At 62.9% G+C, this 57,671-nt stretch carries 47 protein-coding genes and 1 tRNA gene (2 of these 48 cut by a window edge); 17 read left to right on the forward strand and 31 right to left on the reverse strand.

The genetic code is table 11. The features are described 5' to 3' along the window. Nucleotides 1-905 carry the 5' portion of a metal-dependent hydrolase gene (locus tag YH3_RS27955; protein ID WP_030535581.1) on the reverse strand. 43 nt of this gene lie to the left of the window's left edge, so only the first 905 of its 948 coding nucleotides appear in the window; its start codon is at nt 903-905; its stop codon lies beyond the left edge, outside the window. A gap of 225 nt (nt 906-1,130) precedes the next feature. On the opposite strand from YH3_RS27955, the gene YH3_RS27960 reads away from it, so the two are divergent. After that, the gene (locus YH3_RS27960) at nt 1,131-1,787 is read left to right on the forward strand and encodes a TetR/AcrR family transcriptional regulator (protein WP_007735111.1); all 657 of its coding nucleotides are present in this window, start codon (nt 1,131-1,133) and stop codon (nt 1,785-1,787) included. Here YH3_RS27960 and YH3_RS27965 read toward each other — a convergent pair. Then, the gene (locus YH3_RS27965) at nt 1,753-2,487 is read right to left on the reverse strand and encodes an energy-coupling factor transporter transmembrane protein EcfT (protein WP_042450697.1); all 735 of its coding nucleotides are present in this window, start codon (nt 2,485-2,487) and stop codon (nt 1,753-1,755) included. The genes YH3_RS27960 and YH3_RS27965 overlap by 35 nt on opposite strands. Next, nucleotides 2,484-4,523 (reverse strand): ATP-binding cassette domain-containing protein, encoded by a 2,040-nt coding sequence (locus YH3_RS27970; protein ID WP_030535578.1) that lies wholly within the window; start codon nt 4,521-4,523, stop codon nt 2,484-2,486. The genes YH3_RS27965 and YH3_RS27970 overlap by 4 nt, the downstream gene beginning before the upstream one ends. Nucleotides 4,524-4,634: 111 nt before the next feature. Here YH3_RS27970 and dapB point away from each other — a divergent pair, with 111 nt between their 5' ends. Further along, nucleotides 4,635-5,381, forward strand: coding sequence for a 4-hydroxy-tetrahydrodipicolinate reductase (dapB, locus tag YH3_RS27975; RefSeq protein WP_371595507.1), 747 nt, complete (start codon nt 4,635-4,637; stop codon nt 5,379-5,381). Nucleotides 5,382-5,407: 26 nt separating this feature from the next. After that, complete coding sequence (locus tag YH3_RS27980) at nt 5,408-5,815, forward strand: hypothetical protein (protein ID WP_238592716.1); 408 nt, start codon at nt 5,408-5,410, stop codon at nt 5,813-5,815. 34 nt (nt 5,816-5,849) lie between these two features. Here YH3_RS27980 and YH3_RS27985 read toward each other — a convergent pair whose 3' ends face one another. Beyond that, a complete protein-coding gene (locus tag YH3_RS27985; protein WP_003942235.1) occupies nt 5,850-6,506 on the reverse strand; it encodes a DUF3105 domain-containing protein in 657 nt (218 codons plus the stop codon). 48 nt (nt 6,507-6,554) lie between these two features. Next, nucleotides 6,555-7,502, reverse strand: coding sequence for a hypothetical protein (locus tag YH3_RS27990; RefSeq protein WP_064444511.1), 948 nt, complete (start codon nt 7,500-7,502; stop codon nt 6,555-6,557). 200 nt (nt 7,503-7,702) lie between these two features. Here YH3_RS27990 and YH3_RS27995 point away from each other — a divergent pair, with 200 nt between their 5' ends. Next, nucleotides 7,703-8,101 (forward strand): DUF1801 domain-containing protein, encoded by a 399-nt coding sequence (locus YH3_RS27995; RefSeq protein ID WP_064444512.1) that lies wholly within the window; start codon nt 7,703-7,705, stop codon nt 8,099-8,101. A 7-nt stretch (nt 8,102-8,108) separates the two neighbouring features. On the opposite strand, the gene YH3_RS28000 is transcribed toward YH3_RS27995, so the two are convergent. After that, nucleotides 8,109-9,266, reverse strand: coding sequence for an isochorismate synthase MenF (locus YH3_RS28000; protein ID WP_082920694.1), 1,158 nt, complete (start codon nt 9,264-9,266; stop codon nt 8,109-8,111). Nucleotides 9,267-9,466: 200 nt separating this feature from the next. On the opposite strand from YH3_RS28000, the gene YH3_RS28005 reads away from it, so the two are divergent. The 9 genes from YH3_RS28005 (at nt 9,467) to YH3_RS28045 (ending at nt 29,238) form a co-directional block, all read left to right on the forward strand. After that, nucleotides 9,467-9,697, forward strand: a complete 231-nt coding sequence (locus tag YH3_RS28005) for a phosphopantetheine-binding protein (protein WP_003942230.1) — start codon at nt 9,467-9,469, stop codon at nt 9,695-9,697. Next, complete coding sequence (locus YH3_RS28010; protein WP_003942103.1) at nt 9,685-10,485, forward strand: 2,3-dihydro-2,3-dihydroxybenzoate dehydrogenase; 801 nt, start codon at nt 9,685-9,687, stop codon at nt 10,483-10,485. The genes YH3_RS28005 and YH3_RS28010 overlap by 13 nt, the downstream gene beginning before the upstream one ends. Before the next feature lie 41 nt (nt 10,486-10,526). After that, nucleotides 10,527-12,191, forward strand: a complete 1,665-nt coding sequence (locus YH3_RS28015; RefSeq protein WP_064444513.1) for a (2,3-dihydroxybenzoyl)adenylate synthase — start codon at nt 10,527-10,529, stop codon at nt 12,189-12,191. Nucleotides 12,192-12,227: 36 nt separating this feature from the next. Next, nucleotides 12,228-12,875 (forward strand): isochorismatase family protein, encoded by a 648-nt coding sequence (locus tag YH3_RS28020; protein ID WP_064444514.1) that lies wholly within the window; start codon nt 12,228-12,230, stop codon nt 12,873-12,875. Between the two features lie 47 nt (nt 12,876-12,922). After that, on the forward strand, nt 12,923-13,375 hold the full coding sequence (locus tag YH3_RS28025) for a flavodoxin family protein (protein WP_003942217.1): 453 nt from the start codon (nt 12,923-12,925) through the stop codon (nt 13,373-13,375). A 207-nt stretch (nt 13,376-13,582) separates the two neighbouring features. Further along, nucleotides 13,583-26,044, forward strand: coding sequence for a non-ribosomal peptide synthetase (locus YH3_RS28030; RefSeq protein ID WP_238592717.1), 12,462 nt, complete (start codon nt 13,583-13,585; stop codon nt 26,042-26,044). A 40-nt stretch (nt 26,045-26,084) separates the two neighbouring features. Continuing rightward, nucleotides 26,085-27,098: a Fe2+-enterobactin ABC transporter substrate-binding protein gene (locus tag YH3_RS28035; protein WP_003942170.1), complete on the forward strand. Its 1,014-nt coding sequence runs from the start codon at nt 26,085-26,087 to the stop codon at nt 27,096-27,098. Continuing rightward, nucleotides 27,095-28,396, forward strand: coding sequence for an enterobactin transporter EntS (gene entS / locus YH3_RS28040; RefSeq protein WP_007735127.1), 1,302 nt, complete (start codon nt 27,095-27,097; stop codon nt 28,394-28,396). The genes YH3_RS28035 and entS overlap by 4 nt, the downstream gene beginning before the upstream one ends. Beyond that, nucleotides 28,393-29,238: a siderophore-interacting protein gene (locus tag YH3_RS28045; RefSeq protein WP_030535573.1), complete on the forward strand. Its 846-nt coding sequence runs from the start codon at nt 28,393-28,395 to the stop codon at nt 29,236-29,238. The genes entS and YH3_RS28045 overlap by 4 nt, the downstream gene beginning before the upstream one ends. Here the strand turns inward: YH3_RS28045 and YH3_RS28050 are convergent. Continuing rightward, nucleotides 29,187-30,635 (reverse strand): MFS transporter, encoded by a 1,449-nt coding sequence (locus YH3_RS28050; protein ID WP_064444516.1) that lies wholly within the window; start codon nt 30,633-30,635, stop codon nt 29,187-29,189. The genes YH3_RS28045 and YH3_RS28050 overlap by 52 nt on opposite strands. Nucleotides 30,636-31,157: 522 nt before the next feature. Here YH3_RS28050 and YH3_RS28055 point away from each other — a divergent pair. Next, complete coding sequence (locus tag YH3_RS28055) at nt 31,158-31,568, forward strand: hypothetical protein (RefSeq protein WP_064444517.1); 411 nt, start codon at nt 31,158-31,160, stop codon at nt 31,566-31,568. An 87-nt stretch (nt 31,569-31,655) separates the two neighbouring features. Here the strand turns inward: YH3_RS28055 and YH3_RS28060 are convergent, their stop codons facing one another. The 24 genes from YH3_RS28060 to YH3_RS28180 all read right to left on the reverse strand — a co-directional run bounded on the left by YH3_RS28060 (nt 31,656) and on the right by YH3_RS28180 (nt 54,413). After that, on the reverse strand, nt 31,656-33,281 hold the full coding sequence (locus YH3_RS28060; RefSeq protein WP_058038847.1) for a hypothetical protein: 1,626 nt from the start codon (nt 33,279-33,281) through the stop codon (nt 31,656-31,658). Beyond that, a complete protein-coding gene (locus YH3_RS28065) occupies nt 33,278-34,069 on the reverse strand; it encodes an ABC transporter ATP-binding protein (RefSeq protein WP_051649609.1) in 792 nt (263 codons plus the stop codon). Before YH3_RS28065 ends, YH3_RS28060 begins: the two co-directional genes overlap by 4 nt. 120 nt (nt 34,070-34,189) lie before the next feature. Beyond that, nucleotides 34,190-34,260 (reverse strand) — tRNA-Cys (locus YH3_RS28070). Between the two features lie 104 nt (nt 34,261-34,364). Continuing rightward, complete coding sequence (locus tag YH3_RS28075; protein ID WP_003942244.1) at nt 34,365-34,991, reverse strand: trans-aconitate 2-methyltransferase; 627 nt, start codon at nt 34,989-34,991, stop codon at nt 34,365-34,367. 20 nt (nt 34,992-35,011) lie between these two features. Then, entirely contained in the window at nt 35,012-35,728 is a 717-nt protein-coding gene (locus YH3_RS28080; RefSeq protein WP_050655780.1) for a hypothetical protein, read from the reverse strand. Then, complete coding sequence (locus YH3_RS28085) at nt 35,725-36,309, reverse strand: RNA polymerase sigma factor (protein WP_064444518.1); 585 nt, start codon at nt 36,307-36,309, stop codon at nt 35,725-35,727. Before YH3_RS28085 ends, YH3_RS28080 begins: the two co-directional genes overlap by 4 nt. A 30-nt stretch (nt 36,310-36,339) precedes the next feature. Continuing rightward, a complete protein-coding gene (locus tag YH3_RS28090; RefSeq protein WP_047271434.1) occupies nt 36,340-37,023 on the reverse strand; it encodes a lysoplasmalogenase in 684 nt (227 codons plus the stop codon). Nucleotides 37,024-37,027: 4 nt separating this feature from the next. After that, entirely contained in the window at nt 37,028-38,623 is a 1,596-nt protein-coding gene (gene nuoN, locus YH3_RS28095; RefSeq protein WP_064444519.1) for an NADH-quinone oxidoreductase subunit NuoN, read from the reverse strand. Further along, nucleotides 38,620-40,224: an NADH-quinone oxidoreductase subunit M gene (locus YH3_RS28100; protein ID WP_064444520.1), complete on the reverse strand. Its 1,605-nt coding sequence runs from the start codon at nt 40,222-40,224 to the stop codon at nt 38,620-38,622. Before YH3_RS28100 ends, nuoN begins: the two co-directional genes overlap by 4 nt. Next, a complete protein-coding gene (gene nuoL / locus YH3_RS28105; protein WP_030535567.1) occupies nt 40,218-42,110 on the reverse strand; it encodes an NADH-quinone oxidoreductase subunit L in 1,893 nt (630 codons plus the stop codon). The genes YH3_RS28100 and nuoL overlap by 7 nt, the downstream gene beginning before the upstream one ends. A gap of 1 nt (nt 42,111) precedes the next feature. Next, nucleotides 42,112-42,411, reverse strand: a complete 300-nt coding sequence (gene nuoK, locus YH3_RS28110) for an NADH-quinone oxidoreductase subunit NuoK (protein ID WP_003942238.1) — start codon at nt 42,409-42,411, stop codon at nt 42,112-42,114. Next, on the reverse strand, nt 42,408-43,205 hold the full coding sequence (locus tag YH3_RS28115; protein ID WP_064444521.1) for an NADH-quinone oxidoreductase subunit J: 798 nt from the start codon (nt 43,203-43,205) through the stop codon (nt 42,408-42,410). The genes nuoK and YH3_RS28115 overlap by 4 nt, the downstream gene beginning before the upstream one ends. After that, a complete protein-coding gene (gene nuoI / locus YH3_RS28120; protein ID WP_007735146.1) occupies nt 43,202-43,759 on the reverse strand; it encodes an NADH-quinone oxidoreductase subunit NuoI in 558 nt (185 codons plus the stop codon). Before nuoI ends, YH3_RS28115 begins: the two co-directional genes overlap by 4 nt. Beyond that, a complete protein-coding gene (gene nuoH / locus YH3_RS28125; protein ID WP_063316525.1) occupies nt 43,752-45,092 on the reverse strand; it encodes an NADH-quinone oxidoreductase subunit NuoH in 1,341 nt (446 codons plus the stop codon). The genes nuoI and nuoH overlap by 8 nt, the downstream gene beginning before the upstream one ends. Beyond that, on the reverse strand, nt 45,089-47,503 hold the full coding sequence (locus tag YH3_RS28130) for an NADH-quinone oxidoreductase subunit G (protein WP_064444522.1): 2,415 nt from the start codon (nt 47,501-47,503) through the stop codon (nt 45,089-45,091). The genes nuoH and YH3_RS28130 overlap by 4 nt, the downstream gene beginning before the upstream one ends. Next, on the reverse strand, nt 47,500-48,819 hold the full coding sequence (gene nuoF, locus YH3_RS28135) for an NADH-quinone oxidoreductase subunit NuoF (RefSeq protein WP_007735149.1): 1,320 nt from the start codon (nt 48,817-48,819) through the stop codon (nt 47,500-47,502). The genes YH3_RS28130 and nuoF overlap by 4 nt, the downstream gene beginning before the upstream one ends. Nucleotide 48,820: 1 nt before the next feature. Beyond that, entirely contained in the window at nt 48,821-49,645 is an 825-nt protein-coding gene (gene nuoE / locus YH3_RS28140) for an NADH-quinone oxidoreductase subunit NuoE (RefSeq protein ID WP_003942123.1), read from the reverse strand. Beyond that, a complete protein-coding gene (gene nuoD / locus YH3_RS28145) occupies nt 49,642-50,973 on the reverse strand; it encodes an NADH dehydrogenase (quinone) subunit D (RefSeq protein ID WP_064444523.1) in 1,332 nt (443 codons plus the stop codon). The genes nuoE and nuoD overlap by 4 nt, the downstream gene beginning before the upstream one ends. Then, nucleotides 50,973-51,635 carry an NADH-quinone oxidoreductase subunit C gene (locus YH3_RS28150; RefSeq protein ID WP_042922617.1) on the reverse strand — a complete coding sequence of 221 codons (663 nt, stop codon included), beginning with the start codon at nt 51,633-51,635 and terminating at the stop codon, nt 50,973-50,975. Before YH3_RS28150 ends, nuoD begins: the two co-directional genes overlap by 1 nt. After that, nucleotides 51,632-52,186, reverse strand: coding sequence for an NADH-quinone oxidoreductase subunit B family protein (locus tag YH3_RS28155; protein ID WP_003942234.1), 555 nt, complete (start codon nt 52,184-52,186; stop codon nt 51,632-51,634). Before YH3_RS28155 ends, YH3_RS28150 begins: the two co-directional genes overlap by 4 nt. A gap of 80 nt (nt 52,187-52,266) precedes the next feature. Beyond that, entirely contained in the window at nt 52,267-52,626 is a 360-nt protein-coding gene (locus tag YH3_RS28160) for an NADH-quinone oxidoreductase subunit A (protein ID WP_003942165.1), read from the reverse strand. Nucleotides 52,627-52,837: 211 nt separating this feature from the next. Then, on the reverse strand, nt 52,838-53,230 hold the full coding sequence (locus YH3_RS28170; RefSeq protein ID WP_042450864.1) for a response regulator transcription factor: 393 nt from the start codon (nt 53,228-53,230) through the stop codon (nt 52,838-52,840). Nucleotides 53,231-53,411: 181 nt separating this feature from the next. Then, entirely contained in the window at nt 53,412-53,846 is a 435-nt protein-coding gene (locus YH3_RS28175; RefSeq protein WP_003942203.1) for an SRPBCC family protein, read from the reverse strand. Between the two features lie 87 nt (nt 53,847-53,933). Beyond that, nucleotides 53,934-54,413, reverse strand: a complete 480-nt coding sequence (locus YH3_RS28180) for a toxin-antitoxin system HicB family antitoxin (RefSeq protein WP_064444524.1) — start codon at nt 54,411-54,413, stop codon at nt 53,934-53,936. Between the two features lie 154 nt (nt 54,414-54,567). Between YH3_RS28180 and thyX the strand changes: the two genes are divergently transcribed. The 3 genes in view from thyX to YH3_RS28195 are tightly spaced (at most 43 nt apart) and all read left to right on the forward strand, a layout consistent with a single transcriptional unit that may run on beyond the window. Then, on the forward strand, nt 54,568-55,320 hold the full coding sequence (gene thyX / locus YH3_RS28185; protein WP_003942250.1) for an FAD-dependent thymidylate synthase: 753 nt from the start codon (nt 54,568-54,570) through the stop codon (nt 55,318-55,320). 43 nt (nt 55,321-55,363) lie between these two features. Further along, nucleotides 55,364-56,269: a 4-hydroxy-tetrahydrodipicolinate synthase gene (dapA, locus tag YH3_RS28190; RefSeq protein ID WP_003942142.1), complete on the forward strand. Its 906-nt coding sequence runs from the start codon at nt 55,364-55,366 to the stop codon at nt 56,267-56,269. Continuing rightward, a protein-coding gene (locus tag YH3_RS28195; protein WP_064444525.1) for a ribonuclease J crosses the window boundary here: on the forward strand, nt 56,270-57,671 show its 5' portion. It continues 608 nt past the right edge of the window; the window shows 1,402 of its 2,010 coding nt (coding positions 1-1,402); it begins with the start codon at nt 56,270-56,272; its stop codon lies beyond the right edge, outside the window.

Genomic DNA, 57,671 nt, shown 5'->3' on the forward strand with positions numbered 1-57,671 from the left:
TCGGCGGTGTACCAGCGTGTGCAGTCGTAGCCGTCGTCGTAACGCTTGAACCACTGGTCGGCGAGTGCGGGGAGTTTCTCGTGGTCCGGGTTGTGATTGGGCATCTGGCTGCGGAAGACACCGCCGAGTGCAACGAGTTGTTCTCCGAGTTGAAGGTGATCGAAGGCGCGAGGCATCGTGCCCTTGGTCAGATACGGAGCGAACGACGTCAGAATCTTCTGCTTGGTGCGGTGGGTGGCGAACATCGACAGTGAGTCGACTTGCCGCTCGGAGAGCGGAACGTGCTGGTTGAAGCCTGCGCAGGCGATACGAATCACCTTCATCACGTGCGCGAAGATCGACGGTGCCATCCGCATCCGGTAAAGCTCGCTTCCGACAACGGAATTGAAGATGATCAGAGCCGAGCTGCGATGCTCGACCTCCTCGACGAAGTGCCAGATGAACAGCGACGCGACGCGGTCGTCTCCCGGGCGGAACAAGGTCGCCTCGTTGTCGAGCATCAGCTTGAACACCGGAGTGAAGGTCGCCTCCAGGTCCGCGGTGTATGCAAGCCGGTAGTTCAGCGAGGTCGCCTCGGTCAGTAGATCGAATTCACCGATCACAGCGTCGAGCGTGTTCTGTAGTCCGGGGTAGCGCCTGATCAGAGCCTTCACATGCTGGCGGTGCGCGGTCGAGTGATGGCCTTCCTGACGCATGAACGCCACGGCTTCCTCGGCCACTTCAGGATCGCTGATCCGCGACTTGGTCTGCATGATCATCTTCACGATCATCTTCTCGAAACCGATGGCCAGGAACGAGACCGCGTTGGACATGCTCGACCAGGCCGGATTCTCCGGGTTCCACAGGAAGGGAACGTCCTGATCCTCGAATCCGAAGTCCATTTTTCGGGGTTGAAGGTTGGTCACTTGTCGAACCTCGTCTTTCGGAGGGGCTGGTCAGGTGGCCGCTCTGGCACTCGAAGCCACGTGTGGCGGTAATCATACATATTGGTGTGCAGTTGTATGTTCACTTTCGGCGAGGGGAGTGAATTCGAGGGGCGCAGATGCAAAACCTGCCTGTGTTAGCCTGTGGCTCTTGGACTTCGAGCGCAAAGACATGGTTCGAGCCTCGTTCGAGCGAGGAAGTGGGCAGTGGCACGAAGGCGTGGGTGGGGCGGCAATCCACCGGACAGTGACGAAGATGCGTCTCGTCGCATTGTCGAGGCCGCGGTCGAGTTGATCGGACGGACGAGTTCGGAAATCAGCATCGGCGACGTCGCCGAGTCACTGGGCGTGATCCGGCAGACCGTGTATCGATACTTCCCCAGCGCTGACGCTCTGATGCGGGCAGCGGCGATCGCGTCGGTCGACGGCTACCTCGATCGGCTCACCACACACGTGAGCGGCATCGAAGATCCCGTCGAGGCGATGACCGAGGGTGTCGTCTACACCCTGACCCAGGTCCACCGAACGCCGCATCTCGGCATTCTGCTCACCAGCACGAATTCGAGTCTTCATCCCGAGGGTCTGACCTCTCAGGAGGCGCAGGCCTTCGGAATGGCGATGATCACCCGCTTCGACGTGGACTGGGTGCGTTTCGGATACGACGACGCATCACTTCAGGAACTGGTCGAATACGTCCTGCGGACGATGCAGTCGTTTTTCCTCGCGCCCGGCGACCCGAAGCGGAGCGACGAGGAACTGCGGCGATACCTACGGCGCTGGATGGGTTCTGCGATCATCGCCCAGGGAAATTCTGTCAGCGGTGATCCGATCAGCGCAGAACCAGAGTCAAAACAACCGCGCTGACGCACGCGGCGATGACGACGATCAGCGCGAACAGGTCGGCGAGCTGAGGGCGCTTGGGGTACGCCGCGATCAAACCGGTGCCCCCGCGAGCGGAGATCGCTTCACCCATCTCGGCAGAGCGCCGAATTGCCACCGACATGGTCGTGGTGATCAGATCGACTATCGAATTGTCGGCAGCGCTGTTCACCACAGCTTTCGGGCGTAGTCGTCGCGCCGCCACCAGGGTGAGCATCTCGTCGATCAAGAGCGGAAGTGAACGAATGCAGAGGGCCGTCGCGATCGCCCACTCGTCGACCGGGATCTTGAGGAATCGCAGCGGTCTACCGAGCGTTGCCAGTGCCGGCGCCACATCGCTCATCGACGTGGTCCATGCCAACATCAGTGAGACGCAGAGCAATACAAGACCGAACGTCACAGCTTGCAGGTAGATGAACACTGCGTCGAGGCCGATCGGAAGATTGATCAACGCGCCGAGCAGGATCAGCGCCCACAACCACCACGGAGGTCGCGGAACTGCAGTCGGGGGGATGCGTCCGATCACCGCGGTCAGCAACAACAATCCGAGTACGACGCCTATCGCCGGCCAGGACGGAGCGGTCACGACCACGATGCTGACGAGAACGACGGCAACGATCTTCGTTCCGGCCCACAATCGGTGGATCGGCGATGAAGTCGGGACTTCGCGCAGAAGTGTTGTCACGTCGTCGATCCTTCCAAGGCGCTGCTGGCGGCAGGGTCGAGGATGCGACCCTCCGACAGTCGAATTGTTCTGCTGCACACGGCGTCCATGCCGTCGACATCGTGGGAGATGACGACTACTGCGGTTCCGTTCCGACGAATCCACCTGAGTACGTTCAGGATTTCGTGTCGACCGGGTGGATCGAGACCGGCCAGCGGTTCGTCGAGGATGAGTACCCGCGGTTGGCGCACGAGGAGACCGGCCAGGACGACGCGTCGCATCTGTCCGCCGCTCAACTCGTCGATGCTGCGGCCGGCGATGTGACGGTCGAGTCCGACGGCGTCGAGCGCCCACGAGACTTGCACCGATCCGATCTCCGGACCTCCGGCGGCCTCGATGTCTTCGGCGACGGTTCGGCGTTGCAGCTGCAGTCGCGAATGCTGGAACGTGAGACCGACGGTGCCGAGTTGGCGTGAGACGGGTTTGCCGTCGAAGACTGCGGTTCCCTTGCTCGGTGCGATCAAGCCCGCCATGATCCAGGCCAGAGTCGATTTACCGGAACCGTTGCCGCCCAGAACCAGCAGCCCGTCGCCGTCGCCGATTGTGAGATTGACGTCCGACAAGGCGCGCCGCGACCACGGAGTCCGGTCGTTGTACGTGTGGGTGACATCGGTGAGTTGGAGGACAGCTCGAGTGCTGACCGGCCACGGCGCAGACGGAGGACCCCCGAACGTCGACGTCATCCAACCTGGTTGGTGATCGATCTGCCGTCCGCGTTGTAGTTGAATCACCCGATCTGCGTTGCGGGTGTCGGCGTGGTGATGGGTGACCAGTACCACGGCCATCGGGTGGCGTCGCGGAAGTTCGGCAAGGAGCGAGACCAATTCCTCCCGGCCGGCCTGATCGACCATCGCGGTGGCTTCGTCCGCGATCAGCAGAGCGGGGCGCCGCGCCAGCGCGGCTGCAACAGCCAGACGTTGCATCTCGCCACCGGACAGCCCGGAGGTCTCACGCATACCCATGCCCGCGAGTCCCACCTCGGCCAGCAGTGCATCGACGTCGGGATGCGACTCGGGGGGGAGCCCCCAGACGACGTCGTCCGCGACGCGGGTTCCGAGGATCTGGCTTTCGGGTCGTTGGAGGACGACGGCGGTTCCGCCGTGTCGGCCGAGACCGGCGGACCCGGGTCTCGTCAGCGTCCCGACAGTCGGCGCGCGACCGGCGAGCAACCGGGTGAGTGTGGACTTGCCCGAGCCGTTGTGGCCGACGACGGTGACGAACTCTCCTCGTCGCACGGTGAAGTTGACGTCGACGAGGGCCGGTGTCGTTGCACCCGGATAGGTGAAGCCCACGTGATCGAAAGTGACCGGCAGAGGATCGATCGGACGGTCGTCGGGTGCTGTCTGGAGCGGGTCGGCCGAAGGGAGTGCAGCCAATCGGTCGAGGACGGCGCCGAGGACGAAATAGGAGACGACGGTACTGAGGACGATTCCGGAGATGATGGACACGCCGATCCACAACCACCAGTAGTCGATGATCGAGCCGATGCTGTTCTCGATCCATTCGGCTGCGCCGACCAGTGTGGGGGCACGCTTCAAGATCTCGGCCACGCCCAACGCGGTGTTCTCGAGCGAGGTCAACAACAAGGTGCGCAGCGGAGCGAGAACAAGCAACAGGACTATGGAGAACAACGCCAGCGCGGGCCCGATGACCAATGACGACAGCAATGCGGAGACGAAGCCGAGACCGCGCCGCTTGACCGTACCGATGATTCCGCCGAGGAGAGCGCTCAATGCGACCGCCGCCGCAGATCCCGAACCCGCCGCGACAAAGGCGACTGCCGTGGCCGAGATACCGGCCGTCGTCACGGCGCGGACTCGGAAGCGCTGGGCAACAATTCCCATCGGAACGGCGGCCACGAGGTTGAGGGCGCTGGCCATGGGGATGACCGTGGCAATGACGGACAACGCGACCGTGAATCCGGCCATGACGGCACCCGTTGCCAACTCGAGTGGTCGAAGGTTGCCGGTTTCGCGGACTTGCGGACGGTTGCTCACTACGTCCAGTGTGCCAGTGGTGACATAACTCCCGCCCGACTGATGGTGAGCGCATCGGGGTGATTGCGTAGGCTTCACCTCAAACAATGCATCGGACGGAGCGTGGAAGACGTGAGTGCAGCACCCATCAGGGTCGGGGTTCTGGGAGCCAAGGGCAAGGTCGGTCGAGCGATCTGCGAGGCAGTGGAAGCTGCTCCCGATCTGGAACTCGTCGCTCAGGTCGACACCGGTGATCGCATCGAGACGTTTGTCGACACCCGCACTCAGGTAGTGGTCGATTTCACGCACCCCGACGTCGTCATGGGAAATCTGGAATTCCTCGTGGCCAACGGAATTCATGCAGTGATCGGCACCACCGGTTTCGACGAGTCCAGGCTTGCGACTGTTCAGTCCTGGCTCGACGCCCAGCCGGCAACGGGTGTTCTGATCGCCCCGAACTTCGCCATCGGTGCTGTGCTGTTGATGCGCTTCTCGGCTGCCGCGGCGCGCTTCTTCGATTCCGTCGAGGTCATCGAACTCCATCACCCCAACAAGGCAGATGCTCCCTCGGGCACCGCATACCGAACGGCCGCGATGATCGCCGAGGCTCGCGCGGAAGCAGGCGTGGGACGCAGCCCTGACGCCACCACGACCGAGCTCGAGGGTGCGCGCGGAGCGGACGTCGACGGCGTCCGGGTTCACTCCGTGCGGATGGCCGGACTGGTCGCGCATCAGGAAGTGATTCTCGGAACTCAGGGCGAGACACTGACCATTCGCCACGACTCGATCGACCGGAATTCGTTCGCGCCGGGCGTTCTGCTCGGTGTCCGCCAGATCGGCTCCCCCCCCGGAACAAGACCACTCGCACCGTCGCACTGATCGTCGCGATTTGCATTGCGCTCGCGGTGTACTTCGTGCTGCTCGGCCAGCGCGGAATCCAGCTCATCCAGGACGGTGGCGGCGCCGCGATCGGTCTCGGGATCGGCGTGCTGATCCTGCCGTTCCTGGGGCTGTGGCTCGTCATCGCCACGCTCCGTGCCGGCTTCACGCACCAGCGCCTCGCGCAGCAGATTCACGACGAGGGCCTCGCTGTCGACGCGTCTGCGCTTCCGAAATTGCCTTCGGGCCGGATCGAGCGAGCGGCTGCCGACGAGTTGTTCGCCCAGATCAAGGTCGACTGGGAAGCAGACCCGGACAACTGGAAGCAGAACTTCCGACTTGCTCGCGCCTACGACTATGCCGGTGACCGAAGCCGGGCTCGGGAAACCATGCGACGGGCAGTCGAACTGGAACGCCGTTCACGAGGCAAGTAGGTGTCTACGCCGCGAAGCGGGGCCTGCTGAGACGCTACCGCTCCGGAACAGTTGTGGGAGATGACGGATCCGGAGTGGTGGGGTCGAATGGCGGCGGGTTGTTCGGGTCGAAGCTCGTCACCGGCACCGAACAGGTCGCGCCCACTTCGGGATACGTGTTCGGGTTGACGCGCAGAGCCGAGACGAACTGATCGATGCGCGCGTCCGCGGCGTTGTCGAGCTTGAGCTGACGGCCCCAAGACTGCAGCGAGATCGGCGAATCCAGGGTCGGATACGGCGACATCAACGTGTAGCTCATGCCCTCGACTCGCTGTGCCAAGCGAGCCTGATCCTCGCTCGAGACGAGGTCGGGGTTGTACGTGATCCACACGGCCCCGTGCTCGAGAGAATGGACCGCATTCTCGGTCCGAATCGCTTGTGGATAAACAACTCCGGTGCAGTTTGCCCAGACCGAGTCATGACGGCCGCCGAAGGGCGGTGAATATGTGTACGCCACGCGTTCGTTCGGGCGTACGTGTTGGGCTGCTGGGTAGTCGACCGTGACAACTCCGTCGATGGCTTCGGACGGATCCGGGTTGTCGATGCTCGGAACAAACGCATCCGGGCGCGGTGATCCTTCGAGGGAATTCGCACACGAAGCCAGTGCGAGAACTGCCGAGACCACCACTGTCGCTCGAAGTTGTTTGTTCACTCGGCCATGATAGCGGCGCCTGTCCGCTTTCCCGGGGACGCGAATCGACTACGACCCGAGAGAGCCGCTCGCTCCGCCCGACAGTGCGATGTCGCTGGCGCCGCGAAGAATTCGGATTGGTGGTAATGGCCCTCGGTATGCCTCGGAGCCACTGATCAGATCACCGGCAGCGTCGAACGCGATCGCCTCACCTTGTGGCTCGTCGGGAAGGGGGACGCGAATCGGGTTGGTGTTCAACGCTTTCACGACATCGCCGTCGGGAGCTGCGTACAGGTAAGCGTCGGTATACGTGCGGAGCGCTACCACCGTGCCGTCCTTGCTCACGGCGCCGCCGGTGACAGCCATCGTGCCGGCGTGGGGGACGGGCCCACCGGGTGTGAGGGTGGGAGTAAATCTGAGCTGACCTACTTTGGCCAACATGGTCGGCGAGCCCGTACTCAGATCCTGAAACTGCTGTCGCTCAGCGGTTGTGTAGACCACGCTTGCACCTAGGTAGTCCTTGGTGACGATGACGGGAACCCCGTCGCTCTGGATAAGTAGTGTCTCGGCGTCGTGCCCGCCGTCGGGATAGACCAGGGGGTAGGAGGTCGCCGCACCTGAAGCCGGATCGAGGTCGATCAGCCCGACCGACGTTCGTACCGCGTTGTTGTCGCCGATGTCTGCCAGCCACAGATGGCCGTCGGGAGTCGACGACAGATCCTCGACGTCGACACGAGGGGTGCCCACCCTGATCCAGCGCTGCACGTGGCAGTTCGAATCGAGTTCGGCGACCCGATCGTCGGAGCCGCTGTCGCCGATTGCGTACATCCCGGCCGCGGTGACGGTGAGTCCGGACAGCTCGGAAAGGCCTGCATCGGTGGGTGTGCACAGTACGTCGAAGACGCGGGCCTGTTGCGCCGCCGCAGGAACAGTGTGAACGCCGACAATCGCGGCGGCGAGAACAACCGATCCGGCAGCCCAAGCGACTGAGTGGGTGAGCGGTCGATTCCAGATCACGATGCAGTCCTCCAGGCCGAAGAATCGGGACTTAGTACCCAGAGAATACTGGACGTCCGTCTCACTTTGACAGAAACTGCAAGAAATCGCCTATGCCGAGACGTCGTGATGCGTCAGTGATTCACCGAGTGAATCCGCGTGCAGGAGGGGATACTCGACTCACCGGAGATCGGCGGCGACGAGCAGGAAGTGACGAAGCGATGGCGAAGAGTGAGTCCGACAAGCAAGGCGCAGATTCCCCGTCTCGGTTGATCGACCAGCGAATCGAGGAACTCGGAGACTGGCGGGGCGAGATGCTCGCCCGGATACGAACTCTGATCAAAGAAGTGGATCCGGATGTGGTGGAGGAATGGAAGTGGCGAGGTGTTCCCGTGTGGTATCACGCCGGACTGATCTGTACCGGTGAGACTTACAAGAGCGCAGTGAAGGTGACCTTTGCCAAAGGCGCATCACTCGACGACGCTTCAGGACTCTTCAACTCCAGCCTCGAGGGCAATACGCGACGGGCGATCGATTTCCACGAGGGCGAAGCCGTCGACGAAAAGGCGTTCAAGGCACTCGTTCACGCTGCGATTGCCCTGAACACCTCGAAGAAGTGACGCCCTGTCAGAGCTGGTGTTCAGCGAGGTCGAACGCACTGAGTAGCGTGCGGAATTTTGTACTGGTCTCTCTCAATTCGATTTCCGGGTCGGAAGTAGCGACGATGCCGCCGCCGGCGTAGGCCCGCGCCGAGAGGCCGTCTGCTGCGATCTCGGCGCAACGAATAGCAACCATCCACTCGCCGTCTCCAGTCCGGTCGCACCAGCCCACGGCACCGGCATAGAACCCACGATCGGCTTCGGTTGCGGTGATGTGCTCGCGTGCGGCGACCGTCGGTGTGCCGCAGACAGCGGGAGTCGGATGCAGCGCCATTGCGAGTTCGAGCGAGGTCAGGCTCGGGTCGATCAGGACACCTTCGATCTTGGTCCCGAGATGCCACAGTTGCGGTGTCCGAAGGATTTCCGGTGCGCTGGGTGCATTGAAGGACGTGCACAGTGGTCCGAGTATCGCGCTGATGGAGTCGACGACAAACGCGTGTTCGGCCAGATCTTTGGTCGACGCGCGGAGTTGCTCGGCATTCGCCTCGTCCTGATCCGAATTCGGATGGCGTGCAATCGAGCCCGCCAGCGGGTGGCAGGTGACGACGCCGCCTCGCCTTTCGATCAGAACCTCGGGCGTCGAACCGACCAGCGATCGCCCGCGGTACTTTCCTCCGGCGGGGGACAGGTCGACGCAGAAACCGTTGTGCGCGTGATCGAGTGCAATCAGTTTCTCGGCCAGAGCGGCGGGGAAGATCGTGGACTCGGCCTCGATGGTCAGGGAGCGTGCGAGGACAACTTTGTCGAGTTCGCCTGCTCGAAGTCGCTCGATGGCTCCGCGGACCCTGTCGGTGTGGATCTGCGGGCTGGGTTCGAATCCGGCTACCCGCGAAGTGGGTAGTGACGGGATGCTCGAGTGATATAGATCACCGCGGACTCGTGTGAAACTCAGCGGCGCGGTGAGGGCGGACGGCGTCTCCGGGGAGAACGGCAGGGCGCCGACGACCGAGTCGATGCGCCCGGTCTTGAGGGCTTCGGCAGCGTCGAAGGCCGAGTCGAATTCTTCGACTACTCCCGAAGTGCGGATCGACGTTTGCCTACGTGAGAGCAGGAAAACGGAGTCCGTTTCATCGTCAGTCCGGTTGTTGCGCAACGGGAATTCGGAGACTTCGGCGAGTGCTGACATGGACACCCTTCCAGTTCGACAGATTGCTTGTTATGTTGAGGCTAGCCTTAGTTTGGGTGAATTTGTGTTGCGAGCGCCCGGGTTGTGTACTTCCGTACCGTTATGGTTAGGCTGGCCTAAAGTCAAGGCGTGCGGACGGGGTCGACACGAGGGTTGGGTTGGCTCGATCTGAGCGCGTCGACCACTACTCGAGGAGACCGATGAGCAACACCGTGGACCGTGACCAGATCGTGCGCGACGTCGCCGAGGTTCTGTCGATGAGGGCAGAACAACTCGGCGACGACGCGGACCTGGGTGACGAAGGCCTTGACTCGGTTCGCTTGATGACGCTCGTCGAACGGTGGCGGGGAGCGGGCGCGGATGCCGACTTCGCGGAGTTGGCAGAAGAGCCCACGATCAATGCCTGGGTTCAGGTCCTGTGCCCGCAGTGAGCGAGCGCCGAATCGCCGTGGTCACCGGTGCTGCGGCGGGGATCGGCGCCGCAGTGGCCCGTACGCTTGCGCGCGACGGGTATTCGCTGGCGTTGCTCGATCGCGACGACGTCGAATTGAAGCGGGTAACTGCGGAATTGGCAGAAACAATCGTCGAAGGCGCCGATATCGAGAGTCACGTCGTGGACGTGACCGATCGGCAGGCAGTCGACGCTGCAGTGGCCTCGACGATGGACACGTTCGGCCGGATCGACGCGCTCGCGCACGTCGCCGGAATTCTCGACACCGGATCGGTGCTGGACTCCGATCCGGACCAGTGGCGGAAGATATTCGGCGTCAACGTCTTCGGATTGCTGAACGTGCTGCAAAGCGTGGGACTGGAAATGCGTCGCCGTCGGGCCGGGGCGATCGTGGTCGTCTCGTCGAACGCGGCCGGTGTCCCACGTATCGGGATGGGTGCTTACGGTTCGTCCAAAGCTGCTGCCACCATGTTGGTTCGAACCGCTGGACTGGAGCTGGCTACTGACGGCATTCGTGTCAACGTGGTCGCTCCGGGATCCACCGACACAGCGATGCAGCGGTCATTGTGGTCGGACCCTTCCGACGATTCGGGTGCCGACGCGGTCATCGAAGGCAATCTGGCGAGCTATCGCCTGGGTATTCCGCTCGGAAAACTGGCCACCGCAGACGATATCGCGGACTCGGTGCACTTCCTGCTGTCCGACCGGGCGGCCCACATCACCATGCAGGCGCTGTACGTCGACGGTGGAGCGACGCTCAAAGCGTGAGACGTATTTGCTGACAGTACTTTCGAACAGGAGTCACTTGCATGACCTCGAGGATCGCTCGCGAGCCCTTGGCACCCGTCGCACAGTATCCACCCGATTTGGTGACGCATTATCGGGAACGAGGCTATTGGACTGACGAGACGCTGGCCGGATTCGTCACGGCCGCGGCCGCACGGCATCCCGACAACGAAGCGGTGGTCGGCAGCGATGCCTCTGGCACACAGACACGGCTGACATATTCCGACCTCGATCGTTGCAGCTCGGCCGTGGCCGGAGGCCTGTCCGGCTTGGGTGTTCGCGCCGGTGACCGGGTGCTTCTGCAGCTGCCGAACATCGTGGAATACGTCGAAGCATTGTTCGGTGTGTTGAAGCTCGGCGCCCTGCCGGTATTCGGGTTGCCGGCGCATCGCCGAACCGAAATCGGATACTTCTGCCAGTTCGCTGATGTCGCTGCCTATATCGTCGCTGACCGTCATGGCGGGTTCGACTACCGCGCGCTGGCGCGTGAGGTGAACGAAGGCCTCGAGACTCCGCCTGTTGTGATCGTGGCCGGTGACCCCGAAGAGTTTGTCGGTTTCGATTCGCTGCGCGGATACGAGGTTCCCGTTCTTGCCGACGTCGATCCGTTGTCGGTCGCCTTTCTTCAGCTTTCCGGTGGCACGACCGGTGTTCCGAAGCTGATTCCGCGAACGCACGCCGACTACCTCTACTCGGTGCGAGCGTCCAACCCGATCTGTGGCGTCGACGACTCGACGCGCATGCTGGTGGTTCTTCCTGCAGCGCATAATTTTCCGATGAGTTCGCCGGGCATCCTGGGTGTTCTCCACGCGGGCGGCTCCGTGGTTCTGGCGCCGGACACCATGCCCTCCACAGCTTTCGGTCTGATCGAATCAGAGCGAGTCACGCACGCTTCCTTGGTCCCACCGATCGCGTTGGCCTGGATGGCCGCCCCCAGTAAGGCAGATCACGATCTGTCGAGCTTGCGGGTTCTCGGCGTCGGCGGAGCGAAGTTCAGCGCCGAAGCCGCTGCACGCGTACCCACGGAGCTGGGCTGCACCCTCCAGCAGGTGTTCGGGATGGCCGAGGGGCTGGTCAACTACACCCGCCTCGACGACACGCAAGAATTGATCGTCAGCACTCAGGGCCGGCCCATTTCACCCGACGACGAGGTTCGTGTGGTCGACGACGAAGGCGCGCTCGTCGCGCCCGGAACCACGGGGCACTTACTGACTCGGGGTCCGTATACGATCCGTGGCTATTACCGGGCGGATGCGCACAATGCCGAGGTCTTCGACGCCGAAGGTTTCTATCGCACCGGCGATCTGGTCAGCGTCACCGATTCAGGACATCTGATAGTCGAGGGGCGCGCAAAAGACCAGATCAACCGCGGCGGTGAGAAGGTTGCGGCCGAGGAGATCGAGAACCACCTGCTCTCGCATCCGGCTGTCCACGATGCGGCCGTCGTCGCTGTTCCCGACGAGTACCTGGGCGAACGAACCTGTGCTGTCCTGGTGATTTCCGGAAATGTGCCGACCGTCGGCGAGATCAAACGATACATACGAGGCCGAGGCGTTGCGGCGTACAAGGTTCCGGATCGAGTGGAGTTCGTGACCGAGTTCCCCGTCACCGGCGTCGGAAAGACCAGCAAGGCGGCCTTGCGCCGTGTTCTCAGCGAATCGATTGCCGCACAGACTCTGTCGAGTTGATCGGTTCCCACCCCCACATTTTCGAGGAGATTCATCATGGCGCTACCCACAGCAGTGCGATACGAGATGCCCACCGAGTTTCCGCAGAATCGGGTCGACTGGGCTCTCGATCCTTCCCGAGCGGTGTTGCTTCTGCACGACATGCAGGAATATTTCGTGAACGCGTACGACCGAAGCGTCGACCCGCTCCAAACCGTGGTTCCGAACATCGACCGGCTTCGTTCGTCGGCGCGAGCTGCCGGAATCCCGATCGTCTACACCGCGCAACCCGGTGATCAGGATCCCGAGGAGCGTGCGTTGCTGTCGGATTTCTGGGGACCGGGTCTGAAGGCAGATCCCGCTCACACCGACGTGATCGCCGAGTTGGCTCCGCATCCGGACGACGTGATGCTCACAAAATGGCGCTACAGCGCCTTCATCAAGACGGATCTGCGTGAGCGGCTGCGCGAGAGTGGGCGTGACCAGCTGATCATCACCGGAATCTATGCCCACATCGGTTGCCTGACTACCGCTTTGGACGGGTTCATGCAAGACGTGCAGATCTTCTTCGTGGGCGACGCGGTAGCCGACTTCTCCCTGGACGAGCATGTCGGTGCGCTCGAGTACGCGGCCGGGCGCTGCGCCTCGGTCACCCGAACCGACGACCTGGTCAAGGCGATGAGCGCGGAAACCGTTTCGGTGTAGGCGTGAACGGCGACGGGTGCGCCACCCGTCGCCGTATTGTCAGGTGTGTGAAGACTCTGTTGGTGGTTCACCACTCGCCCTCGCCGACAACCCACGAATTGTTGGATGCGGTCCTGGCCGGGGCTCGCGATCCCGAGATCGAGGGCGTCGAGGTGAAGGTGATGCCGGCGTTGGCGGCGACGGTGCCCGACGTCCTCGCTGCTGACGGCTATCTTTTCGGTACCACCGCCAATTTCGGTTACATGTCGGGCGCGCTGAAATACTTCTTCGACACCACGTACTACCAATGCCTCGGCGCGGTTTCGGATCGACCGTACGGCCTGTGGGTTCACGGCAACAACGACACTGCCGGTGCAGTGTCCTCGGTGCGCAAACTCGCCACCGGGCTCGGATTGGTCGCGGTGGCGGATCCGCTCGAAGTGACTGTGAGCGTGGACAAATCTGTCCGCGATGGTTGTTATGAACTGGGCGGAACCGTCGCGGCAACGCTGATGGACTAGCCTTCACTTTCTCGTTTCGATTCACGAAAGAGACTGTCCCGCAAGCGGTTGTAGAAGCGCGTGTCCTCCGATTAACGCGTCGGGAGTCGTCGGTTCTCGGGTCACCGGCGAGGCGGATTCCCCGATTCGTTGACATTTAGTTTAGGCTACCCAAAACGACGTTAGGTCACCCTTGGGTGACGTGTGTCCACAGACGAGGGGATCAGTGTGAGCGTTCTTCCAGGTTCGAACTCCGGAGCGGCGAGCGAAGCTACGTTTGCTCTCACAGGAGCTCAACTCGGGATTTGGAACGCACAGAGGCTTGATCCCGAATCTCGGAGCTACCTCGTCGGCGAGGTGCTCGAAATCTCGGGTGACGAACCGATCGACACCGAACTGCTGACAGCCGCCATCACGGCGACGATCGGTGAAGCCGAAACCATGCGGCTGCGGATGATCGAGACGGCGGACGGCCCGCGTCAGTACATCTCCGACGAGCCGGTTGGCATCATCCCGATCACCGACGTCCGTGACGAGCGCGATCCCGTAGCCGTGGCGCACGCACTGGTCGACGCCGAGCGCAGCCGGGCGTCCGAGTACTGCCGCCTGATGGTGGAGCGTCCGCTGTACACGTACTCGCTGATCAGGCTCTCCGATCGCGAGATCTGGTGCATCCAGCTCTATCACCACTTGATCGTCGACGGCTACAGCGCAGCCATGATTTCGCGTCGTGTCGCCGCGCACTACACGGCCGCGAAGAAGGGAACCGACGTCGCACCAACGCGATTCGGTTCTATGACAGATCTGGTCAGCGAGGACGAGGCGTACCGGGCTGGCGAGCAGTTCGCGGAAGATCGTGACTACTGGCGTGATGTCCTGACGCCGTTGCCCGCGTTGGACGGACGCGGCCAGCAGGTCACCGGTCCGGCGGAACGAACGATCCAGGTTCGCGAGATCATTACCGCCGACGCCCTCAACCGCCTCAAAGACGTGGCAGACGCGACGGGAACAACGTGGGCCGAGGCACTGATCGCCTGCTACGGCGCGTTTCTCCACCGACTGCTCGGCGAGACGGATGTTGTCATCGCGATGCCACTCATGGCGCGCGTAGGTCGCACGGCACTCAAGACGCCGGCCATGGCAGTCAACGTTCTGCCTCTCCGGTTGACGATTCGCAGCCACGATCGACTCGGTGACCTGAGCAAGCAGGTGGCCGCCACGATGAAAAGCCTGCGCGCACACCAGCGCTACCGCGGTGAGAATCTTGCTCGGGACCTGGGCGTCGCCGGAACCGGCGCACTGCTTCACGGGATCGGAATCAATCTCAAGGCTTTCGACTTCGCCCTCGATTTCGCCGGCGCTGTGGGTGTACTGCGAAACGTCGCCGGGGGACCGCCGGAGGACCTGGGTTTGACGGTGACGCCCATTGCGGACGGCGAAGTTCTACTCGGATTCGAAGTGGACGCGCGTACCAATACTCGGGAATCGGTTCAGCGTCGCCTCGCCGGTTTCGTCAGCATCGTCAACGCGATGGTCGGGGAGGGAGATCCTGCCGTCGGTCAGGTGGAGATGATGCCTGCGGCCGAAGCCGCGCGGATTCTCGCCGGCCGCGAAACTGCACCGCTGCCCGGCTCGGTCGAACTCGTTCCCGACGTGTTCGACCGCATCGTTGTCGAGCACGCGGATGACACAGTCCTCGTGTGCGGTGACGAACGTTTGACAGGCGCAGAACTCGGTGGCCGCGTCCACAAGCTCGCCCGGTTGCTTCGGGCCCGCGATGTCGGCCCGGACGACATTGTCGGACTTGCGCTTCCGCGTACTTCCGAGATGGTGGTGGCTCTGCTCGCGACATTGAACGCGGGCGCAGCGTACGTGGCCCTGGATCCGCAGCACCCGGCCGAGCGGTTGCGAGATCTGATCGACGACGCGCAGCCGAAGGTCGTGATCACCACTTCCACTCTGGCCGAGCAACTCGTCGGAGGTTCTCGGCCCGACCCCCTCGTCATCGATTCCGACGCAGTCCGCGAAGAACTCCGTGCTAATTCCGAGCTTCCACTCGAACTCGGTGAACTGGCGACAGCACGGCATGGTGATCACCTGGCGTATGTCATCTACACCTCGGGATCGACAGGCAAGCCCAAGGGTGTGCTGGTCAGAGGCGGTGGATTGGCGCACCTGCTTCACCACCATCGCGCCACCATCTACCGGGACACCGCCGAGCGCGTCGGGAACCGTCAACTGCACACCGCGCACACAGCGTCGTTCGCCTTCGATGCGTCTCTCGATCAACTGTTGTGGCTGCTGTGTGGTCATCGTGTGCACGTATACGACGAGGAACTGCAGAAGGACGCGGTTGCTCTGGTCGCGGCGTTCGAGCGAGATTGCGTCGACGTGGTCGACACGACGCCGTCGATGGCGGCAGCGATGGTGGACAACGGGTTGCTGCGTACGCAACGGTTGCAGCTCCTCGTCGTGGGTGGCGAGGCGGCACCGCCCGCACTGTGGGACGCGATCATCGAATCCGGTGTTCCGGCTCGAAACCTGTACGGCCCCACAGAAACGACGGTCGACGCGATCGTGACCACGGTCGAAGGTGCCGGACCGCGTATCGGGTACCCCCTCGCGGGTACCCGTGCGTACCTTCTCGACAGCGCGCTCGAGCCGGTCGCCGACGGTGAACGAGGTGAGCTCTACCTGGCGGGACCGCAAATGGCCAGGGGCTACCTCGGCCGCGCCGGCGCGACCTCCGAGCGTTTTGTCGCAGATCCTTTCGGGGCTCCGGGAGATCTGATGTACCGCGCCGGGGACGTGGCGCGGTGGGTGCCGGGGCGGGGCTACGACTTCATCGGTCGCAGCGACAAGCAGGTGAAGATTCGCGGACATCGAGTCGAGTTGAGCGAGGTCGAGGCTGTTCTCGGATCGGTACCCGGAATCGGCGCGGCTGCTGCGTTGATCCGCACGGATGGGGGACGGCCCAGCCTCGTCGGCTACGTTGTAGCCGCCGCCGGCGCGGCGCTTCCGCCGCAGGAAGAATTGCGCCGTGACCTCGCCGGTCGCGTACCGGATCATCTCGTTCCCGCCGCAATCGTCGTTCTGGACGAACTACCCGTCACGGTGAACGGAAAGCTCGATCGTGCGGCACTACCAGCCCCGGCTGCCGAATCGGCAGGTCGCGCCGCATCCACACCGAGCGAGGAAATCCTCTGTGACGTGGTGGCCGAGGTGCTCGGCCGCGAACGCGTCGGCGTGGACGAGGACTTCTTCGGCCTCGGTGGTGACAGCATCACGGCAATCAGTGTCAGCAGTCGCCTGCGGGTGCGCGGACTAATCGTTGCTCCCAAAGAACTACTGGCACAGCGAGATCTGGGAACCATCGCCGCTGCGGCACGTGAGATTGCCGATGACGCCGACGCCGTAGCCTCGGTTGCGGACGTGGCCACCGGCACCGTGATCGCCCCGCCGATCGTTCGAGCACTGATCGAAAAAAATTCGGCAGACGAGGCAATCGCGGGCTATGCGCAGTGGACCGCAGTGCGCATCGACGACAGCCTTTCACTGGGTGACCTGCAGTCCGGCGTGCAGACGATCCTCGATCACCATGACGCTCTACGCCTGCTCCTGCGCCGTGACAACGACAGCGGCACTACCGAATTGATCGTCCGGGACGCCGGTGCAGTGCGCAGCGAGGGACTCGTTCGCGAGGTGTCCGACACCTCCGAGCCGTCCCGGATCAGAGAGCTCGCGGAGGCGTCGGCGGCGAGTCTCGACCCACGCGCCGGTGAACTCCTGCGAGTCGTACTGGTCAATACCGAGGCCGGTCGACCCGACCAATTGATCGTCGTGGCTCACCATTTGATCGTCGACGGTGTGTCCTGGCGAATTCTGCTTCCAGACCTCCGCGAAGCTACCGATGCAGCGCGCGAGCGTAGGTCGGCCCGGTTGGCTGCAGGCGGAAGTTCGTGGCGTCGATACGCAGGGTTGCTCGCGGAATTCGGGGCCTCTGGCAGCAGGGCGTCAGAGCTCGAGTACTGGAAGTCCGCGTCGGTACAGGCGGACGACGAGGCGATCGGCAGTCGTCGTCTCGACCCGAAGATCGACGTGACCGCAACCGCCACTCGCACGACAACTGTTGCGCCCCCGGCCGTCACGGACGCGCTGTTGACCACGCTTCCGGCGGCGTATCGAGCCAAGACCGACGAAGTGCTTCTCGCGGGATTGATGCTTGCCTTGCGCTCATGGCAGCACAGTCGCGGCCTGACTGGGCTGCCCGCGCAGACAGTTACCGTCGAAGGTCATGGCCGCGACGCGCTCACCAGCGACACCGACTTCGCCGGAACCATCGGGTGGTTCACCAGTGAGTTCCCCGTTCGGGTTCCCACCGATGCACTGCTCACCGCAGACGATCTTGCCGACGCACTGAGCGGCGGAGCAGCTGCCGGGCATCTGCTTCGTGCGGTGAAGGAAGCAAAACGCGCCGTACCCGGAGGTGGAGTTGGCTACGGAGTTCTGCGGCATCTGGATCGCGACACCGCACCTGACCTTTCCGCGTGCGCTACACCTGAACTGTTGCTCAACTATCTCGGCCGCTTCCCGTCCCTACCCGGAACCGGATGGCGATTGCCGGAGCAGGATCCATTCGCGGTCATCGAACCGGCGAGCAAGGCAATGTCGGAAGTGCTGGCGCTCAACGCATTTGTCCGTGAGGACGGATCACCGACGCTGGCAGTCGAATGGACTGCGGCGGGTTCAGTGCTCGACGCCGCGACGATCGTCGAGCTGCAAGAGCATTGGGAACGTGCGCTCGCTGCCCTGACCGCGCATGCCGCGCTCTTCGAGGGTGGTTTGACGCCTTCCGATTGCTCGGCGACGATCTTCGGCCAGGGCGCGGTGGTCGATCAGGCCGGGATCAACGAACTCGAAGCCGTCCACGGACCGCTTGCCGACGTCCTTCCGCTCTCGCCGCTACAAGAAGGTCTCCTGTTCCATGCGGTCCGTGACGGAGCCGCAGACGTCTACACGCTCACTGCACGCTTCGACCTCTCCGGGCCACTGGACGAGGCGAAGTTGGCCGACGCGTTCGAGACCGTGATCGACAGGCACCCGAACCTTCGCGCAGCTTTTCACTACGAGCAGTTCGAACGGCCCGTTCAGATCATTCCGCGCGGCGCAAAAGTCGAGTGGCGTTCGGTCGATCTGACCTCCGTTCCAGCTGACACTGCATTCCGCTCTGCAGATCAGCTCGAGGACGAGGCCGCCAAGCATGTCTTCGACGTCAGTACACCGCCTCTGCTGCGTGCACTACTGGTTCGGCTGCCCGGCGGGGTGCACCGTTTGGTCCTCAACGCTCACCACCTGCTCACCGACGGTTGGTCGACTCCGATCGTCCTGCGCGAGCTGATGAACGTCTACCACGACGGCGACAGCCGCCTCCCTGCGCCGACGCCGTATCGCGACTACTTGGCATGGATCGCCGGCCGCGATCAGGACTCTGCCCGCGCAGCGTGGAGCGAGCGTTTGCGTGGGCTCACCGCGCCGACTCTCGTTGCCGACGCCGGAGCGCCGCGAAGTGTGCCCGTCGCGCTCGAGGTTCCTCTCGCGACATCGGACGCCGAAGCGCTGATCGAACTCGGCCGTGCGCGAGCGCTGACGGTCAACACCCTGGTTCAGGGTGCGTGGGCAGCAGCGCTCGCCGAAGCGACAGGACAGTGGGACGTCGTGTTCGGGGCCACGGTGTCCGGCCGACCTGCCGAACTCTCGGGGGTGGAGGGAATGGTCGGGTTGTTCAGCAACACGATTCCGGCCCGCCTCGACATCGTCGCGCACCGGCCTTTGCTCGATCAGTTCGTCGATCTCCAGAACGCCCAATTCGACATCGTGGACGTCGAACACACCAGTTTGGCCGAGATCGAACGCATCGCCGGAATCGGGCAACTGTTCGACACGCTCCTGGTGTTCGAGAACTTCCCGAACTCCGGTGCAGGACAGCCTGCATCGCACACACTGCGGGTCGAGGGATTCACCAACCGCGGAGTCACGCACTATCCGATGACGTTGATGGCGCCGCCGAGCACCGGTCTGGATCTGGTTCTGTACCACGATCCGGCAGTTGTCTCCGACGCCACGGCGCAGCGAATGGTCACACGGCTCGCGGAGATCCTGCGTGGGTTGCTGACCGAGCCGACAGCTCCCGCATCCGCGGTGCTCACGGTAGTCCGACAGGCAGCGTCCGTTGCCGATGCGGTGTCTGCCGCGAAAAATGTCGCTGTCACGAAAAAGGTGGCCGCGTCCGATCCTGCGATCGATGTCGATCCCGCGGTCGTTGATGCAGTGTGCGCCTGTGTCGAAACGGTGTTGGAGATTCCCGACGTCGATCCGGGTGACAATTTCTTCACTCTCGGCGGTCACTCGCTCACTGCGATGCGGTTGGTGGGAAGCCTGCGCAAGCTGGGAATTCGCGTCGTCGTCTCGGATGTCTTCGACACCCCGACCCCCCTCGGTCTTGCCATGGCCGCACGCGTCGATCGGACGAAGTTCTCGCCGGATTCGGTCGTTGGCGTCGATCGACCCGTCGTGACCGTGGCGACGTTCCGCGCCCCGGCGGTGGCGGGAAATCCTGATCACGAGCGTTACTGGGTTCGCACGCTCGCGGACCTGCCCCTCGAAACGGACCTTCCGTATGACCGCCCGCGCGGCGAAGAGTACCGCCCGCACACCTACCTCCGTCAGCTACGCGATGCCCGGTTCGGTGACGAACCAGGATTCGACGCGGTGCTGTTGGCCGCCGTGGCGGCGACGCTGAACAGCTTCGGCGGTGGTCGGGACCTTGCGGTCGGACTGGTCTCGGAAGGGACTGACACCCTGATTCGGGTCGACCTGTCCGGTCGGCCGAGAATTGCCGATGTCGTTCGGCGAGTCGAAAACGCTGTCTCCGAGGCACTTGCGCATTCCGATGTCAGCCTCGACCGAATCGCCGATCTACTCGTGCGTCCGACGAGCAGCCTGTTCGCTGCCCGTGTCGGTCACTCGCCCGGAAAGAACGTCGACCTCGAATTCGTCCGAACCGCAACAGAACTTCGATTGACGGTTGATGCCGGGCTGTTCGACGCCGCGACTGCGGACGCATTGCTCGACGGTGTGATCGCGGTCCTCGGTCACGAAATCAGCACTGTCGTCGCGGATCTGCGACTGGCGGAAAACAAGCCGGATCGCGACCCGGGCCGACGCGCGACGCCGCCGTCGGGGATCTCGCAGTTGTTCGCTCGACACGTCAGCCGCCACCCCGACGACATCGCGGTGATCTCCGGCGAGGTCGGAATTACCTACGGGGAACTGTCGGCGCGCGTCGACGAGCTGGCCCGCGAACTTCTCGCGGTCGGCGCCGGACCCGAGAAGGTAGTCGCCGTCGCGCTGGATCGAAATGCGGATCTGGTGGCCGGACTGCTCGCGGTACTCCGCATCGGCGCTGCGTACCTGCCACTCGACGTCCATTACCCGACTGAGCGGCTCGAGTTCATGATCGAGGACGCGGCTCCGGTGTGTGTCCTGACCAGTATCGACAGCGCCGGGCAACTTCCGTTGACGGTCGCCACGAGTGTCTTCGTGGACGGTGAGTTCACCAACTCGGGTGTCGTGCTTCCTCCGCCGCCCGCGGCGGGTGATCACCTCGCCTACATGATCCACACCTCCGGTTCGACGGGTCGCCCCAAGGGCGTGATGGTCTCGACGGGCAACCTCGCAGCCTTCGCGGACACGGTACTCGAGGATTGCTGGATCAGGCCGGGCGATCGCATCGTCGCGGTGACAACGGTGTCGTTCGACATCGCGGCACTCGAGTTGCTGTGCCCGCTCGCGGCGGGCGCGACTGTCGTGATCGCAGACCGCAGGACGGTTCGCGACCCGGATGCGTTGTCGGCGTTGATCATCGCAAGCGATGCGACAGTGATGCAGGCAACGCCGGCGCTGTGGCGAGTGGTCACCGAACACGAGAACGCAGTCGGACTCGCCATGGTGCGAGCCCTGGTGGGAGGGGAAGCCCTCCCGCAGGATCTGGCCGACGATCTGGTGGCCAACGCTGCTTCGGTCCGGAATGTCTATGGACCCACCGAGGCCACGGTGTGGGCGACATCTTCGGTCATCACGACCGGCGACCGAGTCACGATCGGTCAGCCCTGGACCGATGTGCACGTGCGAATCCTCGACGACGACCTGCGTGAGGTTCCGGAAGGCGTTGCGGGCGAGCTGTATCTGGGCGGTGCGCAGGTGGTCCGCGGATACCTGAACCGCCCCGATCTGACCGTCGCTCGGTTCGTCGCCGATCCTTCTCTGCCGGGGGCACGCCTCTACCGCACCGGCGATCTGGTCCGACGCCGGCGAGGGGTTTTGCACTTCCTTCGTCGTGCTGACGATCAGGTGAAGGTTCGTGGTTTCCGCATCGAGCTCGGCGAGGTCGAAGGCGCGCTCGGATCGGTGGCAGGTGTGTTCCGCGCGGCAGCCACCGTTCGCGTCGATGCGGCGGGTACCGGAAGTCTGCACGGATATGTGGTTCCCGAAGGTGCAACCACGCTCGATTCGGTACTGGTGCGCAAGGAGATTGCGCGGCTCCTACCCGAACACATGGTGCCGCAGACCATCACGGTGCTCGAAGCACTACCACTCACCCTCAACGGCAAGGTGGACCGGAAGGCATTGCCCGACACCGCGCCGGATCGTGTGCCGAGCCCACTCGTAGCCGTCGATGCGGATCGTCGGGCACGGCTCGAGTCGCTGAGCCCGGGCTGGCAGGACGTGCTGCCACTCGGTCCCTTGCAGGAAGGCATGTACTTCCAGTCGGTTCTCGACGGCGCCGGCGGCACGGATGTCTATCACATGCAGCCGCGATTCGAGTTCTCCGCCGATGCCGCCGTCGACGTTCGCTCAATCCGAGCAGCGGGGGATGCGCTCTTGCGGCGCTATCCGAACCTGCGGGCCGGCTTCACACACGCCGGTTTCGACGCTCCGGTGCAGTTCGTGCCCAGGGCAGCCGAAATGCCTTTCCGCGAAATCGATCTGAGCGCAGTCGCACCCGAGGACTTGGATATCGAGGTCCGCGCCGTCGACGAGGCTGAATTCGGCAGGCTGTTCGACTTGAGTGCGCCGCCACTCATTCGAATGGTGTTGGTCTGGTTGCCAGGTGGGGGAGCGCACCTCGTCTTCACTCAGCACCACCTGCTGACCGACGGTTGGTCGCAGACCTTGATGTACGCGGAGTTGTTTGCGCTCTACGAGTTTGCTCGCACACACGGCACGGACCCGGTTGGACTCGACGGCGCGCTCGACAAGCCTGCGGACTTCCGTGATCACCTGCGATGGATCGCCGAAGCGGATCGCACGGACGCCATCTCGTCCTGGAAGGACTACCTCGCGGATCTCGAGCAACCCACACTCGTGGGTGGTACGGGATCAGGCGGGCGCGCTCCGTTGCCGGTGTTCACCCGGGTTCAGCTCGAACAGAGCATCACCGAGCACGTACGCGAGCTGGCCAGACGTAGCGGAGTGACGCTGTCCACCGTCGTCTCTGCGGCGTGGGGCCTGGCATTGCGCGCCGTGACGGGGCGTGACGACGTGGTCTTCGGATCGACGGTTTCGGGACGTTCACCCGAGGTCGAGGGCGCCGACCGCATGGTGGGCTTGGCGCTCAACACCATTCCCGTGCGTGTCCGGGTCCGGCCAGGCGAGGAGATCTCGGCGTTGCTCGGACGCCTGTTCAGTGAACAAGGTTCGCTGCTGGGGCATCACCATCTCGGGCTCGGCGACGTGCAGCGAAGTGCAGGGTTCGCCACGCTCTTCGACACGCTCTACGTTTTCCGCAACACCCCTCGCGACGAACAGGCACGTCGAGACACGTTCGGTCGCAGTGGAATCGTCGGGTTCGATGCGGTGGACGGCACGCACTATGCGCTCACGCTCGACGTGGATCCGGGTGTCGGGGACGCGGCGATGGCGCTCACACTCGAAAACCGTCCTGACCTGATTCCGCACGACGTGGCTCAGGACATCCTGTCCCGCACCATCACGATTCTCGAAGTGATGGCGAATTCCGACACCGCCACGGTGGCGGACACGGCGGTTCCGCTTTCGCGCACCCCCGCGGAATTCGCTTCGGAGCACGTCGTGATGCCACGGCCGGACCAGGCCGGCGGTAGCGTGGACGCACTACTGCGCGAAAGGGCAGCGGCAACTCCGGACGAGACGGCGCTGGTCTTCGGAGACGTCACACTGAGCGCAGCCGAGATGAACTCTCGGGTGGACAGACTGGCACGGATACTCGCGTCGGCGCTGGGGCAGTCGGTACCAGGCGGGGGACCGACCCGTGTTGTCGCGCTCGCACTTCCGCGTACTGCCGATCACGTCGTCGCAATCTTCGCCGTCATGAGAACCGGAGCGGCCTACCTTCCCTTGGATCTGGCTCACCCGCCGGCACGCCTGCGCGAACTCATCCTCGACAGCGATGCGGCGCTGGTAGTCACCACGACTCAGACGCGTGACCTCGTAGTTCCCGATGGACAGGCATGTCTGGTACTCGACGACCCGGACGTGGCCGGGGTACTCGACGGGCAGTCTTCGGCACCAGTTGTCGACGAGGCTGCGGTCTGCGGGCCGACCTCACCGGACCAGCCTGCCTACGTCATCTACACCTCGGGCAGTACCGGAAAACCCAAGGGCGTCGTGGTGGGTCACCGCGGGTTGACGACGATGTATCACAATCACAAGGCCGAGATATTCACTCCGACCGAAAACAGTGTGGGTGGCCGACGTCTGCGCATCGCGCATACAGTCTCGTTCTCGTTCGACATGTCGTGGGAGGAACTGTTCTGGTTGCTCGCGGGGCACGAAGTTCACGTGATCGACGAGCAGGCGCGACTGGACCCCGCGTCTCTGGTGAAGCATTACCGCGAAGTCGGTATCGACGTCGTGAATGTAACCCCCTCGTATGCCAGGGAACTGATGGCCGCCGGTCTCCTCGACGGTGAGCGGACGCCGGTGTTGGTGATGCTCGGCGGAGAAGCTGTACCTGCCGAGTTGTGGTCGCGATTGCGCGATCAGGACGGTGTCGACGGGTACGACCTTTACGGGCCGACGGAGTTCACGATCAACGCGATGGGATCCCCGGTTCAGGGGAGCGAGACACCCTGCTTGGGTCGTCCGATTCTGAACGCGTCTGCGCGGGTACTCGATTCGGGTCTGCGGGAGGTACCGATCGGAGCGGCGGGCGAGCTGTACATGTCCGGAGACGGAACGGCGATGGGTTACCTTCACCGGACCGCGTTGACCTCCGCTGTGTTCGTTGCTGATCCCTACTCCGTCGGCAAGCGCATGTACCGCACGGGTGACGTTGTACTGCGTCGCCGCGACGGCGAACTCGAATATCTGGGTCGCGCAGACCATCAGGTCAAGATCCGAGGCATTCGGATCGAATTGGGTGAAGTCGAATCCGCGCTGGCGTCGTTGCCGGGAGTGTTGAGAGCGGCAGCGTCAGTCCGTAGCGAAGGCGGTGCGCCGCCGCGACTGGTCGGCTACGTCATCGAAGAACCCGGCGCTGATCCAGTCGATCTGCGAGCTGCGTTGCGGGAAAGCGTACCGGCACACCTGGTTCCGTCGGACATCGTCGTCGTGGATTCGATCCCGTTGACGCCCAACGGAAAACTGGACCGCGGTGCGTTGCCGGCACCCCCCGCCCGAGCAGCGGCCCGAGCACCGCGAACCGAGATGGAAAGGCAACTGTGCCAGGTCTTTGCGCGGGTACTCGGCGTCGAGGCAGTCGATCCCGAAGAGAGTTTCTTCGATCTCGGCGGCGACTCGCTGCGAGCTATGCGACTGGTGGGGGAGATGGAGCACGACCTGTCGGTGAGCGTCGGTGTGGGAACGCTGATGGCCCGTCCGACAGTTGCAGAACTTGCAGTACACCTTGACGAGTCGGCGTCCGAAATCGATCTGAGTCGCGATCGCCTCCTGACACTGCGAGCCGAAGGCAGCGGAGAACCACTGTTCTGCGTGCATCCGGCCGGTGGATTCGCTTGGCCCTTTGCGCCTTTGGCCGGTGTTCTCGAGGCCGACCGTCCACTGTTCGGCCTGCAACTGCCCACAGTTGCCGGGGAGCCACTCGAACCGACGAACGTGGACCAACTGGCAGCGATGTACGTCGACACGATTCGCGGCGTGCAACCGAGCGGGCCGTACCACCTGCTCGGCTACTCGTTCGGTGGCAACGTCGTTGCCGCGATGGCGGCTCAGCTGGTCGATATCGGCGAGACAGTGGAGTTCGCCGGTCTGATCGATACTCATCCACTGGGAGATCGTGACGATCACGGTCGCGACGATGCCGACGACCGAGATCTGGCCGCCGCCCTGCCACCCGAGATCCTCACTCAGACACCGGGACTGGTCGACGCTGTTCGGGCGGGTTTTGATGCCACTCGTTTGCTCGTGGCCAGCTCGACCGACACAACCTACGACGGACCGGTTACTCTGATCACCGCCGACGCCGAGGCGTCCGGACAGCTGCTGGCCGATCGCTGGCGCAGAGTCCGCGGGGACCGGGACATGGCAGTACACCATCTGCCGTACGACCACGCCGGATTGGTGACCCCAGCCGGGTGGGCGGCGATTGCCCCGCTGCTCGACAGCCATTTGTCGAAACGCACGGCCACATAGTTCGAAAACCACACAGTTGAAACACAATGGGAGCTCAATGATGAAGTCCACACCGCCCCTCGCGATACGGAGTTGGCGACGATTCGTCGCCATCGCAGGGTTGCTGATCGTCGCACTCGTGGCGATGATCGGTTGCAGTAGCGATTCGAACGACGAACCGACCAAGGCTGCAGAGCCCACGACCCGCGTGATCGAGACCGAGAAGGGCTCGGTCACCGTGCCCGCGTCGGCGGAGCGCATCGTGGTTCTGAGCGGCGGTCTCGCCGGATACCTGTACGCCCTGGACGCACCGGTGGTTGCCACCGATACCCGCGTCCTCGGTGTCACGAACCTCGACGGTGGATTCCCGCCGGCTTGGGCGGACGCCGCAAAGGCGCAGGGCACCAAGGAATTGCCGGCCGGCGAGCAGCTCAACATCGAAGCCGTCGCGGCGGCTGAGCCCGACCTGATCATCGGCGGTGGCCAGGGAATCACCTCTGTTCAGTCCGAGGAACTCTACGATCAGCTCACTGCTATCGCACCCACCGTCTTGGTCCCCAAGACGGTCGCCGCGTGGGACAAGCAGCTCGAAATCGTCGCCGACGCGGCGGGCCGTTCCGACCAGGTTCCGGCGCTGATGAGCGCATACGAGGACAAGGTCAAAGAGGTCAAGGGCAAGATCAAGGTTCCCGAGGGCAACGTCGTCTACTTCCTCTCGGTCTCGAGCAACAAGCCGTACCTCGTTCCGCCGACGGCCGCGCTGCCCGCGATGCTCGCCGAGCTCGGTTTCAAGGCCGACGACGTCATGGCCAAGGCCGGCAACCCGCAGCTCTTCGGCTCGGGTGACTCGTTCGAGGTCAGCCCGGAACTGCTCTCGCAGGTCGCCGATGCTCCTGTCGCCTTTGTGATTCCGGTGTCCGGTCGCCCGATGGCCGAACTTGCCACCGATCCGCTTTACTCGCAGTTGCCGTCCTTCAAGGCAGGCACGACGTTCGAGCTCCCCGCCAGCAGCTACCGTCCTGACTACGACGGCGCAATGGCTACCCTCGACCTGATCGGCCAGACCTTCGCATGACTCGATTCGGTGGGCTGGTGATCGATGTTTCACCCTTGCGGACCAGCCGTCCCTTCAGGTACGCCTTTTCCGCACGATTGATCTCGCTGCTCGGGATCGGACTGCTCGTCGTAGCCGTCCCCGCGCAGACGTACCAGCTCACCGGCTCGACCTTGCAGGTTGCCGGAGTGTCCACGGCGATGGCCATCGCCATGTTCTTCGGCAGCCTGTTCGGCGGCGTGCTCGCTGACCGTTACGATCGGCGACGCACCATCCAGTTGGCCCGCAGTGCTGCGGGTCTCGGCTTTGTCATTCTCGGGTGCAACGCGCTCTTGCCACACCCGTCGATGTGGGTCATCTACGTCGCGGCAGCTGTCGACGGCTTGGCCGGCGGTGTCAGCAGCTCGGCCTTGATGGCTTTGATGCCGACGTTGTTGCCGCGCAACAAGATGGCTGCGGCCGGCGCTTTGGTAGCGCTGACCACCGACATCGGGACGATGATCTCGCCGGCAATCGCCGGCGTGATCATCGCCTCCGGCGGCATTCCCGCGACATACTTTGTTGCTGCGGTGGCCACCGCAGCAACTGTCACGTTGTTCCAAGCCATCGGCCCTTCCCCTGCACCGGGCACGAATCACGAAAGCCCGATGCGCGCGCTGGTGACCGGCGTGAAATTCGCCGGCACGCACACAGTCATTCGCGGCATCCTGATCAGCGGTCTGTTGGTCATGTTCGTCAGCGGGCCGATGGTGTTGCTGCCTGCCTTCGTCGACCAGGTTCTCGGCGGCGGACCCACCATGCTCGGTCTGCTCTACGGCGCCCCCGCTGTCGGCGCTGTGGTCGGTTCCCTCACCAGCGGTTGGACCGGACGAGTCCACCGCAACGGCGCCGCGATGTTGATCTCTGTTGCGCTGATGCCTCTCGGCCTGGTGGTACTGGGTGCGTCGGGAGCAGCGATTGTCGCGTTCCTGGGCCTGGCCGGATTCGGCCTCGGCCGCGCACTCAACGACATTCTGAGATTTGCAGTCCTTCAACAGAACACGCCGGACGAATTGCGCGGACGCGTGTCCAGTCTGTGGATGGTGCAAGCCGTCACGGGTACGGCGATCGGTTCGATGGCAGCCGGGTTCCTCGGGCAGTGGCTCGAGCCTGGCGCCGCGCTACTGGTCTTGGGGCTCGCCGGTGTGACACTGGGCCTGGTGCTCCTGGCAGCATTGGGTTCGGTGCGCCGGGTAACTTCGGAGATCAACGAAGTCGATCTCTCCGAAAACACTGTGCCGGTGGGGAATGCTCCGCCGGAAAAGGAAGGTAGTTCATGAACCGAGGAGACCACCTCGCGACCATCGCCGAAGTTCTGGCGGGAACCACCGGCGCAAAAGTGCCGTACCCCATCGGCATTCGCGAACTCGAAGTTGTTCGCAGCGAAATGGTCGGGACCGGACTGTTGCGTCTGACCTTGGGTGGACCGGAGTTGGCGGGCTTCGAATCGCACGCTCCCGACGAGCATGTTCGCCTGGTCTACCCGGATGCAGACGGAACTTTACGTCTACCCGAACGCGACGGATTCAGCCTGAAGTGGCCTCGTCCATTGCCGATCTCGCGTGAGTACACCGTCCGTCGATACGACGCCGAGGCGGGGGAGCTGGACCTCGACTTCGCGCTCCACGAAGGTGGGTACGCCTCTGATTGGGCTCAGGCGGCGACCGTCGGCACTCGGGTGCACGTGGCAGGTCCGCCCGGTGGCGTCGTGGTTCCGTGGACGTACGACCGCTATCTGCTGGCCGGTGACATCACCGCCCTTCCTGCCATTGCTCGTTGGCTCGAGATGATGCCCGCTGCTGCCGCCGGGTGGGTGTTCGTCGAGATCACCGACCCTTCACAGGAAATCGAACTCACTGTTCCGGAAGGCGTCGAGGTGCGATGGCTGCACCGCGGTGACGTCCCAGCCGGTCACTCGGATCTGCTCGAGCAGGCAGTACGGACGGTCACCGTGCCCGAAGGTGAGCGCCTCTACGCCTGGATCTCCGGTGAGGCCACCAGTCTCAAGCCGATTCGCAGATTCGTGCGCGACGAACTCGGCCTGAGTTCGGGCGACTACCTGATCACGGGCTACTGGAAGCGCGGAGTCGCAGACTTCGACGAGGACGACGACGACCACTGAACATCGGTTGACGCCGGTTTCGGCATCGTCACCGCGACAACGAGTCCGACAATCGCAACGATTGCCGCCACTCCGAAAGCCGTGGCGAATGCCGAGTGCTGGGGAAGGCCGCCGGATGAAGTCGCGCTCGCGATGATCCCGGCGGCAATTTGGGTTCCCACAGCAGAACCCAGCGATCTGGCGATCGTGACTATTGCCGTCGTGACACCTACGCGGTCTGCCGGTGCGCTGTCGGCGGAGATGACGAACACTGCCGTCGACGCGGCGGCAACGCCGGTACCCGCAAGGATCAGCACCACAACGATCTGCCACATCGTGGTTGCAAAGACCCCGACGGCGCCGCTCAGGCCGAGGAAGGCAACTCCCGCTACCGCAATGGCTTTCGTGCCGACCCGTTGTGCGAGCTTTCCGGAAATCACCGACGCGATCACCGCTGCGCCGTAACCGATGCACAGCAGGATTCCGATGGCACTTGTCGATGCACCGCGGCCGAATCCGCTCTCTGCCGGCACGGCGAGTTGTTGCGGAAGTAGATAGACAACAGCGCCGTAGGTGAACCCGAAAACCACGCCGACGACCACGGCGCTCCACATCGAACGATGCCGCATCATCGTCAGGTCGACCATCGGCTCGGTTGTCCGGCTCTGATACCTGGCCCAGATCGTGAACACGGCAGCGGAAGCGAGAACCAGCAGCATCGACGTCGGTGCGCCCCACCCGTTGCTCGACGCGCTCGCAAGCCACGCCGTCAGCGTCAACAACCCCAGAGCCAATCCGCCCGCTCCCGGCCAATCGAGTCGGCCGCCGACGTTCGACATGTGATCTCGTGGTGTGCTCACGGCAAAAGCGATTGCGCCGAGCAAAACGAACGCGGTCGGAACTGCATACATCGCGCTGCGTGAGACGTTTTCCGCGACGGGTCCCGCCAGCACGACTCCCAGAGCGCCGCCGGCCACTACGACAGCCCCGAGCAAACCCGTGGCCGTCTTCAGTCGGTCCGAGGACAAAGTGCGTCGTAGGACCACGAAGCTCACGGGAAGCAACCCGAGCCCGAATCCCTGGAGAAATTGGCCGAGGACGAACAGCGGGAAGATCGTTGCGAGAGCGGACACGCTGCCGCCCAGGACAACGATTGTCGTGATAGCGAGCAAGGTGGGGCGGGCGCCGTACACGTCGGCTATTCGCCCGGCCATCGGCGTGACGAGGACAGTGCTCAACGTCAGAGCGACGGATGCGAGCGCTCCGACGTCGGCCGTCACTCCGAAGTCTCTCTGTATCAGGGGGAGTGCGGGGACGATGATGCTTTCGAGCGCGGCCACGGCAGCGATCAGCAGGGTCAGGCTTGCGATAGTTGCTACCGGTCGCGGCTGATTGCCGGAGACGCTCTCTGTGGTCATCGTGCTCTCTTTCGATCGGGGAGTGAGGAGCTTATGGACGCGACGAAACGCCGCCCCTCCAAGAGCCCGGAAGGGTTGTGGCACTGGATATATCGGGCTGTGAAGTAGACCGTCTCGTTATTTCGTTACGCGTACCGTTATTGTGGAGAAATGTAATGCGATTCAGCGCACAAAGCAAGAGTCGGATGGGGTGGAAATGGTGCCATGTATCGCCAGATCGCAACGGGCAGACTTTTGCTGCTACCGTCGGTTGGTGTCAGGCGATGTGACGATGGGGCTCATTTCTCGATGAGCGTGACGCTGGTCACCAAAATGCTTCTCCGAGCAGGGAGTTCATCTGCCGGACACATCCAAGGTCCCCGTTTGAATGCCGGGTTTGTTAGCTTTCTGCCTGTGACGCGACGTCACGGAAAGTTCACGAATCACGGAGGATCATCATGGGTTCTATTTCAACGATCATCGGAATCTTCGAGCTCTACAAGCTTCTCGAGCCGCTGCTGAGCTCGCTGAGCTGATTCAGGTGTGATTTCGCTGTTGAGCCGGGGCGCCGAGGGACTCGGCTCGACAGCGGATCTCGAGGATCCGGCGCGATCAGGACCCGTGGAACGGATGTCGGCACCGGCAGAATTCCATCGCTCCGGTGTAGTGGTCCATCACCAGGATTTCTGCACACCGAGCGGGCTGCGGTGCGAACCTGAGGCAGCGCTCGATCCACCCACGCTCCAGCGAAGGGGCGGGGTGCGCGCAGTTCCCGCATCGGCCGGGACGTTCGGCGACACGTACGGAACCGTAGTGCTCCGGGGGCATGCCAAACATCTTGGTGGTGCGATGTTTCCAGGGCAATGGTTCGGCTCGAGCGGAAGCTATGTCACGAAAGCCCGGCGGCGATATGCGAGGACCGAACCCGTTGAGCTGCGCTACCTGGCTCCCTGATAATCCGATTGCCCAGACTGAGTTTTTTGGTGCAAGTTGCGGCTACTGCGCTGACGCCCAGAAATTCTCGGACTATCTGGGCAACGATCATGCGGTGGTAACCGCGAACAGAATCCGATCCGGCTCGCGTTGCATACGGGTGATCGCGACGCGGCCTCCGATCCAAGCACCAAGTGCACCAATCGCAACAGCGACAGGGATGGCGAAATAGTTCACCGGGTTCGGTAGCAGCGCTCCTAGTAGCACGCCGGGCGCCGTTGTCGCGGCGAAGATGACGATGGCGAGGATGATCAGTCCGAAGGACGAGCCATTGAAGGATCCACGGGTGTTGAGGGAGAACGACTTCTTCATCTCCGGGACCGGGTAGGGGGCTTTGGCGGATATCGCTACTGCCAGTCCTGCACCGACTCCCATCATCGAAATGCCGACGGCGAGCGGCACGGCCAGTCGGTCGGTCCCGAGGTCCCCGAAGATCCGTACAGCAGCTGTTGCGACGACCACGAAGGGTGTCGTCACGATCGCCCACGCGATTTGTCGGCCCCGGACGTCAGCGGCAGCGGCTTCGGGGATCATCACCAGATGCCAGATCGATGCGCCGTCGAATCCGTACAGATTCGATCCGGCTGCCATTGCCAGGTAGATCAGGAACCAGGCACCCCATGCGGCGGAGAAGGGGATCGATGACGAGATCAGCGGTCCGAAGCCGGAGACCAAGGTCATGATGGCAACGGAGAGCAGTTGTGTTCGTCGGCGCATGTCTCCGTGCCAGAGCGAAAGCTCGCGAGAGATGACGGTGCCCAGTCGGGATGCGCGCCAACCGGTTCGAATGTCGCGGCCCTGGTTCTTCAATTGCACGGAAGTGGCGCCCGCTGATTCTGCGACCTTCCCGTTGAAGTAGCGAACGACCAGGCGTTGCCATGACCACAGCAGTGCGAGATCGACCAGCACCAGGGCGAGGACTGCTCCGGCGGCGAGGAGCCAGGCGCCTCCTGCTGCTGCGTCGACACTGGTGATTCCCCACGCGAACGGGATCGAATGCGCGACCGTGAGCGGCCACGTGACGTCGCCGTCCACGACCGTGCCGAGGCGACTCTGCAGCGGAAATTGCAGCAGATACAGTCCGCCGAAGAACGTGCCGAATGCCAACAGTCCCAGTTCGCGGCTGCGACGACTCCGCAGGAGCTGCGACATCGCCAGCATCGCGACCCGTGAGGTGCCGACAATGAGCAGGACCGTTGCGGGCCAAGCGATAATGGCCAATGGCAGTGCGGCAGGGTGGTGTGTAGCGGCATAAATTGGAATCGCTGCTGCAGCCAACGCGGTAATCGGCACGGTCATACCGACCAGCGACGTCGAGAACAGTGCTCTGGCGAGTCGGACGGGTTCCAGGGGGAGTAGCTGGAAATGTCTGGGGTGAAGATTGTCATCTGACAGACCAGACATGATCGGCATCAAGATCCACATCACGCCGATAGCCGAAAGTGCGAGACTGGTTGTGCCGCTGACGAGATCGGGAGAAACACCGTTCTTTCCCGAAGCTCGTAGGCACAGTAGCGCTGCCCCCAGAACCCCGAACAACGCTGCAATGACCTTGATTACAGCTCTTCCACCGGTGAACTGACGTTTGTAGAGGGTCATGCGCATGCGGAGAACAGTGCGCCACACAGAGACCGACGGGTTCCAGTGTGTCGGTGAAAAGCTGGTGGTGGTCATGCGCGCATCCATGACAGTCCGTCGGGACTGGGACTGCGGCTACCGACCAGGCGAACGAATGCCTCGTCGAGAGTGTTGCCTGCGCGCACCTCGTCGACCGTTCCTGAAGCCACGACGCGACCGTCTGCGATGACTCCGATGTGAGTACACAGTTGTTCGACAAGGGCCATCACGTGACTGGAAAGAATGACCGAGCCACCTGAGTGGACGAACGAGAGCAGAATGCTCCGAATTCCGGCCGAAGAAATGGGGTCGACAGCTTCGAACGGCTCATCCAGTACCAGTAAGCGAGGGCCGTGCAACAAGGCCGAGGCCAACCCGATTTTCTTCGTCATGCCCGCTGAATAATCGGCGATGACCGTTCCACCTGCATCGGCGAGATCGAGCGCGGCCAACAGTTCGTCGCGTCGTGACGCGATGACGTCCTCTGGCATACCGCGCAGTCGCCCGAAATAGGTGAGTAGTTCATGACCGGTGAACTGGGCGGGTAGCGCCAAACCGTCGGGTAGGACGCCGAGCAGACTCTTCGCTGCCACAGGGTCGTTCCACACGTCGTAGCCGTACACCAGGCTGCGACCGTAGTGCGGACGAAGCAATCCGACAGCCATCGACAATGTGGTCGTTTTTCCCGCACCATTCGGCCCAACCAGACCGAACAACGAACCTGAGGGCACCGCAAGAGAAAGGTCGTTCACAGCAACTTTCGCGCCGAACGCCATGCAGAGGTGTTCCACTTGCAAAGCCATCGGTCCGGGAGGTAACTGTCCTGTCTCGGGGAGAGGGTGCATCGATCGAGGGTAACTGTCCGCAGTCCTCTGCGCGGAGGCGGAGCGGAGCGATGCAGGCTGCGTGCACCGAATGTCATTCCTAGGTTGGGGCTGCGACATGAGTCGCTGGTTCGCAAGGGGAGCGGATGGCAGGAGTCGAACCTGCGTGGACGGTTTTGCAGACCGCTGCCTTACCGCTCGGCCACACCCGCATTGATCCAATTATGTTCGTAGTGAACAACAGTCGCCACCATTGTGATCAGGGTGAGTTGATCGCTGTGTGACGGATCGCAGGGACTGCGGGGGAAGTGCCGGGTCAGGCGCGGGAGAACACCGCGACCAGGAATTCGGAATCCTCCTTGAACGGGCGAAGATCCCACGTGGAGAGCAGCAGATCAGCCTCGAGGCCACTCGCGGTCGCGTCGGCGAGAAACTCGGGGAACTCGTAGCCACGGCCGGCACCGAATCCGATGACTACTCGGCCGCTCGGAGCGAGATGACGAGCAAATCCTGACAATACTGCTTGCCTGGTGGACGGCGCGAGAAACGCCACCACATTGCCTGCCGACACGATGACGTCGAAATCCGCCTCGACACCGCGGGCCGGCAGATCGAGTTCGGCGAGATCGCCGACAAGCCACGTCGGTCCGGGGTGGTCTTCTTCTGCGGCAGCGATGAGAACCGGGTCGACATCGACTCCGACAACCACATGCCCGACGTCGTGCAGATAACCGCCGAGTCGGCCAGGCCCGCACCCTGCATCGAGAACCCGGCCACCGCGTCCGAGCATCGCGTCGATCAAACGTGCTTCCCCGACAATGTCCTTGCCGTCCGCTCTCATGGAACGGAAACGCTCGACATATCGTGTGGAATGCGTCGAGTCGGCTGCAGTGATCTCTTCCCACTGGCTGGGGATGCGCTCGTTCGGGGCGTGTGCAGTCATCTTTCGAGGGTACCGACAGCTCACCGGGTGCCGACGACCGTCCCGTCTGCGGCATATCCGACGAGGGTTGGACGAGGGGACGTGAGCGACAGGGGAATCCATCCGTAGAAGCGGTCTTCGGCAAGAATTGTCGGATAGATCTGGCCGTCTGCGGTGTGAAGTTCGGCTCGGACAGCACCTCCCGCTCCTGCGTCGTAGGTCGCCTCGTGCGGACCGGCCTCGTACCCGGCGCCGCCCCCGAATGAATCTGCGCCGTACAAGTCAATTGATCTGCAGCCGTGTCCGAGGCCGATGAATTTCGACGGACCAACCTTGTCGATGTCGGCTGACGCCTCGAAAACCGGGGCGACGCACCTCCAGCCATTGGCGCCGTGGGCGACAAAGACGCTGAACAAGGTTCCGTCAGGTCCGGGAATGGACCCGACCCGCTCGGCGGTGGACGGATCTATTCCGCCGTTGGTTCCCGGCATCGTCTGCCAACCCGAGTACATGTCGGTGAACGCTTTCGGCATCATCCCCGTGGCAGCGGCGCAGCCCACCACCACTGCTGCGCAGATCGCCGCGACGAGAACGATGGCACCGACGCGACGGCGTGGAGCTTTGGTTGCCCCAATGTTGTTTTCGGTAGCCATGATTCGGGTGCGTGCGGCATCTTGGACGTTCTCGGGCCAGAGTTCGGCGGAAACCGTATCGCTCGGCCGCAGCTTCTCGAGCGTGGTGAGCGGATCTTTGGTCATGGGGTACTCCCGTGTTCGGCGGCAGCGCAAGGTCGGGCGGTGTTCATCGGGATTACGGTGTCGGATTCTGAAGTCAACCCGGCGCGCAATCGACGCCGAGCGCGAAACGGACGAACATGCATGGCCGGAACCGAACACCCAGCGACCCGCGCGGCTTCGGTGGCGGTCAACCCGTCCCAGGCAGTCAGGAGCAGGGCTTCACGTTCGGTGACGGTGAGTGTTGCCAGTGCTTCGAGCAGTTCCGTGCGTTCGGTGACAGTGACGTCGGCGCCCGGCGTCGATGCCGCAATCTGCTCGATGCGTCCCATCTTCTCGGTGAGCGCGTCAAGGCGCCGAACGCTGCGACGGTTGTTGTTCACGGTGTTTCGAGCCACCACCAACAGCCACGGCAGTGCATGCTCGGGCACTTCGTCCAAGCGTCGCCAGGCAACGAGGAACGTCTCGGAGACAACCTCCTGCGCGCTGTGATGATCAACGTGGCGACAGGTATACGCGAACACCCGACCGGCGTAGGCGTCCCACAGGGCGGTGAACCGCTCTTCGCCGCTCGGCGGCGGCTGTTCCTCGGATTTCGGGGTCATATGAAGAGATGTCCGGCTGGCTGCTGATCCTTACAGCCTCTGAGCTAATGGACGGTTTGGCGTGTTACTCCGGCCGAGAACTCCCACTGTCAGAAGCAACAGAGCGAGGATGTACAGCGTCATGATCCAGATGCCCGCAGCGGCGGGCTGCCACTTGTTCGCCTGACCGAGCAGGATCAAGGCGTCGGAGACGAGGAAGAGAGCGCCGCCGATACCGGTGATCGTGTTGTACGCCAGTGCGGTTGATGCAGTTCCCACCAGGATTGCGGCGTACACGGGGACGGCAATTCGAAGTTCAGGTTCGAGACCGGGCCAGGTGTACGACACAAGAGCGATTCCAGCGATGGTGTAAGCGCACAGAAACCATGGCCGCCTTCGTATCTCCCGAAGAGCGCCGTGTGAGAGAAAGAATCGGATGAAGCAGAGGTGACCGATCGCGAAGGCTGCCATGCCGATGACAAACGTGGAGTCCCAGATCAGGAACAGGTCTCCGAAAGCACAGGCAATCAGTGCCGCAGCCACAACTCGAGGTCCGCGTCGGGCGACAACCCAGGCAGCCAGAATCGGCGCGAGCATGACCTTGGTGATCCCGTCCCAGGGCGCAGCATCAGCGGCATTGAGGATCAGATGGACAATCGCTACCGCTGAAAACCCGACAAACCATGGCGACCGGATGGTGCTCGGCAGTCCGGCGTCGCAATCAGATTCACCCATCGGCTCAGTGCAGGAAGTCCGCTGCACGCTCGGCGAGGTCGAGCGCCGGCTGGGGGAGTATGCCGAGGATGAGCGTGACACCGGCGCCGAGGCCGATCACACTGCTGGTCAGTGCACTCGGCACCACGACGGTCGGAGCGTCTGCGGCCGATTCGGTGAAGAACATCAACACGATCACTCGCACGTAGAAGTACGCGGCGATCGCGCTGCACAGGACGCCGACGATCACGAGAGGTGCGGCCCCGCCCTCGGCTGCCGCGCTGAACACCGCGAACTTTCCGATGAACCCACTGGTCAACGGGATCCCGGCGAAAGCCAGCAGGAACAGTGCAAAGACAACTCCGACCAATGGTGAGCGCCGGCCCAACCCGGCCCAGCGCGAGAGCGTCGCGACCTCACCGTCTGCGTCCCGAACCAGACTCACGACGGCGAACGCGCCCACGGTGCTGAATCCGTAGGCTAGAAGGTAGAACATCGCCGAGGCCAGGCCGGCGTCCGAATCCGCAACCACAGCGGTCAGAATGAATCCGGTGTGCGCGATGGCCGAATACGCGAGCATCCGCTTCATATCGGATTGCGTCACAGCGACGATCGATCCGACAACCATCGTGAGAATCGCGACCGCCCACATCAGTGGACGCCAGTTCACGTACTCGTTGGGCAGAGCCACATAGAAGACACGAAGGATGGCACCGAATGCGGCGATCTTGGTCGCAGTAGCCATGAAACTGGTGATCGGCGTCGGCGCCCCTTGATAGACGTCGGGAATCCACGAATGGAACGGCACGGCACCGACTTTGAACAGTAATCCCACGGCCACGAGTGCTGTCCCGAGCCACAGGAAGGCGTCGGTACCCGACCCGCTGCGAGCTGCGTCGGCGATACCGGAGAGCGTGACCGTCCCGGCATAGCCGTACAGCAACGCAATTCCGAAAACGAAGAACGCCGACGAAAATGCCCCGAGCAGAAAGTACTTGAGCGCAGCTTCCTGGGAGAGCAGGCGACGTCGGCGTGCCAGACCACACAGGAGATACAGAGGCAGTGAGAACACTTCGAGCGCAACGAACATCGTCAGCAGATCGTTGGACGCGGGAAAGAGGAGCATGCCGCCGACAGCGAAGAGGGTGAGCGGAAAGACCTCGGTCTGGGCGATACCCACCTTCACTGCTTCTTGCTCCGCAACACTTCCGGGGACGCTCGACGCTTGAGGGGTGAAACCGCCGAGCGCGTCGTGTTGCGCGATCACCTCGGCGGTGTTGCCCGAGCCTCGCTCGGCGATCAGCAGTACTGCGGGGATCGACACGAGAAGGATCGTGGCCTGCAGGAAAAGGGTCGGACCGTCGACCGCTACAGAACCCATCATCGCCGTCGACCGCGTGCCGGCGAGCAGAAGCACTGCCACGAATGCGGCCGCCAAGCCTGCGACACCGAGGACGAGTTGCACGGGGTATCGAAAACGCCGGGGTGCAAATGCCTCGATGAGTACGCCCACAACCGCAACACCGAACACGATCAACATTGGCGAGAGCAAGCTGTATTCGACACTGGGTGACGCCGTGCCGGCTGAGCCGAGGACGGTCACGTCGTTGAAGGAACTCATTTGTGGGCACCTCCTTCGTGGTCGGCGACGAGCGGGGTCGGAGCCTCGTCGACGACCGTATGGCTCACTGCAGGAGTGATGACGTCCAAGGCAGGCTTGGGGTAGATGCCGAGAAGCAACAGGAGTGCGATCAGAGGGGCGACCACCACGAGTTCGCGTCGAGCGAGGTCGCGGATCGTTCCCTGCTCTTCCTTCACAGGTCCGCCCATCATGCGCTGGTAGAGCCAGAGTATGTAGATCGCGGACAGGACAAGCGCGGCAGTCGCCGCGATAGCGGCCACGTGGTATCGCGAGTACGTCCCGATCAGCACCAGGAACTCACTGATGAACGGCGCGAGACCCGGCAGCGACAGCGTTGCCAACCCCGCAACGAGGAATGTGCCGGCAAGTACGGGTGCAACTTTCTGGACGCCGCCGTACGCCGCGATCGATCGAGTACCTCGCTGCGAGACGAGGAATCCCGCAATCAAGAACAGAGCCGCAGTGGAGACTCCGTGATTGACCATGTACAGCGCGGAACCCGCCTGGCTCTGGCTGGTCATCGCGAAGATTCCGAGAATGATGAAGCCGAAGTGCGAAATCGACGTGTAGGCGATCAGTCTCATGACGTCTGTTTGCGCGATCGCCAGTATTGCGCCGTAGACGATCCCGATAACGGCGAGCGTGATGATCCACGGTGCAAAGGTCGACGACGACTCCGGGAACAGTTGCAGGCAGTAGCGAATCATCGCGAACGTGCCCACCTTGTCCACGACCGCCATCATCAGCACTGCTGTCGACGGAGTCGATTCCACCGCGGAGTCCGGCAACCAACTGTGCAGCGGCCAGAGCGGTGCTTTCACCGCGAACGCGAACATGAATCCGAGGAACAAGGCGTTGAGCACCCCGGGTCCCACACCGAGTTCACCGCTGTTTGCCGCTGAGGCGATCGCCCGGAAGTCGAAAGTGCCGCTGGCGAAGGGACTCTCGTCGCGCGTGGTGACCACATACAGGCCGATGACTGCAGCGAGCATGACCAGGCCGCCGAGGAGGTTGTAGAGCAGAAACTTCACGGCTGCGCGAGATCTGCCCACTCCGCCGAACCCGCCGATGAGGAAATACATCGGTATCAGCATGGCCTCGAAGAAAATGTAGAACAAGAGAATGTCCAAGGCGCTGAACGAAATCATCACCATGGACTCGACAACAAGGATCAGCGCGAAATAGGTGTGCGGCATTCTCTTGGGTGATGCCGGGTCTGCCGGGACGTCATTCCAGCCCGCGATCAGGAGTAACGGCACCAGCACGGCGGTGAGAAGAACCAGAACGAGTGCGATCCCGTCGAGTCCGAGTGTGTAGCTGGTACCGAAAGCCGGTATCCAGCTGTGGCTTTCGACAAATTGAAATTGTTCGCCGCCGCGGTCGAACGCAACTCCGAGAACGGCGGCGACCACCAGGACTGCCACGGACACAGCCAATGCGAGAGACTTCGCAAATTGGTACGACCGTGCCGGCAGAGCGAGGACTACACCCGCTCCGATGAGCGGAAGCAACCAGAGCACCGTCAGCGCAGGGAAGCCGGTATTGGTCACAGAGTCGCTCACCGCCGCTTCGATCACCACAGTGTCACCGCCATCATTGTCGCGACCACGAGTGTTGCTCCGACAAACATCACCAGCGCGTACGAGCGAACAAACCCGGTCTGTAGCTTCCGCGTGAGCGCGGACAGCCCGGTGACGACCACCGCAAAGCTGCCCACGACGCCGCCTATTCCCTTGGTGTCGAACACTTCCAACGACTTGGTGAGTTGTTGTCCGGGCTTCATGAACACCGTTTCGTTGAAGGCGTCACCGTACAGATCGCGGCGAGCCGCACCGGTCAACGGTGAAACCGGAGTAGGTGCCACAAGTGGAATCTCCCGGGTGGCGTACTCGCGATACGCAATCGCGACGCCGGCGGCAACTGCGAGCAGCGCCAGCGCGGTGATCGACCATGCGGGTATCGGCGGTTCGACGTGATGTGAGCCGACAACCGGTTCGAGCCAGTTCTGCAAGCTGGACCCGATGGTCAGGAGCATCCCGGCGCCGACGGACCCCACCGCCAGGATGATCATCGGAGACGTCATCACTGCCGGAGATTCGTGAGGTTTCTGGTTCTCCCAGCGGGCCTTCCCGAAGAAGGTCATCAGCATCACGCGGCTCATGTAGAAGGCAGTGAGGGCCGCACCCAACAGGGTGACGATGCCCAGCACAACACCCTTGACGCCACCCTCGCCGATCGCAACCTCGATGATCTTGTCCTTGGAGAAGAACCCGGCAAACGGCGGAACACCGATGATGGCAAGGTATCCGAGCCCGAACGTGACAAAAGTCAGTGGCATGAACGCTCGGAGCCCGCCGTAGCGCCGCATGTCGGTTTCGTCGTTCATCGCGTGCATCACCGAACCCGCGCCGAGGAACAGGCCTGCCTTGAAGAATCCGTGGGTGATCAGATGAAGGATTGCGAAGGCGTATCCAGCTGGTCCGAGGCCCGCCGCCAGGACCATGTATCCGATCTGACTCATGGTCGATGCGGCGAGCGCTTTCTTGATGTCGTCCTTCGCGCAGCCGATGATCGCACCGAACAGCAGCGTCACGGCACCGACGATGACAACCACGAGTTGAGCGTCGGGTGCGAGATCGAAGATCGGATTGGAGCGCACGATCAGGTAGACGCCGGCCGTGACCATCGTGGCCGCGTGAATCAGCGCCGAGACGGGGGTGGGGCCCTCCATCGCGTCGCCGAGCCACGACTGCAGTGGCACCTGCGCCGACTTCGCGCATGCAGCGAGGAGGAGCATCAGGCCGAGCGCCGTCAGGACACCTTCGCTTGCACCAGACGCGTCGGCGAAGACGCTGCTGAACGAGAGCGAGCCGAACGTGCTGAACATCAACATCATCGCGATCATCAATCCGATGTCGCCCACCCGATTGACGACAAAAGCCTTCTTGGCAGCGGTCGCCGCCGACGGCTTGTGCTGCCAGAAACCGATCAGCAGGTACGACGCCAAACCGACGCCTTCCCAGCCGACGTAGAGCCCGAGGAAGTTGTCGGCGAGCACGAGGAGCAGCATCGCAGCGAGGAAGAGATTGAGGTAGGCGAAGAACTTACGACGCTCGGGGTCGTGCGCCATGTAGCCGACCGAGTAGATGTGGATCAGCGAACCTACACCGGTGATGAGCAGGACGAAACACATCGACAGTTGATCAAGCTGCAGTCCGAACTCGACCTGAAGACTGTCGACCGGGACCCAACTGAACAGGTGCTCGGTGACGGTGCGGTCGGCGGTGTCGCGGCCGAGCATGGCGATGAAAAACACCACTGCGACGACAAACGACGCGAGTGCCATGACGCAGGCGAACAGGTGGCCCCACGCGTTCGTGCGACGACCCGCCAGCAACAGGACAGCGGCGCCGCACAGGGGCAGGGCGGGGAGCAACCAGATGGCGGACGTGATTCCTCCTGACATGTCAGTACTTCAGCAGGTCTGCGTCGTCGACGGATACAGAACGCCGAGATCGGAAGATGATCATGATGATTGCCAGGCCGACGACTACTTCGGCAGCAGCTACCACCATCGTGAAGAAGGCGAAGATCTGGCCGTCCAGATTGCCGTGCATGCGCGCGAAGGTCACGAATGCCAGGTTGGCGGCGTTGAGCATCAATTCGATACACATGAACACCACGATGGCGTTGCGTCGCAGGAGGACTCCCGCAGCCCCGATGGTGAACAACAGGACCGACAGATACAGGTAATTCTCGGGATTCATCGCGCAGACTCCTCACCGGTACTCGGATCCGGGGAACGCGGAGTGAGTGCGCTGCTGACGGAGAGGGTCGAGAACGTTCCGTCGGGCAACAGTGCCGGCATGTCCACTGCGTTGTGACGTGCGTACACGCCGGGACTGGGGAGGGGAGTGGCCGAGCCCTTGTCGGGATTGCTCTCATCGCTGCCCAGGTACGCGAATCGTTGCTGCGAGAGTTCGCGTTGGCTGAGCGTGGATCCGATCTTCTCCCGATGCGCGAGCATCATTGCGCCAAGTGTCGCCGTGATCAGCAGTGCGCCGGTCAGTTCGAAGGCCCAGACGTAGCGGATGAAGATGAGATCGGCGAGAGCGTCGATGTTGCCCTGGTCGAGTCCGGTGAATCCGGTGAACCCCGAGATCGACGCATTTCCGAGGCCGCCGATAAGGAGTAGCCCGAATCCGACGCCGATCACGATCGCGCTGACGCGTTGTCCCCGTAGCGTTTCGACCAAGGAGTCCGAAGAATCCACGCCGACCAGCATCAGGACGAACAGGAACAACATCATCACTGCGCCGGTATAGACGACGACCTGGACGACACCCAGGAACAGTGCGCCCTGCACGATGTAGAAGACGGCCAGGATGATCATCGTCATTGCAAGGAAGAGCGCAGAGTAGACGGCCTTGGGGGCGGCGACCACGCCCAAAGCGCTGATCACCGCAAGGGTTCCGAGGATCCAGAACTGCACCGCCTCGCCGGTGGAGGTCGATGTCATCGTTCCCTCCGCCAGGATCGTGGTCGTGACCGACGCGATCATTTCTCGGTCTCCGGGTTCGGCTCTTGCTCGGGTGCTGGCTGTTCGGGAGCTGCTGTGATGTCGCCGCGGTAGTAGTCGTCCTGAGTTGTGCCGGGACGCAGCGCGTGTGGTGGCGCTGCCATGTCGGGTTTCAGGGGCGCAAGAAGGCGGTCCTTCTCGTAGATCAATCCGGCTCGGTTGTCGTCGGTCATCTCGTACTCGTTGGTCATGGTGAGAGCCCGAGTGGGGCAAGCCTCGACGCAGAGGCCACAGCCGATGCACCGCAGGTAGTTGATCTGATACACCCGCCCGTAACGCTCGCCGGGGGAGAACCGTTCTTCTTCGGTGTTGTCAGCACCCTCGACATAGATCGCGTCGGCGGGGCAGGCCCAGGCACACAGTTCGCAACCGATGCACTTCTCGAGTCCGTCCGCATACCGGTTGAGTTGATGGCGACCGTGGTATCCGGGCGCGGTGGGGCGCTTCTCCTCCGGATAGAACTCGGTCTCGGGCTTCTTGAACATGGTCGAGAGCGTCACTCCGAAACCCGCGATAGGTCCGAGGAAATCAGGCATGGGAGTCCTCCGATGTGTCGGAAACATCTGTCCGCCGCGGCGGTGGCACGTTCTGACCCGGTAGTTTTCGGGTCGGCAGCGTTTGACCAGGTAGGGGTGGAACCGGGAAGCCGCCCGACATCGCATCGAAAGGCATGTTCCCCGCAGCGGTGACCGACGCGGCGGTTCGGCGTCGGCTGCGGTAAGTCCCGGCCAACACGATCAGGAGCGCAGCTCCGAGAACCAGTGCGACGCAAAGAAGTACGACCCAGGTGTTGTAACCCTCGTTGCGGAACGCACGAACGGTCGCGATCACCATCACCCACACCAAGGCAGCGGGGATGAGAATCTTCCATCCGAGATTCATGAACTGGTCGTAGCGCAACCGCGGAAGGGTACTGCGCAACCAGATGAAGACGAAGAGGAAGCCCCACACCTTGGCGACAAACCACAGCACGGGCCACCAACCGGAATTGGCGCCGTCCCACAGGTTGAATGGGAACGGGGCGTGCCACCCGCCCAGGAACAGTGTCGTGGCCAGAGCGGACACCGTCACCATGTTCACGTACTCGGCCAGCATGAACATCGCGAACTTGAGTGAGGAGTACTCGGTGTGGAACCCACCCACCAGTTCACCCTCGGCCTCGGGAAGGTCGAAGGGAGCCCTGTTGGTTTCGCCGACCATGGCTGTCACGTAGATCAGGAAGGACGGCAGGAGGAGAAAGACGTACCAGGCACCTTGTTGGGCGCTGACGATGCCGGACGTGGACATCGTGCCGGCGTAGAGGAAGACTGCGGCGAAGGACAGCCCCATTGCTACTTCGTAGGAGATGACCTGCGCGGTCGATCGAAGTGCGCCCAGTAGTGGATACGTCGATCCGGACGACCAGCCGGCAAGCACGATCCCGTACACACCGATTGAAGTCACGGCGAGGATGTAGAGAACTCCGACCGGCAGATCGGTCAGTTGCAGGGGTGAAAGGGTTCCGAAGATCGACACCTGCGGACCGAACGGGATGACGGCAAAGGCCATGAACGCGGGCACGACTGCGATGACGGGCGCGAGGAGATAAATCGGTTTGTCGGCGCCGGTCGGTGTGATGCCCTCCTTGAGGGCGAGCTTGATTCCGTCAGCGAGACTCTGGAGCATTCCACGGGGGCCGACGCGGTTCGGTCCGACACGCATCTGCATGCGTGCCATGACCTTTCGTTCCGCGTAAATTGCCACCAGCGGTGTGAGTACGAGGAACACGAAAATGGCGAGAGCCTTGCCGATCACCAACCACCACGGGTCGTGCCCGAACGCCGACAGGTCGACCGGAGCTGCGACGGTCCCGTACTCGTGGGTGGTCATTGCGCTCCCGCCTTCGCAATCTTCACCACGGAACCCGCGGTAACGCAGAGCGTTTCGTAGATCGTGCTACCCGGTGAATTGAGTGGGAGCCAGACTGTTCGAGGCGGGAGTTCGGTGATCTCCAACGGTAATGTGATGGAACCGGATTCAGTCGACACCGCAACGTGATCGCCGTTGTCGGCGCCGATCTCGGCAGCGGTCTCGGCAGACAAACGCACGAGTGGGAGCCGTGCCGTACCCGCCAGGTTGGGCTCGCCGTCTTGCAATCGGCCGTTGTCGAGCAGCATTCGCCAACTCGACAACACTGCCTCGCCCAGTGCCGGTGTGGGCATGGTGCCTGACGGGACCTGAGGCGAGGTGGGGCGCGATCCGTACCAATCGCCGAGGCGATGTATCTCCGAGCGTGCGGAATCTGCGTCGGGTAGGCCCAGATCGATGCCCATCTCGGCTGCGATCGCGTGGAGAACGCGCTGATCCGGCATCACTCCTGTCGTTCTCAACGCAGTGTCGAACACGCGCTCGCGGCCTTCCCAATCGAGGAAGGTTCCGGGCTTCTCGGCGACCGGTGCCACCGGGAAGACGACGTCGGCGAGTTCGGTGACTCCGCTGTGACGGATCTCCAAACTCACCACGAAACCTGCTGCTTCGATCGCGGCCCTTGCCTTCGCCGGGTTCGGGAGATCACTCAATTCGACGCCGCCGACAAGAAGGGCAGCAGTCGTCTGCCCCGGATCCAGCAGACTCGCGGCGTCGCGCCCGTCGGATGCCGGGATGGAGGCCCCCCACACTGATTCCACCTCCCGACGTGCTGCCGGGTCCGCAACGGGGCGTCCGCCGGGAAGCAATCCCGGTAGTGCGCCGGCCTCGACGGCGCCGCGATCACCAGCGCGGCGTGGGACCCAAGCCAAACAAGCTCCTGTCGCTTCGGCGAGACGTACCGCCGCGGCGAAGCCGCCCGCCACCTCACTGAGTCGTTCGCCCAACAGGATCACTGCACCGGGCTGCCGGAGGAGCTGGCCCTCCTCGCTGCTGGGGTGAGACAACGAATCCATCAGAGCTGCTTCACTTCCGGGTACGGTCCGAAGCAAAGAGCCGCCCATCTTCTGCAGGCCGCGCGTAGCGAATGGCGCGCTGGAGAGCACCGTCGTCTTGCCGAAACGTGCGGCCTTGCGTAGCCGCAGGAAGATGATCGGTGACTCCTCCTCGGGCTCGAGAGCTACCAGCAATGCGGCCGGGGCCGACTCGAGGTCCTGGTACGTCACCGACTCTTCGAGTGTGCGGCCGGCGACGTGTGCTGAGAGGAAACCTGCCTCTTCGGCAGAATGAGCACGGATTCGGAAGTCGATGTTGTTGGTAGCGAGAGCAACTCGCGCGAACTTGCCGTAGGCGTAGGCGTCCTCCAAGGTAGAGCGTCCGCCGACGAGTACGCCTGCGTCACCGCGGGCCTGCGCGAAGGATCGCGCAACGAGGTCGAGTGCCATGGGCCACGACGCCGGAATCAATTCGCCGTCAGCGTTGCGGATCAGGGGAGTGGTGATCCGATCACCTTGGGTCGTGTACGTGAATGCGAAACGGCCCTTGTCGCAGTTCCATTCCTCGTTGACTTCGGGGTCGTCCCCGGCGAGACGGCGGAGAACCTTTCCGCGACGGTGGTCCGTGCGCTGAGCACATCCGTCGGCGCAGTGTTCACACACGCTGGGGCTGGACACCAGATCGAACGGTCGCGCCCGGAATCGGTATGCCGTACTGGTAAGCGCGCCGACCGGGCACACCTGGATGGTGTTGCCCGAGAAGTAGGACTCGAAGGGCTCGTTGGCGTAGATCCCGACCTGTTGAAGCGCGCCGCGCTCGAGGAGATCGATGAACGGGTCGCCGGCGATCTGGCCCGAAAACCGTGTGCATCTGGCGCAGAGGACGCAACGCTCGCGGTCGAGCAGGATTTCGGACGAGAGTGGGATGGGCTTGGGGTAGGTCCTTTTCTCCTCACCGAACCGGGATTCGGTGCGACCGGTCGACATCGCCTGGTTCTGGAGCGGGCACTCGCCGCCCTTGTCGCACACGGGGCAGTCCAACGGGTGGTTGATGAGCAGGAGTTCCATCACCCCCCGCTGCGCCTTCTCGGCCACCGGCGACGTGAGTTGCGTGGTGACGACCATTCCGTCCGCAACCGGTGTCGTGCAGGACGCCACCGGCTTGCGTTGACCTTCGACCTCCACGATGCACTGGCGGCACGCCCCGACCGGATCCAGAAGGGGATGATCGCAGAACCGCGGAATCTGGGTGCCGATCATCTCTGCAGCGCGAATGATCAACGTGCCCTTGGGTACCTGGAGTTCTCGGCCGTCGATGGTGAGGGTGACCAGATCAGTGGGCGGTGCCGTGTCGGCCTTGGTAGCGTCGGCTGCAGTCATGAGACGAACGCTCCTGTCGCGAGAACGGACCGGCGAGGATCGAACGGGCATCCGTTGCCGTCGAAATGCGCGACGTATTCCTCGCGGAAGTACTTCAGGGAGGACATGATCGGGCTGGTCGCTCCGTCGCCCAACGCGCAGAAGGATTTTCCGAGGATGGTGTCCGAGATGTCGAGAAGTTTGGTGAGATCAGCTTCAGTACCTGTTCCGCCTTCGAGCCGACGCAGGATCTGCACCAGCCAGTACGTGCCTTCGCGGCACGGCGTGCATTTACCGCAAGATTCGTGGGCATAGAACTCGGTCCACCGCAGCACCGCACGCACGATGCAGGTTGTGTCGTCGAATATCTGCAGTGCTTTGGTGCCGAGCATCGATCCCGCCGCGCCGACGCCCTCGTAGTCGAGTGGGACATCGAGATGTTCGTCGGTGAAGATCGGAGTCGAGGATCCGCCGGGAGTCCAGAACTTGAGGGTGTGCCCGGTGCGAACGCCGCCCGCGTAGTCGAGAAGTTCTCGCAACGTGATGCCGAGCGGCGCCTCGTACTGGCCGGGAGTGGTGACATGACCAGAGAGCGAGTACAACGTGAACCCCGGCGACTTCTCGCTTCCCATCGACCGGAACCACTCCGGGCCGCCCAGGACGATCGACGGCACACTCGCGATGGACTCGACGTTGTTGACGACGGTCGGGCAGGCGTAGAGGCCGGCGACGGCGGGGAATGGCGGCCGCAGTCGAGGCTGACCGCGTCGTCCCTCCAACGAATCGAGGAGGGCTGTCTCCTCACCACAGATGTACGCGCCTGCTCCGGCGTGCACGACGAGATCCAAGTCGAATCCCGAACCGAGGATGTTGCGGCCCAGGTATCCGGCCGCGTAGGCCTCGGCCACGGCGGTCTGCAGACGTCGCAGGACCGGGACCACCTCGCCCCGGACGTAGATGAACGCCTTGGCCGCTCGAATTGCATACGCCGCGATGATGACTCCCTCGACCAGCGTGTGTGGGGTCGCCATCATCAACGGCATGTCCTTGCATGTGCCCGGTTCGGACTCGTCGGCATTGACGACGAGATAGTGAGGCTTGCCGTCTCCTGGCTTGTCTTCGGTGCTCTGTGGGATGAAACTCCACTTGAGGCCCGTCGGGAAACCGGCGCCACCGCGCCCACGAAGGCCAGCGTCCTTGACCGTTTCGATCACGGCGTCGGGGGACATGGCTAGCGCTTTGCGTAGGGCTTGGTAGCCGTCGTGACGAAGGTAGCTGTCGAGAGTCCACGAGTTCGGTTGATCCCAGTAGCGACTCAGGACGGGGGCGAGTGTCATGTCACTTCCCTTCGCCGGGAGCGTCGGCTGCTGAGGCCGAACCGGGTGGGTTGTCGTCGTGAGATCGGCTGATACGCAGTCCGGCAAGAGTTGCCCCGCCGATTGTTTGTGCTTCGGCTGCTTCGATTCGCGTATCGGGGAACCCGGCCAAGGTGCGTGCGGTCTGTCGGAACGAACACAGTGTGGCACCGCGACTGGGTGTCACGCGCTCTCCGGCGCGGAGCGCATCGACGAGTGAGCGCGCCGATTCCGGAGTCTGGTTGTCGAAGAACTCCCAGTTGATCATCATGACGGGGGCGTAGTCGCACGCCGCATTGCACTCGATGTGTTCGAGGGTGATCTTGCCGTCGGACGTCGAGATGGAGTGTCCGCCTTCGTCTCTGGAGCCTGCTGACCCGAGATGCTCTTCGAGTGCTGCGAGGATGTCGTCTCCGCCCATGATCGCGCACAGCGTGTTGGTGCAGACTCCGACCAGATACTCACCCGTCGGACCACGGCGATACATCGAGTAGAAGGTGGAAACGGCGGCAACCTCGGCGCCGGTCAAACCCAGCTTGGCACTGCAGAAATCGATCCCGGCCGGGGTGATGTACCCGTCCTCGGACTGCACGAGATGAAGGAGCGGCAGGAGGGCTGATCGACTGGTGGTCGCCGCGGCGTCAGGCTCACGGTAACGAGCGATGACGGTTTCGGCATCGGCGTCGAGTCGGGCGAGTACGTCAGGCGGATAACTCGATCGTGCGCCAGGGCGTACCAGTTGCGTGGGCTCGTCCGGGCGCGGCCCGAGTTCGATGAACACCCGTGACGAGCCGTTCGGGCCGGTCATCGGTCCACTCCGCCCATGACGGGATCGATACTGGCAACCGAGGCGATCACGTCGGACACCATGCCTCCCTCGCACATCGCCGCTACCGCTTGAAGGTTGGTGAATGACGGATCCCGGAAATGGACGCGGTACGGCCGGGTTCCCCCGTCGCTGACCATGTGCACACCCAACTCGCCACGCGGGGACTCGACGGCGACGTACACCTGGCCGGGCGGCACGCGGATTCCTTCGGTGACCAGTTTGAAATGGTGAATCAGACCCTCCATGGACGACTCCATGATCTTGGCGATGTGCTTCTGCGAATTGCCGAGGCCATCCGGTCCGACAGCGAGATCGGCAGGCCAGGCGATCTTCTTGTCGTCCACCATGACCGGCCCCGGTTGCAGTTTGTCGAGGCACTGCTCGACGATCTTGAGGGACTCCTTCATCTCCTCGACACGGATGACGTACCTTCCGTAGCAATCGGATCCGTCGTGCGTCACGACGTCGAACTCGTAGTTCTCGTAGCCGCAGTAGGGCTGCGCTCGACGCTGATCGTGGGGGAGACCCGTGGCGCGTAGGACCGGCCCCGTCACGCCGAGCGCCATGCAGCCGGTGAGATCGAGATATCCGATTCCCTGGGTGCGGGCTTTCCAGATGGAGTTGTCGCTGAGCATCAGTTCGACGTCACGCAACCGTTTCGGTAGGACCTTCAACAGTTTTCGTACCTTCGCGACCGACCCGTCGGGTAGATCCTGAGCGAGACCACCAGGCCTGATGTAGGCGTGATTCATCCGCAGTCCGGTGATCGTCTCGAACACGTCCAGAATCAATTCGCGTTCGCGGAATCCGAACAGCATCGCCGTCACGGCGCCCAGTTCCATTCCACCGGTTGCCAGGGCGACAAGGTGCGACGAGATTCGATTGAGCTCCATCATCATCACGCGAATGACGGTGGCTCGCTCGGGAATGTCGTCGGTGATGCCGAGAAGTTTTTCGACTCCGAGGCAGTACGCGGTTTCGTTGAAGAACGGTGACAGGTAGTCCATTCGAGTAACGAAAGTGACGCCCTGCGTCCAGTTCCGGTATTCGAGATTCTTTTCGATTCCGGTGTGCAGGTAGCCGATTCCACACCGAGCTTCCACGACTGTCTCACCCTCGATTTCGAGAATGAGGCGCAGGACGCCGTGAGTGGACGGATGCTGCGGGCCCATGTTGACCACGATCCGTTCGGCCTCGCCGGTTCGCTGGCGAGCGGCCGCGGTGACGATGTCGTCCCAGTCCTGACCCGATGCTGTGACGACGGTTTCCGTCGTGGCACCGGAGTTGCTTCCTGTCGTCTCGTTCATCAGTTGTACGACCTACGCTCGTCGGGTGGAGGAGTCTGGGCGCCCTTGTACTCGACCGGGATACCGCCGAGCGGATAGTCCTTGCGCTGTGGGTGGCCCTTCCAGTCGTCGGGCATCTCGATACGGGTCAGGGCCGGGTGACCGTCGAAGACGATCCCGAAGAAGTCGTAGGTCTCACGCTCGTGCCAATCGTTGGTGGGGTATATCCCGACGATGGACGGAATATGTGGATCGGAGTCCGGCACGGACACTTCCAGTCTGATCCGGCGGTTGTGCGTGATCGAAGCAAATGGATATGCGGCGTGGAGCTCGCGACCGGTGTCCTGCGGATAGTGGACTCCATCGACACCCAGGCAAAGTTCGAAGCGCAGTTCCGATTCGTCGCGCAGTCTGCGCGCGACCTGCGGGAGGTGAGACCGTTCGACATGCAGCGTCATCTCGTCTCGAAAGATCACTACCCGCTCGATTGCATCGGTGAAAGTGCTGCCCGCGCTGCGCAATGCGGCATCCAAGGAGTCCGCAACTTCGTCGAAGTATCCACCGAACGGTCGAGAGGCCTTGTCCTCTACTGAGATCGGCGGGGCGAGCCGGCTGTAGCCCGAGGTGTCACCACTGCCGCGGACCCCGAACATCCCCCTCGATCCGTTGTTGCCCGCGGTCATCGCAGAAGCCCCTTCATGTCGATGGTGGGGGTGGATGCCAGTGCGGCGCGCTCGGCTGCCGCGCGTGCCTCTTCGCGGTTCACGCCGAGGGGCATCTCCTGGATCTTTCGGTGCAGTTCGATGATCGCGTTCAGGAGCATCTCCGGCCGCGGCGGACAGCCGGGCAAGTAGATGTCGACCGGCACGATGTGGTCGACGCCCTGTACCACTGCGTAGTTGTTGAACATACCGCCGGACGACGCACACACACCCATGGCCAGAACCCATTTCGGCTCGGCCATCTGGTCGTAGACCTGACGAAGTACCGGCCCCATCTTTTGACTGACCCGCCCGGCCACGATCAGAAGGTCTGCCTGTCGCGGCGACGCGCGGAATGCCTCCATGCCGAACCGCGCCAGGTCGAAGCGACCTGACGTGGTTGCCATCATCTCGATCGCGCAGCACGCGAGCCCGAAGGTGGCAGGCCACAGTGATCCTTTGCGGGCATACCCTGCCAGGCCCTCGACAGTGGTCAGTAGAAATCCGCTGGGGAGCTTTTCTTCGAGACCCATAACCGACTCTTTTCAGTCGTAACAGCTGCGGTGTGACCGGTTTTGTCTGACGTATGTGTGCTGTACCTGTGTCCGCTGGCCTAGTCCCAACCGAGACCGCCTCGTCGCCATTCGTATGCGTATGCCACCGAGACGTTGACTATGAAAAGGCCCATCGCCGCGAGGCCGAACAAGCCGAGCGAATCGAAATGCACCGCCCACGGGTAGAGGAAAACGATCTCGATGTCGAAGATGATGAACAGCATTGCCGTCAGATAGAACTTGACGGGAAACCGCCCGCCACCGGCGGTACGGGGTGCCGGTTCGATTCCGCATTCGTAGGCTTCGAGTTTCGCCCTGTTGTACCGCTTCGGGCCGACCACGGACGCGAGAACAACCGACACCACAGCGAAGGCCATCGCGATGACCCCGAGGACGAGAATGGGGATGTAAGCGTTCATGTCACCCGAACTCCTCTCCGCTGTGCGGATGTCCGCCCAGCCCGAAGGTGCCGTTCGATTTCGATACTGCCAGCAATTCGATACTTATGTGACCTGCGACACCCACACTAGGGGAGGCCTCCGACATTGGGTTCGTTTTCGGGGTGCCGAGTTTCGCTCTCGAAAGTCCGAAGTAGTCGGCGCCGCAACGAATCACCGCTGCAACGGGTGCTCACCGGCTCAGTTGTCGACGCAGAAGCGCGATGACGGTGGAAGCAAGTTCGATCGGATCTATCGGCTGCGGCACTGAGGCTTCCGCTCTCGACCACGACGCCAGCCACGCATCGTCGGGTCGACCGGTCAGTACGAGGATCGGTGGACAGTCGGCGATCTCGTCCTTGAGTTGTTTCGCGACGCCCATGCCGCCCGCCGGACTCGCCTCGCCGTCGAGAATGGCGAGGTCGATTCCGCCGGCATCGAGCTTGGCTACGACGATCGGTGCCGTCGCGACCTCGATGTAGTCGATGGTGGGCATCGACGGATGTGGGCGCTCTCCGAGAGCGAGCCGAACTTGCTCGCGCGTGTGTGCGTCGTCGCTGTAGACGAGGATGCGCACGGGTGCCATGGAGTTGGGCTCTGCGGTCTCGGCGGACACGCGGCCGACGTTACTCCGGGCGGTCCCCGGCTACCGGCGAATCTTCAACATCGGCAGGGACTTCCGCGAAAACACAGCTCGGCTTCACGGCAAACGGCCCCTACCCGGCGATGAACGCCGGAAGTAAGGGCCGCCTGAATTGCGTGTGCGCTCAGAAGTTTTCGACGAACTTCGTCAGGCCCTTGCTCGCTGTTTCCAGCGCCGTCTTCTGTGCCTTCTTCACCAGGAAGCCCGGCAGCGGGATCTTGGGATCGATGGTCAGTTCGAAGGTGACTTTGGTTCCACCGTCGGTGGGAGTCAAGACGTACGAGCCGTCCTGCTGGTTCTGCTGACCGCTCTCCACGAGGGTCCAGGTCACCTTCTCGTCGCCCTCGAAGGTGTAGTCGACTACCTGCTCGTCGTTGATTCCCAGAATGGACACGGCCATGCGAACGCGATGGGGGCGACCGTCGTCGTGGGTGCTCTCGATGGTGATCTTCTTGTGTGCAGACGACCACTCCGGCAGCCGATCGACGGCTGCTACGGCCTTCATCACCGTTTCCGGATCAGCCTTGATCTCGAATTCCTTGACGCCCGAAACGGCCATGAACGTGCTCCTTCTCGCCTTGCGGCAACGGTTCGTGATTACTGCAGTTGCGCAATTAGATCATTCGGTGATCGGGTTGGCGTCGAGCTAGTCCATGCCGTTCTTGCGCATCTGGTCCCGCAATGCGCCCTGGACGGCTTGTGAAACCCACGAGTTGAGGGAGACTCCGTTCTGATTGGCGGCCTCCTCGGCGCGGGCTTTGATCTGCTCCATCATCCTCAACGTCACCCGGCTGATATCTCCGCTGACGTCGTCGAACGAGTAGGTTGAGTCCTTCTTCTCGTCGTCTGCCTTCTCGTTTGCACCCTCGCCGCCGGTCGAGTTCGGCGGGCGAACGACGTCGACCAGAAATTCGCTTCCGTCGAGATTCACCTTGACCTCTCGGTCGCCCAGCTTCGCCCCGATCTCCTTGGCCAGTTCCGTCGCCGCGGCCAACAAGACCAGGCGGACCGAGGGTTCGATGGCGGCGGACAACGACGCCGCAATCCGGCGCGTGTGATCGTCGCCGAGTTCGGCTGCAGTGGCGAGGTCGTTCTGCAGCTTTGCGGTGTACTCCGAAATGTCCATGACACCACAGTGGCGTCAAAAGTGACGTCAGTCAAGGATGTGATGACGTCACTCGGTATCGAGGGCGGTCGACCGCTATAGAGTTGCCCAGCACCTGAGGCGAACGGCGCCCGGGTTTCGTGCTGGTCGTTTCGTGCTTGTCGAGGAGTGGGTTGTGCCGAACACGGTGTCACTGAAAGTGCAGTTGGTGGCGAAGTCCGAGTTCTTCCCGCCCGAGGACATTCCGTGGGAGACGGACGCGGATGGTGGCGAAGCGCTGGTCGAGTTCTCCGGTCGAGCCTGCTACCAGAGTTGGTCCAAGCCGAATCCGCGAACCGCAACCAACGCCGGCTATCTGAGGCATCTGCTCGAGGTCGGACACGTTTCGGTGCTCGAGCATGCGACAGTGAGCTTCTACATCACCGGTATCTCGCGCTCGTGCACTCACGAATTGATTCGTCACCGGCACTTCTCGTACTCGCAACTCTCGCAGCGATTCGTCCGTGAGAACGATGCAAACGTCGTCGTGCCTCCTGCTGTCGAAGGTGATCCCGAGCTCGAAGCACTGTTTCTGAATGCCACCGATGAAAGCCGTCGCGCTTACGGGGAACTGCTGACTGCCCTCGAAGGGAAACTGCAATCGGTGCCCGGTGCCCCGATGCGGGGCAAGCAAGCCAGGCAGGCTGCGCGCTCGGTGCTGCCCAACGCCACCGAGACGCGCTTGGTCGTGACCGGGAACTATCGGGCCTGGCGGCACTTCGTCGAGATGCGTGCCACCGAACATGCGGATGTCGAGATCCGGCGAGTCGCGGTCGAGTGCCTGCGTCAGCTTCGTGATGTCGCGCCAAATGTGTTCGGGGACTACGAGATTCTTCGCGGAAGCGACGGATCGGAAATTGCCGTCAGCGCATTTGCGGCCGAGTCGTGACTCGTGTGCAGAAGTAAGAGCTGAACCGGGTAACCTTCTGACCATGACCTACGGTGATTCCGCTTCTCTTGTCGAGCGTCCGTTCGGCACCATTTCCGTTGCGATGGTGACCCCGTTCACTGCCGACGGGAAGTTGGACGTCGACGCGGGAGTGCGCCTCGCAGCCCATCTCGTCGACAACGGCTGTGACGGCCTCGTTCTTGCCGGTACCACCGGTGAATCTCCCACCACCACCGAGTCCGAGAAGCTCGACCTGCTCCGCGCAGTGATCGACGCCGTCGGTAACCGCGCGAAGATCGTTGCAGGCGCCGGCAGCAACGACACCGCTCACAGCGTCGAACTCGCACGTGACGCGGCTCGCGCCGGAGCGCACGGTCTGCTCGTCGTCACCCCGTATTACTCACGTCCGCCCCAGGCCGGACTGTTTGCACACTTCACCGCCGTCGCCAACGCGACCGACCTGCCCGTCATGTTGTACGACATTCCGCCCCGCTCCGTCGTTCCCATCGAGACCGAGACGATCCGCCGACTCGCCGAGCACCCGCGAATCAAGGCCGTTAAGGACGCCAAGGGCGACCTCAACGCCGGCGCAGAGTTGATCGGCACCACCGAGCTTCAGTTCTTCTCCGGCGACGACCCGCTGAATCTGCCGTGGCTCGCTGTCGGCGCCACCGGCTTCGTCAGCGTCATCGGCCATCTTGTTCCGGGTCGTCTCCGTGACCTTCACACCGCGTTCGTGTCCGGCGACATCGCCCGCGCACGCGAGATAAACCTCAGTTTGATCCCTGTGATTCGTTCCGTTGCCCGCCTCGGCGGTGTCAGCGCTTCGAAGGCGGGTCTGCGACTCATCGGAATCGATGTCGGAGAACCACGCCTTCCGCAGGTTGCACCCACTAAAGAGCAGATCGACGGTCTTGCCGCCGATCTGCATGCGGCAGGAGTTTTGTAAATGACCCGTCCCCCCCGACGTCGTAGTGCCAGTCGTCAAGCCGGTCCGCCTTCGCCTCCGGCTCCCGAAACGGCCGCAAAGGCCGCACCGGTAGAGGCACCAGCTGCGCCGGCGGCAGAAGCGGCCCCCGCCGCAGCCGCCCCGCCCAAGAAGGCCGCAGCAACCAAATCTGCAGCAACCAAGTCCACTGCCACCAAATCTGCTGCACCCAAGAAGTCGACCGAAGACAGGTCGCCGCGCAAATCTTCCGGCGGTAACCGACCGGCAGCATCGAAGTCGGGCAACGGGCGCGGAAACAAGCGCCCCGAGAACCGTCCGGCCGTCGATCCCACGGGTCGCCTCGGAACACCCCCGAAGGCGCCGGCATCGGGTCTGCGCATCGTCGCGCTGGGCGGCATCGGCGAAATCGGTCGCAACATGACGGTGTTCGAGCACCGTGGCAAGTTGCTGATCGTCGACTGCGGTGTGCTGTTCCCCGAGGACCAGCAGCCTGGCGTCGACCTGATCCTCCCGGACTTCCGCTACATCGAAGACCGTATGGACGACGTCGAAGCCGTCATCTTGACTCACGGACACGAGGACCACATCGGTGCTCTGCCGTTCTTGCTGCGTCTGCGCGCGGACATTCCGGTCATCGGCGCGAAGTTCACTCTCGCTCTCGTTGCCGCCAAGTGCCGCGAGCATCGCCTGCGTCCGAACCTGGTCGAGGTCGTCGAGGGAAACACCACCACCCATGGCCCGTTCGACTGCGAGTACTTCGCGGTCAACCACTCGATTCCCGACGCTCTCGCGATCGCGATTCGCACCGACGCCGGCGTCGTACTGCACACCGGTGACATCAAGCTCGATCAGCTGCCTCTCGACGGCCGCCTGACCGACCTCGCCGGATTCTCCCGCCTGGGCGACGAGGGCGTCGACCTGTTCCTCGTCGACTCGACGAACGCCGAGGTTCCGGGATTCGTCACACCCGAGCGCGAAATCGGGGGAGTGCTCGACAACGTCATCGGCAAGGCGAAGCAGCGCGTCATCGTGGCATCGTTCGCCAGCCATGTGCATCGTATCCAGCAGGTCGTCGACGTAGCCGCTCGGTACAACCGCCGCATCGTCTTCGTCGGCCGCTCGATGGTCCGCAACATGCAGATCGCCCAGGATCTGGGCTACCTGACGGTGCCCGACGGCCTCGTCGTAGACATCGACACCGCCGCCACCCTTCCCGACGATCGCCTGGTGCTCATTTCGACGGGTTCGCAGGGTGAGCCGTTGGCAGCGCTCTCGCGGATGGCGCGCGGCGAACACCGTCAGATCAACATCCGCGCCAACGACCTTGTCGTTCTCGCGTCTTCGCTGATCCCGGGCAACGAGAACTCCGTTTTTGCCGTGGTCAACGGTTTGGCCAAGCGCG

This window comes from Rhodococcus sp. YH3-3 (assembly GCF_001653035.1).
Lineage (GTDB): Bacteria > Actinomycetota > Actinomycetes > Mycobacteriales > Mycobacteriaceae > Rhodococcus_F > Rhodococcus_F qingshengii.

What these genes read in the sequence shown, in the direction of transcription:
- YH3_RS28060 (WP_058038847.1), bottom strand. Translation starts at nt 33,281, where the DNA reads ATGACCACCACCAGCTTTTCACCGACACACTGGAACCCGTCGGTCTCT.
- YH3_RS28065 (WP_051649609.1), bottom strand. Translation starts at nt 34,069, where the DNA reads ATGCACCCTCTCCCCGAGACAGGACAGTTACCTCCCGGACCGATGGCT.
- nuoE (WP_003942123.1), bottom strand. Translation starts at nt 49,645, where the DNA reads ATGACCGGCCCGAACGGCTCGTCACGGGTGTTCATCGAACTCGGGCCG.
- nuoK (WP_003942238.1), bottom strand. Translation starts at nt 42,411, where the DNA reads ATGAATCCCGAGAATTACCTGTATCTGTCGGTCCTGTTGTTCACCATC.
- YH3_RS28005 (WP_003942230.1), top strand. Translation starts at nt 9,467, where the DNA reads ATGAGCAACACCGTGGACCGTGACCAGATCGTGCGCGACGTCGCCGAG.
- YH3_RS28045 (WP_030535573.1), top strand. Translation starts at nt 28,393, where the DNA reads ATGAACCGAGGAGACCACCTCGCGACCATCGCCGAAGTTCTGGCGGGA.
- YH3_RS28130 (WP_064444522.1), bottom strand. Translation starts at nt 47,503, where the DNA reads ATGACTGCAGCCGACGCTACCAAGGCCGACACGGCACCGCCCACTGAT.
- dapA (WP_003942142.1), top strand. Translation starts at nt 55,364, where the DNA reads ATGACCTACGGTGATTCCGCTTCTCTTGTCGAGCGTCCGTTCGGCACC.
- nuoH (WP_063316525.1), bottom strand. Translation starts at nt 45,092, where the DNA reads ATGACCACCCACGAGTACGGGACCGTCGCAGCTCCGGTCGACCTGTCG.
- YH3_RS28050 (WP_064444516.1), bottom strand. Translation starts at nt 30,635, where the DNA reads ATGACCACAGAGAGCGTCTCCGGCAATCAGCCGCGACCGGTAGCAACT.
- YH3_RS28085 (WP_064444518.1), bottom strand. Translation starts at nt 36,309, where the DNA reads ATGACCCCGAAATCCGAGGAACAGCCGCCGCCGAGCGGCGAAGAGCGG.
- YH3_RS28180 (WP_064444524.1), bottom strand. Translation starts at nt 54,413, where the DNA reads ATGGACATTTCGGAGTACACCGCAAAGCTGCAGAACGACCTCGCCACT.
- YH3_RS28170 (WP_042450864.1), bottom strand. Translation starts at nt 53,230, where the DNA reads ATGGCACCCGTGCGCATCCTCGTCTACAGCGACGACGCACACACGCGC.
- YH3_RS28015 (WP_064444513.1), top strand. Translation starts at nt 10,527, where the DNA reads ATGACCTCGAGGATCGCTCGCGAGCCCTTGGCACCCGTCGCACAGTAT.
- nuoF (WP_007735149.1), bottom strand. Translation starts at nt 48,819, where the DNA reads ATGACACTCGCCCCCGTCCTGAGTCGCTACTGGGATCAACCGAACTCG.
- YH3_RS28075 (WP_003942244.1), bottom strand. Translation starts at nt 34,991, where the DNA reads ATGACTGCACACGCCCCGAACGAGCGCATCCCCAGCCAGTGGGAAGAG.
- YH3_RS28000 (WP_082920694.1), bottom strand. Translation starts at nt 9,266, where the DNA reads ATGTCAGCACTCGCCGAAGTCTCCGAATTCCCGTTGCGCAACAACCGG.
- entS (WP_007735127.1), top strand. Translation starts at nt 27,095, where the DNA reads ATGACTCGATTCGGTGGGCTGGTGATCGATGTTTCACCCTTGCGGACC.
- YH3_RS28175 (WP_003942203.1), bottom strand. Translation starts at nt 53,846, where the DNA reads ATGGCCGTTTCGGGCGTCAAGGAATTCGAGATCAAGGCTGATCCGGAA.
- YH3_RS28160 (WP_003942165.1), bottom strand. Translation starts at nt 52,626, where the DNA reads ATGAACGCTTACATCCCCATTCTCGTCCTCGGGGTCATCGCGATGGCC.
- YH3_RS28115 (WP_064444521.1), bottom strand. Translation starts at nt 43,205, where the DNA reads ATGATCGCGTCGGTCACGACCACGATCCTGGCGGAGGGAACGATGACA.
- nuoD (WP_064444523.1), bottom strand. Translation starts at nt 50,973, where the DNA reads ATGAACGAGACGACAGGAAGCAACTCCGGTGCCACGACGGAAACCGTC.
- nuoN (WP_064444519.1), bottom strand. Translation starts at nt 38,623, where the DNA reads ATGAGTTCCTTCAACGACGTGACCGTCCTCGGCTCAGCCGGCACGGCG.
- nuoL (WP_030535567.1), bottom strand. Translation starts at nt 42,110, where the DNA reads ATGTCAGGAGGAATCACGTCCGCCATCTGGTTGCTCCCCGCCCTGCCC.
- YH3_RS28035 (WP_003942170.1), top strand. Translation starts at nt 26,085, where the DNA reads ATGAAGTCCACACCGCCCCTCGCGATACGGAGTTGGCGACGATTCGTC.
- YH3_RS28155 (WP_003942234.1), bottom strand. Translation starts at nt 52,186, where the DNA reads ATGGGTCTCGAAGAAAAGCTCCCCAGCGGATTTCTACTGACCACTGTC.
- YH3_RS28090 (WP_047271434.1), bottom strand. Translation starts at nt 37,023, where the DNA reads ATGGGTGAATCTGATTGCGACGCCGGACTGCCGAGCACCATCCGGTCG.
- YH3_RS28080 (WP_050655780.1), bottom strand. Translation starts at nt 35,728, where the DNA reads ATGACCAAAGATCCGCTCACCACGCTCGAGAAGCTGCGGCCGAGCGAT.
- nuoI (WP_007735146.1), bottom strand. Translation starts at nt 43,759, where the DNA reads ATGCCTGATTTCCTCGGACCTATCGCGGGTTTCGGAGTGACGCTCTCG.
- YH3_RS28020 (WP_064444514.1), top strand. Translation starts at nt 12,228, where the DNA reads ATGGCGCTACCCACAGCAGTGCGATACGAGATGCCCACCGAGTTTCCG.
- YH3_RS27995 (WP_064444512.1), top strand. Translation starts at nt 7,703, where the DNA reads ATGGCGAAGAGTGAGTCCGACAAGCAAGGCGCAGATTCCCCGTCTCGG.
- YH3_RS28150 (WP_042922617.1), bottom strand. Translation starts at nt 51,635, where the DNA reads ATGACCGCGGGCAACAACGGATCGAGGGGGATGTTCGGGGTCCGCGGC.